The organism is Pantoea sp. NPDC088449 (assembly GCF_044753225.1).
Classification (GTDB): domain Bacteria; phylum Pseudomonadota; class Gammaproteobacteria; order Enterobacterales; family Enterobacteriaceae; genus Pantoea; species Pantoea floridensis.
The window spans coordinates 343408-401078 of sequence record NZ_JBIVMT010000004.1 but is presented as its reverse complement, the minus strand read 5'-3'; the positions used below and the strand labels follow the sequence as shown (position 1 = coordinate 401078).

Below are 57671 nucleotides of genomic sequence, written 5' to 3'. Positions count from 1 at the left end.
GTCACGTAATGGTCACCACCGAAGGTCAGCATGCGCTTGCCGTTCGCCAGCAGCTTTTCAGCGTGCGCCTGCAGTTTATCTGACAGATCCTGTGAATCGCCGAAGGCATAAACCAGATCGCCGCAATCGACGACATTCAGACGCTGACGCAAATCGAAATCCCACGGCCAGCGGCAGCCTTCCCATGCCAGGTTAGTGGAGATCTGACGGATGGCGCCGGGTCCTAAACGGCTGCCCGGACGGCCTGATGTTGCCGCATCGAAAGGTACACCGGTGATCACCCACTCGGCGTCGCTGTCGTAAGGCTGGAAGTTAACCGGGAAACGCATGAAACCAAAGGCGTTGGAAACCAGGGAGTTATCGTACTGATTGCCCAGGGTGTTATACATAAATCGTCCTCTTCCTTATAAAGGCTAGGTTTAATACCCTCAATAATTCATGTTGCAGGACGGCGGCAAACGAGCGAATCCCGATGAACTTACTTAGGTAAGTGATTGGGATGAACGAGAGCAGCCAACGCGCCTACAGCATGAAGTATGGCGGATATAGATGAAAAAAATCCCCTCCGCGTCGTTAGCCCGACGAGGAAGGGATGTGTTAAGCGCGATTATCGCGAAGATTGCCTCGCCCTGCAATCGACGCTTGCAACGCCGATTAACAAAATAGCCACGAAGAAATATTGATAATGGACAAGATATTTTCAATTAACTTAATTATCCGACATCTTAAACCGGACTATAGACGTATTTTCATTTAGCAGCTTCAATTAGCCGATAAGCGTGCATTTTCGGGCGCGCGAATGATAATTCCTGAAGGTGCTGATTAAATAATCAAGCTTCATTTCAGCACGTTACTCCTCTCTACTTAAAATCCCTTTTCCGTACGCGCTCCTCTAGTTACCGAAATGCTTACAACTCTGTCAGCTCTTACGCAAATTCAATAATTTTAAGACACGTATAATACGGCTGTTTTTTGAGCATGGAGCCCATCTCAGAAAATAGCTTTATCTAATGAACTTGAAATGTTCCAGTGCACAGGTAGCTGTAAAGCCTGGGGCGGTAGCGTACCAATTTCCACCCCACTCTATTGGGGGCGCTTAGTTAAAAAATGATTCGAGGCGCATAAGGCTAATGTGCACCCACTCTTGTTTACTCATGATGTCGATTATCATTTTCTCTTCTAAGCCTTTTTTCAAATGCGGTTAATTACTTCTTTTCATTACTCATCATGAATATTTTGTTCATGCCATGCCGCATTGGTTTTTCAATATTTACACGTCAGGTTTTAAGTACATGGAAACTATTTGCAAATGAACAAAACTATTCGCTTTATGGTGATGCTGCTCGCTCTGCCTCTTGCTGGCTGCGCCTATTCGCCCAAGCAGGTCGACGCATCACGTCCGCTGGTCAATAAGTCCGATGCCACTCATCTCCAGGCGATGCCGGAAAATCTCCAGCAATCACTGAATACGCTGCCGCAGGGAGCTGCCCTGAGCGCCAATGGCGCCACCTTTACGCTAGGCCAGCGTTATGTTTCCGCCCTCGGGCAGGATTGCGTTGAGTTGTTAGTTAACAGTAATCGCAATCAGTCCCAACGTACCGCGTGTAAGAACGCTGATCGCTGGTATCTGATCCCACAACTGGAACAGGCGTCTGTCAGAAACCTGATCGCTGAGTAATAAATCGATGATAAATGTTGTGAAAAAAACCAAGTTTCGTCAATTAACCGCCCTGCTGCTGCTAATGTGCGCCGCTTGCAGCTCCTTAATAACGCACGCTGCCGACACACCGGATCAGGTACCCACGTTTGGCTTGAATGCCCCCGCTAATGCAGCCGACAGTGGGCGTACACAGCTTGGCGGCCAGGCTACGCTGGGTGGCCAGACTAATGCTGTACCGGGAGCCGGTACGTTTGCTCAGCAAAACCGTCAGGGCATGCTATTGCCGGGTGAAACAGACGTAAGAAAACTTCTGCCACAATCTGAATCAGGCCTGCCGCCACCTTATGGTGCAAACTTGTTTGCCGGTGGTTATGAAACCGAGCGCAGCGACGGATTGAATGACAATTATCTCATCGCGCCAGGAGATAAACTGAATATATGGATTTGGGGCGCAGTGAACTTCTCCAATGTCGTCACGGTTGATAACCAGGGGAATATTTTCATTCCTGATGTCGGCCCAATTAATGTGCAGAACGTGGCGGCCAGCAAAGTTAATAATTTGGTCAGTAGCCATATTAGCGATGTTTTCACCAATAATATTAGCGTTTACGTCAATTTATTAACAGCCACCCCAGTCAGCGTATTTGTCACTGGTCCAGTGATCCGTCCTGGGCAATATGCAGGACAATCATCGGACAGCGTTCTTTATTACCTGAAACGCGCTGGTGGCATTGATCCCGATCGTGGCAGCTATCGTCAGATTAAATTCATACGTCATAACCGGGTTATTCGCCAGATAGATCTCTACGAGTTTATGCAGCAAGGTAAGATGCCTAAACTTTCGCTGAAAGATCAGGACGTCATCCTCGTGGAACCGCAAGGTCCGATGATCAATGTCGCGGGGAAAGTGCGTAATCCCTTCCGTTTTGAGTTGAAGGAAAATGACACGCTGGGCTCGGAGCTCATCGACTATGCGCTCCCTCTGGCAAAAGTCAGTCACGTGGGTGTTATTGGTACCCGCTCTTCCGGACCTTTCTCGGTATATCTTCCTTATAAAGATTTTGCTCACATCCAGCTTAACGACGGTGACAAAGTCCTGTTTAACGATGATATGCATGCCCAGGTTTACGATGTGCAGGTTTCGGGCAGTTATCAGGGGCCTTCTTTCTTCACCGTGCGCAGAGAAACCCGACTGCATGACCTTCTAAATCACATTCCGATTGATCCTAACCTGGCAGATTACGGCTCCATTTATGTCATGCGTAAAAGCGTGGCGGCGCGGCAAAAAGAGATGCTGGATGAGTCGCTGAACCGCCTGGAACGCAGCGTATTTACGGCTCCTGCCAGCTCGGATGGAGAAGCCTCTATTCGCGCCAAAGAAGCTGAACTGGTGATGAAGTTTGTGGAGAAAGCACGCAAAGTTCAGCCATTAGGTAAAGTGGTGGTCGCCGATAAAGGTGTGATTGCCAATATCCAGCTGGAGCAAGGCGATCAGATTGTTATCCCGTATAAAACTGACCTGATTCAGGTGGGTGGCGAAGTTATGGTGCCGCAGGCCGTGGTCTTTAACCCACATGCCAGCCTCGATGACTATGTAGCCTGGGCAGGTGGCTTTACTGAGCGCGCCAATGACCAACGTATTGCGGTTATTCATGCCAACGGGCTAATGGAGTTTATGGGCAAAGGCGATGTGATGCCGGGCGATCAGATTCTGGTCATGCCGAAAGTTGATAGCAAAACCCTGCAGTCAATCAAGGACATTACCCAAATCATCTATCAAGTTGCCGTGGCTTCGAACGTAATCCTGAGATAATCCCCAAGGTAGCCTCGCCTGCAGGTGAGGCTACCATAAGGTCATAATTTCCTATGTTTAAACCCGTTCTTAACCAAACGCCGCGCAGCTCGTTTCAGGTGCTACGCGATGTCACCTTTGGCCTGCTTATCCGTGAATTGAAAACCCGCTTTGGCAGCTACCGACTAGGGTATGCGTGGGCCTTATTGGATCCATTGCTGATGATTAGCGTATTTAGCTTAGTTTTTGGCATGCGCGGACAAAGTGGGTTTGGCGGGGCACCTGCCCCCTTATTTATAACCGCCAGTTATTTGCCCTTTTTGTTTTTCCGAAATGTGGTGAGCAAACTTCAATCGGCGGTCAGTGCGAATAAAGCCCTGTTTTGTTACCGGCAGGTCACACCGTTCTCCACTTTTGTTGCTCGCTTTATTCTCGAAGCCATTATTGGTCTGTTTGTGGGCTGCGTACTGGTATTGGGATTATTATGGTTTGGTTTTGATGCTATTCCGCATGATCCTTTGCAGGTCATTCTTATCTATTTCTTACTGATGATTTTTTCATTTTCACTCGGTATAAATTTCTGTGTTCTAAGTAATTTATTTAAAGAAGCAGATAAGTTCCTCAGCCTAATGATGATGCCACTGATGTTTATCTCCTGCGTTATGTATCCCCTTGCAACCGTACCACCGCAGTTTCAGCACTGGTTTATTTGGAACCCGCTGATACATGCCGTTGAGCTGATACGCTGCGGCTGGATAGCGGGCTATGTCAGCCCAGACGTCAGCTGGAGCTACCTAATCAGCTTAACGTTAGTGCTACTGACATTTGCCATGAGTTGCTATCGCCTGAGCCATCGTCGACTGCTCGCCAGCTAGAGCTTAATAAGATGATTATTCTTGATAACGTAACGAAGTATTATCCCACCAAATTTGGCCGCAACTATATATTGCGTGACGTGAGCCTGACATTACCGCGCAATCGCAATATCGGTATTTTGGGATCGAACGGAGCAGGAAAATCCACCCTGCTGCGCCTGCTGGGCGGGATGGATATGCCCAATAAAGGAAAGCTAACGCGTCACTGTCGTGTTTCCTGGCCACTCGCTCTTGGCGGTGGTTTTCAGGGCAGTATGACCGGACGAGAAAATACCCGCTTTGTCTGCCGTATCCATGGTGTACGTGACACACAGGCTATTGAAGAGTGGGTGAAAGAGTTCTCAGAAATCGGCCAGCATTTTGAATTGCCGATTAAAGCCTATTCCAGCGGTATGAAATCAAAATTCGCATTTGCCATGAGCATGGCCTTTGATTTTGACATCTATCTGACTGACGAGATTACCTCAGTAGGCGATGCCCGCTTTAAACAGAAGTGCATTGACGTCTTCACAGAAAAACGCCAAACCGCAAACCTGATTATGGTCACACACGATATAAAGAACTTACGCCAGCAATGCGACATGGGAATAGTGCTGCGTAATAACACTCTTGAGATGTTTGACGATATTGAAGACGCCATCCGTATTTATCAAAATTTATAACAAGCCAATAAAACCATGAACCAGCCAACTCGATCCAAACCCGCTTCGTGTTTAAAGCGCAAACTTAAAAAATTAAAAACCAAGCCTAAAAGTTTTATTGTTGATTCTAAAGGCTATAGCCTTGCTCATCGTTCTTGGAAAAAAAGCCTCAAGCTTGGCAGCTTTCTCTGGGTGGTGGTCTGTTTTGCCATAGCCGGAATCTACTTTGGTTTTATCGCCTCCGATCGCTATGTCAGCCGGGCTGAGATCGTTGTAAAGCAAGCAGACCAGCTTAAAATGTTGCCCGATGCCCTATCTTTGCTGGGTCTGGGTGGCAGTAATCATCAGGATGTGCAGCTTATCCAGGAGTATCTTAAATCTCCCGATCTGCTGGCAAAACTGGATAAAGAATTGGGCTTGAAAGCCCATTACCAGAACCACCAAGTAGACTTTTTTTCCCGTCTCGGTAGCAACATCAGCCAGGAAGCATTCCTCAAATATTATCGCGATCATCTGGCGCTGCGTCTGGATGAAATATCCGGCGTAATGACAATCGAACTGCAGGCCTTTGAGCCAGCGTATGGCCAGAGAGTCATCAAATTGATGTTGCTAGAATCCGATCGCTTTATTAATAAGCTGGGGCATCAGGTGGCGCTGGAACAGCTCGCCTTTGTTGAAAAAGAAGTCGGCCGTGCTTACCAACGGCTTCAGGCCGAGAAAGTCAAAGTGCTGGAGTTCCAGAATAACCACCACCTGATTAGCCCGGAATCTACCAGCAGCGCCCGCTTGGGTGTGGTAAGCCAAATTGAAGGCGAATTGGCGCGTCAGCAGGCACAACTGAAACAGTTACAAAGCTACATGAACGAAACGGCACCTGCCGTTATCTCTGCGCAGGCCACCGTCAATGCATTAACTCAACAGCTAACGCAGGAACAAAACCGCTTAACAGGCGTTGATAAAAACGCCATGAATGAAGTCACCGCCAGTTATTTAGATGTACAAACCCAGGCGACACTGGCGGCAGACATCTATAAAACAGGGCTTATTACCCTTGAGCAGTCCAGAGTCGAAGCGTACCGCAAACTTAAGCATCTATTGGTGGTTAGCCAGCCTTCGCTCGCTGAAGATGCTGAATATCCGCGACGTCTATATAACTTAGCCACCGTCGGCGTACTGCTTAGTTTGATGTATGGCTTGATTGTGATGGGACTGGCTACTTTGCGTGAGCATCAGGATTAAATTACTGATAAGTGATAAGTCAATGACGAATATAATTTAAAGATAAAAACTTAGCTATTTTTTAAAAGCTCGGGATAAGAGATAAGAATATATGATCAATTAATATATCCTAATTAACTTCCTGCATCTCCACAATATAGTTATTAAACACTTTTATAAGTGTAAAAATGCAATCAAAAAAACGGTATTAAAAAATCACCATAAAGTCTAAATGACTTGTTTCTTTCAAACAGAATATAGCGCCTCTATGCGTTAATTTAGGAGTTTCAGTGAATTGTATACTCATCGTGGGACACCCCAGTTCAGGATATCTGGAGGTGGAAGACGCCTTGCAACGACAGGGAATGGCTTCTCCAAGCCCTTCTAGACGTGAAGGTTTACTTCCACAAGATATTACAAAGAATATTAATAAACTTTATCGAGTGCCTGATCTTGGTAGTGCAACAACAGAAGAAGAGCTAAAGCCTCTGCAAGTTGCTCCTATCTGGCAGGGAATGGCGCTAGATCTAATGCTAGGGAACATGGATGAGAATCTTTGGGGATGGTCTGAACCCGAGTCAATTTACTCACTGGATTACTGGCGTCAACTGGACGATACCTTAATATTCGTGCTGGTATATGATTCTCCTCAGCATGCGCTTATGAAAATAGCAGAAGATCAAAAAATCAGTTCAGATTTAAATATCAATCATCACATCTGTAATTGGGTAGCATATAACACCTCCCTATTAAAGTTCTTCATCAAAAATCGTAAACGCTGCATCTTAATTAGTTCACAACAAGTAATATTAAATAAAAAATCACAATTAAAAAAGGTCGAAAGTATTGTAGGAAATCAGGAGGAATCGTATCTAGGGAATGAAGATAAAAAAATTAAAACCATAATATCATGTAATAAAAAAGAAGAGGAGTCATTAAAAGAAAACCCACCTTTTACGACACAAAAAATATTGGAACTTTTTGAACCTTCTTGTGCGGATGTGGAAGAAGAACAGAAAGCATTAGGGGTAGAAATTACTGAGCAATATATACTGGAGCAATTACTTAGCTATTATCCTGCTTGTACGAAACTTTATTCCGAAATTCAGTCACACGCAAACCTTCCTCTGCTGAATAAAAATTTCAACAAACCTTGCCCTGAAAAGGCCTGGAATAGTATTACTCAGCATCGCATATTAAAAGATGATTTGATTGCTGACCTATATGAAGCTTATACAGAGATGCGTGATAGTTTACTACTCTTAGTGAAGGGAAGCACCTCAGAAAAGGAAATATTATTTTCGAAGTTAGATATAATTAAAAAAGAATTTGAAAATCGAATTTCGGGTAAAAAAACAACCTGCAATGAAAATATTTATGAACGTGTAAGCCCCAAGGGTAAAGAAGAAAGTTGTATCAAAAACCATTTAGAAAATATCAACAAAACAAATACAGCTATCGTAGAAGAAGAAATGCAACTTCTTAATGAACGAAATGAAAAAATTCAGTACGAAAACAAGGTCCTCTTGACACAATTACATGAGGCACAAAATGATTTAGAAAATTATTTTCTTAAAAACCAGGAATCAAAACAGCATAATCCAGCAATTTTGGGGGCAGCAGAGCGAATTAAGCAAGAACTCGGTTACCGACTAGGCGCTACAATGATTCAGCACTCAGGTTCTCTAATTGGCTGGTTGAGAATACCTAAAGCACTTGCCGCTGAGCATCGTGCATGGCACCAAAAAAATAGTAAAGAATCTCTAAACATGCTTCCCCCAATATCAACTTACCATGACGCACATGAAGCCGAACGTATTAAACGTCATCTTTCATATAAACTTGGAGAAAACCTTATTCATTGCAAGAGTTCATTACTTGGAAGGATAATGTTGCCTTTTGCTTTAAACCGTTCAGTACGGCAATACCGCCTTCAGCGACGAGGGGTTTAAATGAAAGATGAAAGATGAACTATATTTATTCATTGCGAACAATTTTATCGTTAGCGCTTTAACCAAAGTAATTTTATAAAGGCTGAAAAGTGAGTTTAATAAAAGGAAATAAATATTCAAAAGAAGGCAACTATGACTTAGCCTTTTCTGAGTATAAGAAGATAGCTCTGGATAGTCCTCTTTACCCACAAGCTAAATTTAACATTGAAAGAATGGCAAACCTCGGTCTTATAACTGAAATCAGTCCTATCAAGCCATTTGAAAAGCATAGTAACAAGCCGTTACTTTCAATAATAATGCCGGTTTTTAATGTTGGCCCATATCTCGACGCCAGCATACAATCAGTATTATCTCAATCATTAAGAGATTTCGAGCTAATAATAGTCAATGATGCATCAACAGATAACGGTAAAAAAATCATTGAGATGTATAAGAACATTGACGATAGAGTAAAAATCATTAATTTAAGTTTCAATACATTGGGTGGAGCTGGAATACCAAGTAACATTGGGATTAAAGCTTCCCAAGGAAAATACATTGGTTTTGTTGACAGTGATGACTGGATTGTGAACGATGCTTTTGAAAGTCTTATTAATACTGCGGAAAAATTTAATGCTGAAATAGTAATAGGTGATTTCAGAACTTTTCATGAGGATAATAGAGCAGTTAGTGATTCCTATGATAAGAAAAGATGGGAAAACATACCTTTGAACAAGGTTACTCAAGGATCAATTTGTTCTGATCTGTTCACGATGTCACCAGTTCCGTGGAGAAAATTGTATCTAACTAGCTTCATGAAAGAAAAAAATATTTTATTTCCAGAAGGCGATTATTTTTATGAAGATAATCCCTTGCACTGGTTTGTTTTATCAGAAGCTGAGCGTGTAGTGGTGATAGATAAGTTAATCAGCTATCACAGAATGGCCAGAGAAGGCCAAACAATGGGTTCATCATCATATAAGCTGGCAGCAATTTCATCGCACCTTAACACGACTGTAAACTTTCTATCGCAGAACAAAATAAAAAAACAATCAGTGTTAGACGCTTTTTATGATTACTGTTATCGAACCAGTTGGATAATTGACAAGCAGCTGGACCAGATGACTAAAAATTTAATCAAGCATCGTTTATTTGATATTTATTGCAAAGCTCAAAGCATATCTCCTCCTGTTAACATTCGTCCTAATTTCAAAAGAAAATTTGAGGACTATAGTAAATCCTATCCTAAGCTGGATTTAACTATTGTGATGCCTGTTTATAATTGTGAAGATCTTATAGCAGAAAGTATCGAGTCTGTTCTGAAAATATCAAATTTAAAATATAACCTTCTTATTATAGATGATGGTTCAAGTGATCGAACTGCTGAAATTTGCCAAAATTATGCTAATAATCATAAAAATATCAATTTTTATATGCAAGTTAATAAGGGTGCTGGGCGTGCGCGCAATTCAATAATACCACTGTGTACTGGAAAATATACTTTTTTCCTTGATGCTGACGATGTTATTAATGCGAATGGCCTCGAAAATTCCGTTAAAAAAGCAATTACAGATGATGCTGATCTTTTGTTCATGAAGTATAGAATTGAATTTTTTGAAGAAAAAAAATCACGTGGTATGTTTAATGGGGATCTTCAACTTTGGGATTCACTCTCAAAAGATGATAATGCCACATCGATTAAAAAGAATGTTGCCGCGCTAATAAATTACCCTTGGAATAGGATTATCAAGACGAATTTTCTTCATGACAAAAATATCTTTTTCGGATCGACTGTAGTACATAATGACGTTCTCTATCATTGGCATAGCATCATTGCAGCGAAAAAGATATCCTATATTGATCAAGAAGTATGTACCCATAGAAAATTCTCTCAACGCGATCAGATTACAAATATTTCTGATAGCAGACGCCTCATGGTATTCGAAGCACTTCGTTATACACAAGAACAAATCACGAAACAACCAGACTTCCATAAAATAAAATCGCAGTGGGAAACGTTCTCCACCGAATTAATACAATGGGCTGAAAAAAGAATACCTAATGAACACAAGGATTCATTCTTTAACTTTAAAAATGAATTTGTAAAAAACCTTCCAAAATTTTCTTAAGAAGAGAATCTATAAATGTATGATTATTTAATTGTTGGAGCTGGTTTATTTGGCAGTACTTTCGCACGGTTAGCTACAGATGCTGGGAAAAAGTGTCTTATTATCGATAAACGTGATCATATAGCAGGTAATTGTTACACTATAAAAAAGCACGGTATTCATGAGCATGTTTATGGGCCACATATTTTTCATTGCAATGATGATTTAATATGGAACTTTGTAAATAGATTTGCCAAATTTAATACTTTTGTTAATCGTCCAATTGCTATCAATAATGGAAAAGTGTTCTCACTGCCTTTTAGCATGTATACTTTCAATGCTATGTGGGGTGTCATCACTCCAGAAGAAGCAATGAAAAAAATCGAATCACAGCGTCTAAAACTTAACAGAGAACCGTTAAATCTTGAGGAACAGGCTCTTACACTTGTAGGTGAGGATATTTACAACTGTTTGATTCGTGATTATACAAAAAAACAATGGCTAAAAGACCCTAAAGAACTTCCTGCAAGCATAATTAAACGCCTACCAATAAGAATGTCATGGGACAACAATTATTTTTACGATAAGTATCAGGGAATCCCAATAGGAGGATACACGGCTATGTTCGAAAACATCTTAGAGGGAATTGAAGTCAAAACAAAAATTGATTATTTTGCGAATCAAGAATACTGGAATAGCATTGCTAAAAAAATTGTTTTCACTGGGAAAATTGATGAGTACTATAAATTTGAGCATGGCGAACTTGAGTATCGCTCACTGAGATTTGAAACCGAAACCATGCCATATAATAATCACCAAGGAAACGCAGTTGTGAATTACAACAGTTTAGATATTCCCTGGACAAGAATGATTGAACATAAATATTTTGACCAAAGTAATGCCAACGATAATGTTACTATCGTTACCAAAGAAATTCCTGATATTTGGTCGAGAAATAAAACACCGTATTATCCAATTGGTGATGAAAAAAATACACTTATCTTCAAAAAGTATATGTCTATGGCAAAATCAGAAATTAATACTATTTTTGGAGGGCGCTTGGCGGAGTATCGTTATTATGACATGCACCAAGTAATTCAATCTGCATTTAATAAATTTAAAGAAAACATTTAATTAATAAATCACAGAATATATCATTTCATGCTAAACTTTAAGAAATAGCTTATATGAACATATCGAAAAAAGACATTAACGATGCCCATAAATCAATAAAAGAACTCGACATATGGTTTGAAAATGGAAATATAGATGGCCATAAGTTTACAATGATATTATCTAAAATGTTAAAAGATAATGAATTTGCGAAGTTTGAAATGACCTGTTCAAAAGTCAAACAATCGCCATTTGGACATAAAGTCGAACGGCGTATTACCTGCCATCTATCAATTTATGATAACCTCAAAACAATTTTAAATGTTGATGATAATTTAAATACAAAGATTATATTGCAAGAGTATTGCTCAGATAAAAAAAGAATTGAAAGTTTACACGATATTTTTGATAAAGAATCTGGACTATACTACATCCACAACCCTGGGTTGCAATATGATTATTTTGATGAAGATTTCATTAGTTATGATAAAAAAATAAAACAAATACTTATCGAGCGTGGTTTCAAACGTACGTTGTATCAAAATAGCCAAGCAAGATTCCGCATCATTATTGGTGCGAGATTTCATAATTTTAATCATAACTTCTACGCAGTATCTGATGAGAATGGCTTTTATGATTCATCAAATTCCGCAAGATTAGCTCGGTTAAATAATTGTAATTACTTTTCCTCTAATATTGAAAAAAGTATAGAAAAGGCAATCATCCTTCCTATAGACTATATATGTGACAATTTTTATCATAATTTATGCGAAACTATGGCAGGTCTTAGATATATTAATCAGCTGCCCGATGACATTCCTATAATTTACACAGAGGATCGTTTTCATATTCTTGATTTTATTGCCTCAAGATTATGCATTGAACGTAGTCGATTTATTTCCATTAAAAACCTTTCAAATACAGTTATAAAGAAAGCGCTGCATTTATATGCTGGAAGTTATACTTGGGATGCAGCAATGTACTCATTTTTCTCGAAAGTATCGTATCCACAAACAATAGATTTAAAAATATATATATCTCGAAGGAAATCTTCTAGAGGACCATCTAATGAATTAGAGATAGAAAAAAAATTAGAATCTCAAGGTTTTAGAGTTATTTATCCAGAAGATATCAGTTTTGCAGAGCAGGTAGAAATATTTTCCAATGCTAATATAGTAATCTCCCCACATGGAGCTGGACTTTCACATATAGCATTCACTCCCCCCAAGTGCTCACTTATTGAAATTTTCAGAAGCGGTTCAATACAACCTGATTATTATCTCAGGTCGAGGCATAGACGTATACATTATCATCCATTAATTCAACACGGAGAGAAATTAGATATTAATAGTATTAAAGAAGTTTTGGCATACATTAGTAAAAATAATAAAATTTAGAAAAAAACCACCACCCCACCACAATTCTTTCATCATAAAAATATATTTACAACCACGACATAATAAAAGATGGAATTAATGAAACCAAAAATATTTAAAATAACAATAGTCGGAACTGGCTATGTAGGTTTGTCTAATGCAATTCTTCTTGCTCAACATAATGTCGTCATAGCATTAGATATTGATAAACAAAAAGTGCAGTCGATTAACAATAAAGTCTCACCAATCGATGACAAGGATATTCAGGAATATCTTATCCATTCCCCACTAACGTTGCGAGCAACGTTAGATAAATTTAAAGCATATAAAGATGCTGATTTTATCATAATTGCTACTCCCACAGATTATGATTCAGTAACTAACTGTTTTAATACTCGTTCTGTTGAGGCAGTTGTAAGGGATGTTATGATTATAAATCCTGATGCAGTCATGGTGATTAAGTCCATTGTGCCAGTCGGATTTACTGAAAAAATTAAACATGAATTAGGCTGCAAAAATCTGTTATTTTCACCGGAATTCTTACGTGAAGGTAAGTCACTACAAGATAACTTATATCCTTCACGTATTGTAGTAGGCGAGCGCAGTGAAAGAGCGCAAATTTTTGCAGATCTATTACGTGAAGGCGCTATATCTAAGGATGTACCAGTTCTTCTTACCGACAGTACCGAAGCAGAAGCTATCAAACTTTTCGCCAATACTTATCTCGCGATGCGGGTTGCCTATTTCAATGAACTAGATACTTATTCGTCTATACATGGACTCAATACTAGCCAGATTATAGAAGGTGTTGGTCTGGATCCTCGCATTGGGCAGCACTATAACAATCCTTCCTTTGGTTACGGTGGCTACTGTCTGCCAAAAGATACTAAGCAACTACTCGCAAATTTCAAGGACATTCCTCAAAGTTTGATCCGTGCAATAGTGGAGTCAAATGTTACTCGCAAAGATTTTGTAGCAGATGACATATTGCACCGTAATCCTAAAGTGGTGGGTATATATCGACTTATAATGAAAAAAGGTAGTGATAATTTTCGTGCTAGTAGCGTTCAAGGGGTGATGAAGCGTCTGAAAGCAAAAGGCATCGAAGTTATAGTGTATGAACCGGTACTCAAAGAAGAGAGTTTCTTTGGGTCAAAAGTGATACGAGATTTAAACGTATTTAAACAGCAAGCTGATCTGATTGTGGCTAATAGACGTGTCGCCGAACTCGCAGATATAAATAATAAGGTCTACACCCGTGATCTTTTTGGTAATGACCTTTAAGAAAGACTTCAATTATGCTTAATCAACTAAAGTTTTTATGGTATTACCATCAAAAACATTACGCCCATGCCGCTGCAGCAATAATTAACCCTAAATCTAGACAAGAGAAAAAAAACAAACTGCTGGCTATGTACAGATTATCTATGTACAACTCAGTAGCTCAATTACCTATTATTCCTTCCTGCTGGCAATCCCATTTGGCCAAGGCAGTATCTTTTGCTGCATGTGGCGAATATGAAGCTGCTCAGCAGCTTATAACATCATTTCAATACAAATATGTTAGTATGCACCAAAAAATGGCATTGACAATTGGTCTGATGCCATTTATGCCGCAAGTTGCATTAAAAATAATAGAGGAGTTACCCAATTCCCCTCCTGCATTGCATATAGCTTTGCTTATGCGAAATGGCCGTTTTGAGCAAGTTCGTAGCATGATTGAGCGCTTGCCAGAGAGTATTATTGTGACCGATCCTGAATTATTACTTTTGCAAACTAATGCATATAAGGGTACTCCAGAGATACAATTACAACGGCTAAATATGTTTCTGGCTGCATATAATTTATCTCCTTTGAGATTAAATGACCCCATGCTTGCTCCTTCACCAATTAATCTTAGTACTAATGAGAGTCCAGATATGCAATCCGGTCCTCTGATATCAATATTAATGACTACGTTTAATACTGGGTATCGGGCAGAGCATGCTGTCTTTTCACTATTGGCACAAAATTATAAGTCTATAGAAATAATCATTGTGGATGATGCTAGCACTGATGACACGCCAGTACGACTTGAGAAATTAGTTCGTATGGACAAACGAATCAAATTAATAAGGTTACCGCGAAATGTTGGCACCTATGCAGCCAAACGACTTGGGCTGACGAAAGCACAAGGCCAATTTGTCACTTGTCATGACTCGGATGATTGGTCCCATCCTGAAAAATTAACGCAACAATTAGCTCCTATGTTGGTCGATCCAACCATAGTTTGTACAGTGTCGAACTGGGTGCGTATGCAGGATGACGGTGTTTTTTATGCTCGTCCCGTTTATCCTCTAAAACGCCTAAATCCTTCATCGCCCCTTTTTCGCCGTGAAATGGTACTGTGCAAGGCAGGAGTATGGGACTGTGTAAAAACAGGCGCTGATAGTGAATTCCTGGCACGTCTGAAACTGGTATTCGGCGCAAAAGCGATAAAGAAAGTCAATCAGCCCCTAACATTTGGCAGTCACAGAGCCGACTCCTTGATGACATCTGCTGATACTGGTTACTTACAAAATGGAATATCTTCGGAACGACAGAAATATTGGGAAGCGTGGTCACTGTGGCACATATCCCATCTGGCAACTGGAGAAAAGCCTTTTATTGATCCCTTTATATCAGTAACTGAATCGAGACCCTTTGAAGTACCAGTAAATTTACAAGTTAACCTTGAAGCATTAGCTGAATGCAAAAATTCCGCAATTAAATCAACGGTTCAATAAAATATCATCTTACATTCCATTCTAATAGGAAAATATTCATGAGTAGTTTTATTTATAAACTTTTATGTACTAATGGCGATGAGATACTCAACCCTAAAATTGATGGCTTGACAGTAGAATATAAAGGTACTCAGGGAGGGGTAGTTGAAATTGAGGAAGGAGCTATTTTTCATAATACAATAATACTTATAGGCAGCGCAGGTCACATTCGAATAAATAAAACTCATCCAAGAGGAATTAGAAATACTAGAATAGAAATGGTCTGCGCATACAAGTTCAAGCAAGTATTTATTGATGAGGGATGCTCAATAGAAAGCGCTCGTTTTTCGGTAGTGGGTGATAATAATCTTAGCGTGAGCATTGGAAAAGACTGCATGTTTAGCTCAAACATTTTATTCAGAGCATGTGATGGGCATACTATTTTCGATATAAAAAATGGAAATGTTTTAAATAAATCAAAGCCAATTATTCTTGGAGATCATATTTGGATTGGTGCTGAAACAACTTTCTTGAAAGGTTCAGAGATTCCTAATAACACAATTATCGGCACTAGTTCAATCATAACAAAAAAACACACTCTTGAATTTACAGCAATAGCAGGCAGACCAGCAACCATTGTTAAAACAGGTGTTAATTGGGATCGTAAGCAAATTCCCATATATGAAAAAGATAGGGATTTATAAACCTCTAAAGCAGTACAACAATGGAATATATTTGAAGCTGCATTAGCTTATATCTAATCTGACATTTATCGGTTATTTACATAAGTATTTGTCAGATTGTATTTATCTTTATTTTTCCCAGCACAGATGTGCTTTCCATCAAGTAACATTTCCGTGACGTCCGCCTACAACACATTCCCTCAGATGCTTTTTCATTATTTTAGTGAGCCACCATTAATCAATATCTAATTGCATTGTGTTGAAACGGCCGTAAAGATTCTTACGGAACGTCACCTGATAAAACTCATTTAGTTTCGTTTGATTGAAGCATTCTAAACACCATTCGTTCGCTGTGACATTAATTTTATTTTCGTATTACTATAGCCAGAGAAAGCTAGTAATCAAACTGATCCACTTTATGAAAGAACTCAATACCCCCTATCGGCCAAGATTCTCAGCATCCGCATGCCCTGAGACTCATAAAAGGCCAGTATTCCGTCATTTATTAAATCAGCCGCTGTAATCGGTGTTTTGGTGATGTATAGTTTGCAATGAGTAAGAATAAAAGAACGCCTGTTGATAAATTCGCTCGGTACCTTTCAAATTGCCTATATAGAACTAGTCCTGTGGCCACAGATGCACCGGATGAGCGGTTTGAATTTCTATGTAGGCCTCGTCATCTCTGGCTGTACATTTTAGCACTGCGATCCGTCTATCGGTCAGTTCGATGCTATCATGAACGACTTTATCTTAGATATGCTTGTATGTTTTTTGAAGTTTTCAATATTTTAACGAAGCCGGACTGGACGGATACCACTGCCTGAGATTAAAACGCTCTATTTATCTAGTTTGATGCTGGTTCGAAACTGCCCATATTCTGGGGGCACGACTGCATAATTAATAACAGCCTTTAAAGTTGCATCGGTGCAATTTTTAATATTGTAATCCCATAGTCTAAGATTAAATAAGCGCATCCGTTCAACCTTCATTGGCCAGCTAGCGGTAACGATAGAATGCATTATGTAAGACGCATATAATTTTGAAAGCCCTAACATACTGCTAAGTCCATCAGCCAGATTAACTAAACTGATTAACTTTTGATAACGCAATTGGTAGCATGACGCATGAGAGTTACCTTCTCTTTAGTACAAGCACTCGTCAGCTGTATAGAAAACAATAAACCTCAACTTCTCCAAACCATGTATCAGATTAAGCCGCAACTAATAAATATAAATTAGAGTTGGAATTTTGGCTAATGTCAATCAGACCAAAATAGTCGGTTGAAAAAACTTGATCCATTTGAAAAATATTCACTGTAATTTCTAACGGATCGAAGATGCTCGATCAGAGTTGACGGGCTAGTTAATAAAAACCACTCATCGCCAAATTTCTTTCCCTGACCGCCATTTTCATCTCTTTCATTTCTAATTATATTTCCAAACAAATAAACTTATGTGCCGATTCACCCTTCATAAATTTTTTGCGTTTTCTTGCAATCTATTAGTCTAAGAAGTACAGCGATTCAATATTATTCTTCGTCTACATATCCTAAATGATATCAGGATGTCAAGCTAAGGACTTAATAATATTGTACCTATCACACCACATCTATTCTTTCATTCATCTCCCTGAAGACCACGCTTCTTTCCCCTTCACGACGTTGTTTATCACCACCGTAATAAACCGCATTGATCTGCGTATTAGCAATGATATGAGTTCTGAACTTCTTAAATAATCCCATGTCCGGTTTAAAGCTGGCATTCCAGAATTGATTCAGCTGTCCCTGATAGGTTAATCCCTGAATATCATAAAACGCGTTGCCCATAACCTTTAGCGGCTTTCCATGGATTAATGCCGAGATGCCAACGGTACTGTTGATGGTGATAACGGCTTTTGCATGATTCAGCAGTTCAGGCAAAGGTAAATCGTGAACATAGATGACTCTGCCCGCGACGCCATAATCTTTGCACAGCTTATTAATCAGAGGCGCATATAAGCGGTGCCCGCGATCCATGGGATGATGCTTAATCACTAAAAACGCATCACGCGATGCGCCCTTTGAAAATGAAAAGATCACTTCATTAATATAATCGCGCACATCTTCATACGGACTATGATTGCGAATCTGACTGTCATTGTAGACTTGCAAAACCGCGAGGAAAAAACGCTGATCCAGGCTGGACTGCAGTTGGGATAACACATTGCGCTGACGCCAGCCGTACCACTGCTTACGCCAGTAAGCCCTTACCCAGCACTGGGCTTCATACCAGGGAGAGAAGGACTTATGGTGGCGATAGTTTTTAAATTCATGGCGATAAAACCAGCCGACGGCGTAATACCACATGGCGTGGCCAATGCGCTTCTGGGTGGAAGGCTGGAAGGGTTCAATCTGCACCGCATGCATTTCAGGTAATTGGCGATAGAACTCGGGATCGCGCGGTAATGATGAAAAGGCATTCACGCCGCCCTCTTCTACCGTAATGAAGTGCGGACGCAAATAGCCCTCTTCAAACGCAATAAAACGAATTCCTCTCGCCTGTGCCCAGCGCTTAGCCGCCAAATGCATAGGCCGACAATCACCGAAACAAAGAATCGTATCGAAATTATATTCCTGATGCGTATCGCGCAGCCATGTCGGAAATTGTTTTTCTGATTTTAAATAAGGCAGATATTTACGCTGGCGACAGTAAAAACGATCGGCACCGTTAAATACCACATTCACGGCTTCACGATCGTGAGATTCCAGCCATTCAGCAATATCGTTAAAAAAAGGTCCCATTGGGCCCTGCAGTAAAAGATATTTTTTACCGGCCATCAGTTTTTTAAAGGCATTCCCTTTCATCACTTACCTTCATTTAAAATTGATATTTACGCAGCGCGACTTTTAGCACCATCGCCAGTTTGCGTGATTGCCGTATGGCATAGCCTTTTTTGCCGCTGCAAAGCTGCATCTGCGCTCGCGGCGCTTCATGCAACCACGTCACCGCCTCTTCCACGCTTATCGCGTTCTGTCGTACCGGATGGATATAGGTGGGATAGGCAATCAGCGCCTGATAAACCAGGTCCGCTAGCGTTAACTGACGCTGGCGACGGCTGGAGCGGTATTCGTCAACGGTCACGCCCCAGTTGGCGTAAAACGGCATGCCGTAACAGTGCACTTGCTTGCCGTGCAGTAACGCTTCAAATCCAGACAGCGAGGTCATGGTATGCAACTCATCAACACGCTGAATGCACTGGATAATATCGGCATCGAGTGCCTGATAATCCGCTAAGCGCGCCACCTCTTCGGCGGCAATATCACCTTTACGGTTGCCGACAAGCACATCGGGATGGGGTTTATAAATAATGAACGCGTCAGGATTGCGTTCGCGTACGATACGCAATAACGCCAGATTGGTATTGATGGCGAAGGTGCCGGTTGCAATCGAAGCATCATCTTCCACCTGGCCCGGCACCAGCAGCACGCGTTTGCCCTTAGCTGCTGCCGGTAGGATGAACTCCGCACCAAGGTTATATTTGCTGATTTTGGTTGCCACTAAGCGCTGGTGCAGCTGCTCGGCACGCAGCCGCTGCGCCGGGGTAAGATCGCTGTTATTCAGCAACTCTTCCAGATCGCTCGGCCGCGATGCATCGTAATAGATGCCGCGTTTATCCAGCACCAGCGACAGCGGCGCCAGCAGATCCGAGCCCAAACCGGAGGAACGCAAAAAGCCATCTTCCATACGCCAGATCGGCAGATGCCGCCCGCGCAGTTTGTCCTGCCAGCGCTGTTCATGTCGCACGCCCCACACCACGCAGGCTGTGGCCTGACGACTGCGCGGCGCAAAACTCAAGCGATTAGCCGACGTACGCAGAAACGGTTTGAGGATGGTCGATTTCCACAGCGTTAAGCCCGGCGCCCATAAATGTCCATGGCGCTGCTGCTGATGACGGCGCTGCAACTGTAGCCAGTTCAGCACATCAAACAGAGTCCCGGCTGTACCGCTCACCGGATGAATGTAGCGGCAGTAACGCAGATAAGCGGCAGCAAACAGTTCATGCAGCGTGGCGTTGCCACGACGCTGCGCCAGCTGTTGCGCCTTGGGATGGCGATCGTCGGTTAAGCCCCAGCCCGCATACCACGGCTGACCAAAGCAGGTCACCGGTTTACCCGCCAGCAGCGCTTCAAAGCCATATTGCGACGTCACCGCATACACCCGCGAGACGTGACGCAGCAGCGACTGCGGGCTAACGTTATCCGCCATCAGATGCACCCGCGCAGAGGCTTGCAGATGGGCGAAATAGCCGGCTTTTTTGCCCTGCAACACATCCGGATGGACTTTCACCCACACCATAGCGCGCGGGTTTTCATCCAGTGCAGCCTGTAACATCGCAGCAAAATGCTCTGCACACGCGTTGCCATATTGCACCGACACATCGTTGAAGGTTTGATCCACCACCAGCACGATTTCGCGCTTTAGCATTTCGCCCGCGCTAAACGCCGGGGCGTGATTGTATTTCGACAAACCCCCCGCCACGATAATATCCATCGCCTGCTGTGCGTCAGCATGCAGCGCCTGATTGCCAGTACGATCCTGGATCAATCGCTCCAGCGTGCTGGGCTGGCGCGCATCGTAATAGATGCCCTCACTATCCAGCACCATCGAGAGCGGCGGCGCGCCATTTACGCCTAAATCCAGCGAGCGGATAAACCCATCTTCCAGCCGCAAGATGGGTTTACCTGCCGCCAGCGCCATCTCCACCGGCTTATGCGCGCTGGGCCGATGGCCCCACACCGCAACGGTGGTGATGTCGTCAGGTATCGCGCGGCGTGCAGAGAGCTTGTGGCACGGCTGTGACAGAAAAGTGCGCAGATGCGGAATGCGCCAAATGCCGGAGGAAAATATGCCGATGGAGCCTGTCTCTCTAGCGGTGACAGAGGCGATCGGCTCGACGCTCTGCGCCGAACCAGCGGAGACGCGAGTTGCAGACATACCAGTTCCTGTGTGTGAAGGTGTTGCAGATTCTGTAGCAACCCCTTCATCCCAGTGACGGCATTGATACATAAGACGTAATGTGTAATCAGTCGAAAATTCGAACAGGCGCTATTTTTATGCTTTTTGCGCGTAGCTAAAAGTGCGGTTACCTGACAGTTATGTCGCCTTTAGCAAGCTTTGAGGCCGTTCTTATTGAAAGGATTGATTTATTCTGAAGAGGGAAGAAGAAACAGGCTTTAATAGGCAGAAAATGGTTAGGTCGCCGTCCCTGGCGACCCGCGTAAATCAGCGTTCGCGCATCGCCTCCTTACCTTTGTTAAACGGTTTGATCAGGTAATCCATTATCGTCTTCTCACCGGTTTTGATATCCACCGTAGAAACCATTCCCGGACTGATGGAGAAGCGTTTTCCGGCTTTATTCTGCACAAAGTCGTTATCGGTGCGAATAAACACGCGGTAATAGTAAATCTCTGGTTTGACCTCATCCTGAATGGTATCCGGCGAGATACTCTCTACCACGCCGTTAAGGCCGCCATAAATCGCGTAATCATAAGCCGAGATCTTCACCACCGCGCGCTGGCCGGGATGGATAAAAGCGATATCACGCGGTGAAAGGCGCGCTTCAATCAGCAGGCGATCGTTCATTGGCACAATATTCATCAGCTCGCCATTCGGTGGCACTACGCCGCCAACGGTGGAGACTTTGATGTTTTTCACGATGCCGCGCATCGGCGAACGAATGGTCATACGCGTTACCGTGTCTTCCCGCCCTTTCACCACTTGTCCCATGCTGTCGGCTTCGGCGTTGGCCTTTGCCAGCTCTTCACGCGCCTGCACGTAATATTGCGACCGCATATCCGTGAGCTTTAGCTCCAGATCTGACTTATCGCGCTGCAGGCGCAGCACCTCTACGCTACTGGCGGCGCCAGTTTTCGCCAGCCGCTGAGTGATAGCCAGCTCGCGGTTGGCCAGCGCCAGTGACTGATTAAACTGCGCGGTGGCATCAGCGAGCTGTGCGCGGCGGGTTTTGTACAGCCGCGCTTCTGAGGCCTTCAGATCGGGAAATTTATCCAGCTCCGCCGGAAACGTCAGCGGCTGATCGTTTACCTCGGCAGTCAGACGCGCAGCCGCAGCCAGCGCAGCGCGATAGCGTGCCGCACTCTCTCCGACGTTGGATTGCGAGCGAGTGGCATCAAGGCGCGCGACGATTTGCCCGGCCTGCACCTGATCGCCTTCATGCACATAGAGTTCAGTCAGGATGCCGCCCTCCAGCGATTGCAACACCTGATCGCGCGAACTGGGAATCACTTTGCCGGTGCCGGTAGAAACTTCATCCAGCACGCCAAACCACGCCCAGATCACCGTAATCAGAATCAACGCGGTACTGATGACAATCAGGCGCACCGCGCCGGTGTAGTGAGTTTCGGATCGCAGCTCGCCCAACAGATCGTCGGAGGAATCCACTTCTGCTGCGGTCACCAGCCGCAGTCGTGCCGGGAGTTGTTTTATCATGCTTGCGCCTCCGGCTGGCCGCCACTGGCGCGCGGCGGCGGCAGAGCATTCTCTTTCGGGCTATCCATCACCAGCTGTCCCTCCTTCAGCACCAGCACACGATCCACCAGCGCGAGGATCGCCGCGCGGTGCGTCGCCACGATCAGCGTGCGGCCGTTCAACCACTGACCGAGACGCTCAATAAACTCTTTCTCAGTGTGATCGTCGAGCGCTGCCGTCGGCTCATCCAACAGGATAATATTGGGATCGCGCAACAGCATGCGCGCCAGCAGTAGCGACTGGCGCTGGCCACCTGACAATCCCGTGCCGCCTTCCATGATCGGATGATCGAGGCCGAGCGGCAGACGACGAATAAAATCTGCCCCACCGCTCACGGTCAGCGCGCCGAAGATCGCATCATCGGTGGCGTGCGCCGCGCCGAGGGTGAGATTTTCACGCAGCGTGCCGTGGAACAGGCGCGCATTTTGCGTCAGCAGGCCGACGTTGCGCCGCACATCCGCCACATCAATATGTGGCAGGCTGAGGTTATCCAGCCGCAGCTCGCCGCCGACGAGATCGATGCCGCCGATCATCGCCTGCAGCAACGTTGATTTACCCGATCCGTTGCGCCCCAGCACCGCAACACGCTCGCCGGGCTTGATGGTCAGACTTTTGATGCGCAGCGCGATAGTCAGCGAATCGGTGTAGTAACGAAACATCGCGTCGGTAAATTGGTAGTGACCAAACAGCACCGGCGAGTGGATCCGCGTCTCGTCCTTACTGTTTTCCACGGGCAAGTTCATCAGCGCATCGAGGCTGCCTTTTGCCGCTTTTACCTGCTGCCAACGCGCCAGCACGCCGCACAGCGTGGCCATCGGCGCAATCATGCGCGACGAGAGCAGCGAGGCGGCAACAATAGCACCGGTGGTGATATCGCCGTCGATCACCATCGGCGCACCAATCACGATCACGCTGGCATACACCAAACCTTGCACCGTCACGCCCCAGGTGATCAGCGAGTGCATTACCTTGCGCATCTCGACGCCGGATTGCGCAGTGATGCGAATGTAGCTGTTCCACTGTTGCAGGAAGCGATCTTCCGCCTGCATCAGCTTGATGTCTTCCAGCCCCTGCACGCTTTCCACCAGCACCGCGTTGCGCAGCGTCGACTCCTTGAGATTCTGCTGCGCCAGTTTTGACAGATTTTTCTGGCTCATCACGCCCGGCAGCACCATCAACAGCACCGCCACTGGCGCAATCCACGCCAGCTGCGGTGCGATAATCGCCATCACCAGCAGGAACAGCAGGAAGAACGGCATATCAACAATCGCCGTCACCGTGGTGGAGGTGACCATTTCGCGGATCGACTCCAGCTCGCGCAGCTGTGAGATAAAGGTGCCGGTCGAACGCGGTACGGCGCTGTTGCGCAGCCGCAGCGCGTGACCAAAGACACGATCGGAGACGCGCATGTCGGCGCGTTTACCCAGCAGATCGGTGACGTGATCGCGCCCGACGCGCAGGATGTAGGTAAACACCACCGAGATAATTACGCCGATATACAGCACATACAGCGTTGGATAGGATTGCGCCGGAATCACGCGATCGTACACCTGCATCGAGAAGATGATGCCAACCAGCGCCAGCAGGTTGATCAGGAACGATCCCAGCATCACGTAGCCGTAAGGTCGCAGATCGTGCAGCACCAGGCGGCGCAGCCAGTCCGGCTTTACCCCGGCGAGATAGCGATCAACGCGGCTGTCCTTGGCCGCGGTAACCGGACGCAGCGCGGCGGCAAAGCGAATTTCCGGTAGCAGCGTTGCCAGCGCAATCGGCGCGGGCTGCTCATCACCGGCGAAGTGCACGCGCACTTCATCGTCACCGTCAAACTGGGTAATGACGCCCACCTGGCCATCGGCCAGCTCTATCGCCAGCGGCAGCCGCCAGCTGGTGATCTCCCACTTATTCTCTTCATACAGCTGCAGCGATAAACCCGCCTGACGCGCCAGATGGCGCAGCGCTTTGTCGCGCGTCTGTTTGCCCTGCCATTCGGCGGCGGCCATGATCATGCCCGGCGAACAGGGCAAGCGATAGTGGGTGGCAATCAGGATGATGGCGGTGGCCCATCCGTGTAAGGGCACGTTGCCCCCGGAGGCGCTGTCGGGCGCATCGGGAATCTGTAATTGCGTCATGGCTGGATCTCCACGGACTGGATCCGCTGATTATTCAGTGCAAACGCTGACCGCATATGTCCGGTGCTGTAAAGGCAATCGAGCTGCAGTGAGCGTAACTGGCTGATGGTTTGCTGCAGGGTGAAACGCGTCTGGAACACTTCCTGCTCGGCGTTCAAAACATCCAGTAAAGGACGCGTGCCGAGTTGCAGATACTGATCCTGATACAGCGACTGGGTTTTCTCGCCCAGCGACTGCTGCCGTCCCATAATCGCGAGGCTCAGCGACAGGCTTTGCGACTCGTTCTGCGATTCACTCAGCTGCTGGCGCGCTTTCAGTCGCGCCGAGTTGACGGCCGCATTGGCGGCCTGCAAGGCATTGGCTGCCGCATCCCGGCTGGCGGTGATACCGCCGCCCTGATACAGCGGCATTTCCACTTTCACAAACGCCGAATATTGCGTGCGATCCAGCGTCTCGCTGCCGGAATAGTGATTGTTGAGATAGTGCGTTACCTGCGGCTCCAGCGAAATGGTTGGCATGTTCTGCGCATTGGCGTTATCGAGCTTGGCCTGCGCCTGATTAGCCTGCGCCCAGGCCGCTAATACCGAGGGATTGAGCTTGTCATCGGCTTTCGCCACCTGACAGGATTGGGTCAGTTTGGCAGGGAAATCATCGCTAACCTTCTTCACCAGCGGCCAGCCGAGATAGGTCGCCAGCGTGGCGCGCCAGCGGTCAAGATTGGCCTGATACTGGATTAACGTGGTGCGCGCACCTTCGATACGCGCATCAGTTTGCGTGGCATCGGAGAGTGAAGCCGCGCCCTCTTCATTACGCTGCCGCGCCAGATCGCCAATTTTACTCAGCGCCGCCAGCTGCTGCTGGGCAATTGTCACCAGCTGTTGATAACCCTGCACTTCCACCAATGCCGCAGCGGTATCGTGCGCGACGGTATCGATGCTGACCAATACGTTGGCCTGCTCCTGCGCCACGCCGGCTTCGGCGGAGCGTACCGAGCTACTCACCTTGCCAAAGTCATACAGCATCTGCGACACCGACAGCACAAACGACGGGCTGAAGCCCTTCTCGCTGTAGGCGTTGCTGTAGCCGTTGTTCATACCGGCGCTGATCTGCGGATAGTATTTGGCTTTCGCCACATCAACCTGATTGGCCTGTTCCAGCATCTTGCCCACGGCCTCGGCGATATCCGGATGCCACTGGACAGCGCGCTGTACCGCCTGATTAATGGTGAGAAAGTCGGGTACGTTTGCCAGTGCGGGTTCGGCCACCTCACCGGTTAATGAAGGGAGTTCTTGCTGTTGCGCTAAACCTGCCGAGGTGATCTGCCCCGCGCGGGTTAACGCGTCACTGGCCGCTAAAAGTTGAGAACTGTAAAGTAAAGCCATGCCCGCACAGAGAACGCTGAGCTTAAACGAACGGCGAAAAGTTGCGCCTGAGTGCATCAGTTCCATCGATAGTCCACCAGTCATTAAAGAGAAAGGGGCACATCCTTGTGCCCTTACTGCATCCCTGCTTCACCGAGTTACTAGACCGTGTGGGTTTGGTGCGGTTGTTGCAGCAACTCCTCCAGCGAAACGTTCACGCCTTCCAGCGTAATCAGCTGCGTTGCGCTGTAACCCGTACCGCTACCATCACGGTCAATTGAGAGCACCGTATTACCGTCTGAAGTATGGTCCACTTTCACGAAATCATTAATATTACTTGTGGAATCATTCCAGCCGATTAGCAAGTTGCTGACGTCAATTTTGTCGCCCTGCGCAACATTGAAGTCGGTCCAGGTATCGTGACCGTTACCGCCGGTCGCATCGGCGCTCGCCAGCAAGTGATACACCAACGTATCGGCGCCGGCACCACTGGTGATGGTGTCGTCGTAAGCGCCACCAGAAAGCGTGTCAGCCCCGGCAGTGCCTGTGATGGTTGGGTGTAGCTCGATGGTGAACGACTGCGTGGTGATGGTGCCATCGCTGGCCGCCAGGGTATAACTGAACACCTCTTTGTGCGTGATAGATTGTCCATCCACGCCCGCATTAAGCGAGTAGGTATAGCTGCCGTTGGCCGCAATCGTCAGCACCCCGTAGTCCCCCGCAACCGTCGTTGTGCCCACGCTGTGCACGGTGGTGATATCGCCGTGTTCATTAGTGATGCTCAAGGTTCCGCTATGGCTGGCGGTTGACGAACCGTAGATGCTGCCGCTGGCATCGTGGTCATTTGCCGCTTCGGTAAACAGACTGTTGGTGGTTACCAGCGTGCTGGTTGACGCACCGTTATGCAGGTTTACCGTCAAGGTTGCCGAGGTCACCGCACCGCTGGCATCCCTTACCGAGTAGCTAAAGGTGTCCGCGGTAGGCAGCGTGTCGATATCCAGACCGGCCTTCAGTACATAGGTGTAGTTACCGTGCGAGTCGATGGTCAGCGTACCGTACGTGGTGTTGATCACCGTATTCCCGCTCGATCCCACCACGCTGCCAGACACCGTGGTAATCGCCGTCCCCGTCGGAATCGTACCGGCGACGGAGCTGGTGTCGTTGGTCAGCAGGTTACCTGTCACCGTTGCCGCCACCGTTACCGCCAGCGTGGTGAAATCGGATACCGTGCTGATGGTGGTGGTCGGCAGCAGGTTGACGCTCACGTTGGATCCAATCACCACGGCATAGGTGCCGGTGCCCAGATTGCTATAGGTCACGTTGGCGCCGGTTTGCGTACCCAGAGAAATCAAGCCGGTTGACAGGTAATTAGATCGGGTATTGATCAACAGCCAGGTGCCATTGGTCTGCTGCTCATAGAGGTACATGGAGTAGGTTGAGATCAGACTGATCCCGCCCACCGAACCGTTGAGGGTCACGCTGCGCGTATCGTCATTGCCGACGCTAAACACATAGGCATTACCGTTGGAGAGCACGGTAGCATTAAGGACGCTGCCCAATCCCACGTTGGCAAGTGCCACATGCGAAACGCTGGTGGTACCGTTGTTGACCGTCGCCTGCGTGGTGCTGTAGTCCACCTCGTTGGTGTCATTGGTGGCCACAATACGAATCGCCCCGGTGAGCGGTGTGCTCGTTGAGACGTTACCCGCACGGTCCGTCTGGATAACCGACAGGGAAGCACCGGTGGTCTGGGCTGTGGTCAGGTTAACCGACCATGCACCGCCCGCACCTACCGTCGCAGTACCCAGCGATGCCCCGCTGGCATCACGCACGGTGACCGTCGCGCCGACTTCGCCGCTACCGGTTACGGTGGTACCTGTCGCGTCAATCGCCAGACCGCTCACTGCAGCAGGTGGCACGGTATCAACGTTCACCGTTACCGCTGTATTACCGGTGCTGACGTTGCCCGCCGAGTCCGTCACGGTGGTGGTCAACGGATGCGCACCGTTTGCCAACGCGGCGGTGGTGAAGGTCCAGCTTCCTCCTGCGCCTACCGTGACGGAACCGAGCGCGGTGCTGCCATCGAAAATGGTCACCACTGCGCCGACTTCCGCGGTACCGCTCAGCACCGGAGTGGTGTCGCGGGTGTACGCGCCATTGGTCAGCGTCACAGGCGTACTGCCCGCATCGTCAACAATGGTGAGCGTACTGGCCGCTGGCGCGACGGTATCGACGGTCAGCGTGGTCGACACGTTCGGGCTCACGTTGCCCGCCGCATCGGTTGCCGTAACGTTCAGCGTGTGCGCACCGTTGCTCAGCGTGGTAGCAATGAAGCTCCAGCTGCCGTTGCTGCCCACCGTGGTGGTGCCCAGCAGCGTGCTGCCGTCGTAGACGCTGATCTTCGCACCGATTTCACCAGAACCGGTCAACAGCGGTGTGCTGTCGTTGGTGATGCCGTTGTTGGGAATGGTCACCGCCGTGCTGCCGTTGTTGTTCGAGGCCACCAGGTTGGTGACCGCTGCCGGCGGCGTGGTATCGATAATCACCGACGCCGAGGTAGTGCCGCTGACATTGCCGGCGGCATCCGTTACCGTCACGCTCAGCGGATGCGTGCCCTGCGTCAGTGCCGCGGTGGTGAAGGTCCACGCGCCGTTGCTGCCCGCCGTCACCGAACCAATCTGGGTGCTGCCGTCGAAAATTTTAACGATGCTGCCGGCTTCCGCCACGCCGCTCAGGGTTGGCGTGGTGTCATTGGTGGCACCGCCGCTCGGCACCGTGGTGTTGGTGACGTCGTTGGTGATCACCAGCGTTGAAGCTATTGGTGCCACGGTATCCACGGTGATGGAAACCGGCGTGGTAGCTGCACTGGTGTTACCTGCTGCATCGCTCACCGTTACGCTCAGCGAATGGGCCCCGTTGCTGAGCGTCGCCGTGGTGAAGGTCCATGCGCCGTTGGTGCCCGCAGTAACCGATCCCAGCACCGTGCTGCCGTCGTAGATGGTGACAATCGCGTTCGCTTCCGCCGTGCCGCTCAGGGTTGGCGTGGCGTCATCGGTGATTGCACCATTAGCCAACGGGCCCTGACTGGTGCCGACATCATCGGTGATCACCAGGTTCGTCACCGGCGCAGGGGCGACGGTATCGATGGTCAACGTCGTTGACGCATTCGGGCTCACGTTGCCCGCCGCATCGGTTGCCGTGACGTTCAGCGTGTGCGTTCCGTTGCTCAGCGTGGTAGCAATGAAGCTCCAGGTACCGTTGCTGCCCACCGTGGTGGTGCCCAGCAGCGTGCTGCCGTCGTAGACGCTGATCTTCGCACCGATTTCACCAGAACCCGTCAACAGCGGCGTGCTGTCGTTGGTGGCACCATTATTCGGGATGGTCACCGCCGTGCTGCCGTTGTTGTTCGAGGCCACCAGGTTGGTAACCGCTGCCGGCGGCGTGGTATCGATAATCACCGACGCCGAGGTAGTGCCGCTGACATTGCCGGCGGCATCCATTACCGTCACGCTCAGCGGATGCGTGCCCTGCGTCAGTGACGCGGTGGTGAAGGTCCACGCGCCATTGCTGCCCGCCGTTACTGAACCAATCTGGGTGCTGCCATCGAAAATTTTAACGATGCTGCCCGCTTCCGCCACGCCGCTCAGGGTTGGCGTGGTGTCGTTGGTGGCACCGCCGCTCGGCACCGTGGTATTGGTGACGTCGTTGGTGATCACCAGCGTTGAGGCGGTCGGCGCCACGGTATCCACGGTGATAGAAACCGGCGTGGTGGCCGCACTGGTGTTACCCGCGGCATCTTTCACCGTCACGCTCAGCGGGTGGGTCCCGTTGCTGAGCGTCGCCGTGGTAAAGGTCCAGGCGCCGTTGGTGCCCGCAGTAACGGAACCCAGCACCGTGCTGCCGTCGTAGATGGTGACAATCGCGTTCGCTTCTGCCGTGCCGCTCAGGGTTGGCGTGGCGTCATCGGTGACCGCGCCGTTGGCCAGCGGGCCCTGACTGGTACCGACATCATCGGTGATCACCAGGTTCGTCACTGGCGCAGGTACCACGGTATCTACCGTCAAGGCGAAGGAAGCATTGGGACTGACGTTGCCCGCCGCATCGGTCGCCGTAACGTTAAGCGTGTGTGGGCCGTCTGCCAGGGTTGGCGTGGTGAAACTCCAGTTGCCGTTGCTGCCTACGGTGACCGAACCGATCAGCGTGCCGCCATCGTAAACTCTCACGATACTGCCCGCTTCCGCCGAGCCGCTCAGCGCTGGCGTGTTGTCATTGGTGCTACCGCCCGCGGCAATCGCGATTGGCGTGCTGCCGTTGTTGTTGGCGGCGCCCAGCCCCGTCACCTCAGGCGGTGCCACGGTATCGATGGTGACGGTCGCCGAAGTGCTGCCGCTGACGTTACCGGCGGCATCCGTCACCGTGACGCTCAATGGGTGCGCGCCCTGGCCCAGTACAGCCGTGGTGAAGCTCCAGGTGCCCGTATCGCTGGCGGTCGCCGTGCCCAGCAGCGTAGCGCCATCATAAATAGACACTTTACTGCCCGCTTCCGCCGTACCGCTTAGCGTTGGCGTGCTGTCGTTGGTGGATCCGCCGTTCGGCACCGTATTGCCCGTCGCGTCATTGGTGATCTGCAGCGTAGCGTTAGCGGGTGCCACTGTATCCACGTTGACGGTGAAGGTGGTGGCGCTGCTGGTGTTACCCGCCGCATCACGCACCGTGACGCTCAACGGATGCGCACCTTCGCTCAGGGCTGCCGGGGTAAAGCTCCATGCGCCGTTGCTACCCGCCACTACCGAGCCAAGCACCGTGTTGCCGTCTGAGATGATCACCACGTTGCCTGCTGTCGCAGTGCCACTCAGCGTTGGCGTGTTGTCATCGGTAGCGGCGCCGTTGACAAGCGTTCCTTGCGTTGCGCCCACGTTGTCAGAAACCACCAGATCGCTGACGGGCGTCGGTGCCGCAGTGATCACGGTGAGGCTGACCGATGCGTTCGGGCTAACGTTGCCTGCCGCATCGGTCGCCGTGACGTTCAGCGTGTGCAGACCATCAGAGAGCGTTGGCGACGTGAAGCTCCACGCGCCATTGCTGCCCGCCGTCACCGAACCAATCTGGGTGCTGCCATCGAAAATTTTAACGATGCTGCCCGCTTCCGCCGTACCGCTCAAGTTTGGCGTGCTGTCGTTGGTGGTGCCGCCTGCGGCAATCTGCACCGGCGAGCTGCCGTTGTTGTTCACCGCGATAAGGTCGTCGATGCCCGCTGGTGCCACCGTATCGACCACCACCGTAGCAGTGCTTGATGCCACGCTGGTATTACCCGCGGCATCGGTGACACGCACGCTGAATGAATGGCTACCCTCACCCAGCTCGGCGGTGGTGAAGGTCCACGCGCCGCCCGTTCCGGCAGCCACCGAACCCAGCACCGTCGTACCGTCATACACGGTGATCACACTGCCGACTTCCGCCGTACCGCTCAGGGTTGGCGTGTTGTCGTTGGTAGCACCGCCGTTCGGCACCGTCGTGCTGGTCACATCATTGGTGACCACCAGCGTTGAGGCGTTAGGTGCCACGGTATCCACGGTGAGATCCACCACATCAGAGCGAGGTCCGACGTTACCTGCGGCATCGGTCACCGTTACGCTCAGCGCATGGTTACCCTGATTAAGGGTTGGAGAAGTAAAGCTCCACTCCCCGCTGCCATTCGCCGTGGTCGATCCGATAACGGTGTTGCCATCGTAAACGGTGACAATGCCGTTCGCTTCCGTCGTACCGGTGAGCTGCGGTGTGCTGTCGTTGGTGATGCCGTTGTTGGCAATCGGCACCGGCGTGCTGCCGTTGTTATTGGCGGCCTCAAGGTCGGTCACCGCCACGGGCGCCGTGATGTCAACGTTGATGGTAATCGGATCTGACTGGACACCATTGTTGCCGGTGGCATCCGTCACCAGCACGGAGATAGCATGAGCCCCTTCCGTCAATGCTGCAGGCGTGTAACTCCACTGCCCATTGGCATCGGCGGTGACGCTACCCAGCTCGGTTTCACCATCGAAAATCCTGACAATATTGCCTGTTTCAGTCAGTCCACTCAGTGCTGGCGTGCTGTCTTTGGTGTAAGCGCCATTTGTCAGCTCGACCAGCGTGCTGCCGCTGTTATCCGTAATCTCCAGCGTGGTGGTGGCCGGCGGTAAACCGGCTTCGATGATGATGGTGAAGTCCGGCGAGGCCGGGCCCACGTTGCCAGCTTCATCTTTCACCGTTACGGTGAAGCTATGGCTGCCATTGCTCAGCGCGGCGGTGGTGAAGCTCCACGCGCCGTCAACGGCCGTCACACTGCCTAACAGCGTGGTGCCATCGTAGATGGAGACCACACTTCCGCTCTCGGCTGAGCCGCTTAGCGTTGGTGTGTTGTCATCGGTAGTCTGGCCTTGCGTAAGTTCACCGGTGCTGGTGCCGGCATTATCGGTGATCACCACATCGGTGACCGCCACCGGTGGCACGGTATCGATATTAATCGTAATCGGTATCGCTTCCGCACCGGTGGTACCCGCTGCGTTGGTCACCGAGACGGTGAAACTATGCTGCCCCTCGCCCAGCTCTGCGGTTACGAAGCGCCAGACTCCGTTATCGCCCACCGTGGTGGTGCCGAGCAGGTTATCGCCGTCGTAGATATTGATGGTCGTACCCGCCACACCGGTCCCGCTAATGACTGGCGTGTTGTCGTTGGTATTCCCATTATCCGCTACCTGTACCGGCGTGGTGCTGACGTCGTTATAGACAGCAAAGCTCAGTACCGCTGCTGGTATTGAGGTATCCACCGTTAGCGATACCGCAGCATTGGAACTGACGTTACCGGCTGCATCCGTCACGGTGACGTTCAGCGTATGAGTCGCATCGGCCAGCGCCGTGGTGGTGATGCTCCATGCGCCGTCGCTGCCTGCCACCGCTGACCCCACCAGCGTGGTGCCGTCGTAGACTCTGACGATGGCATTGGCTTCCGCCGTACCGCTGATCGCAGGCGTGCTGTCGTTGGTAATGCCGCCGTCAGCAATGGTGACTGGCGTGCCGCCGTTATTGTTCTGCAGCAGCAGACCTTCCGCCGGCTGCGGAGCCGTGGCATCCACCAGCACGGTAAAGCTGGCCGACGGAGCACTGACGTTACCCACCTCATCGGTAACCGTTGCGGTCAACGTATGCGAACCATCGGTCAGGGTCGGGGAGTTGAAGCTCCATGTGCCATCGGCAATCGCGGTGGTTGAACCTATCACCACATTGCCATCGTAAATGGTCACCACGCTACCCGCTTCGGCGTTGCCACTCAGCAGCGGCGTGTTGTCATTGGTGCTGGTGCCATTCGGTACCAGCACTGGCGTCGTACCATCATCGTTTCTGACTTCCAGCGTTGCGGCGGCAGGCACCGAGGTATCGACGTTGAAGTCGATTGCCGTTGAGGCCGGGCTCACATTACCAGCGGCATCAACCACCGTGGTGGTCAGGCTATGCGGACCGTCACCCAGCACCGGTGAGGCGAAGCTCCACTGGCCGTTACTGCCCACCGAAGCGCTGCCAAGAATTGCGTCACCATCACGAATAATTACCGTGCTGCCCGCTTCTGCCGTGCCGGTAAGGAATGGCGTGTTGTCATTGGTGATACTGCCATTAGCAATAGCAACCGGTGAGGCGCCATCATCATTGCTGACGATAATCTCTGCGGCGGCGGCCGGCGGCGTGGCGTCCACTACCACGTTAATGGTGGTCGGTGCGCTGACGTTGCCAGCGGCATCGCTTGCCGTCACGCTCAGCGTGTGAGAGCCATCAGCCAGCGCCACTGGCGGGGTGAAGCTCCATGTACCGCCAGCGCCGACGGCGACCGATCCCAGCACGCCATTCTGATCGGAGACGGTAATGATGCTGCCTTCTTGCCCCGCACCGCTTAGCACTGGCGTGTTGTCGTTAGTCAGACCGCCGTTTGGAATGGCGATGGCCGCACCGCCTACATCATTGGTCAGCGTCAGCTCAGTTGCGGCCGGCGGCGCAACGGTATCCACCGTCACCGTCACGGTGGCGCTCGGTGCGCTGGTGTTACCTGCGGCATCGCGCACGGTGACACTCAGATTATGTGTGCCATCGGTCAGCGTCGGTGAGAAGCTCCAGTCGCCCTGTGCATTGGCGATGGCGCTTCCTAACACGGTGGTGCCGTCAGAGACGATGACAATGCTGTTCGCTTCTGCCACACCGCTCAACACTGGCGTGCTGTCGTTGGTCGTGCCGTCGCTGGCAATCGGTACCGGCGTGCTGCCATTATCATTGTTCAGCACGAGGTCAGTCGCCACAGCCGGTGCAACGGTATCAACGCTAAACGTAACCGGTGCAGAGGCTGGGCCCACGTTGCCTGCAGGATCGGTCACCGTCGCCGTCAGGCTGTGGCCGCCTTCGCCCAGCAGCGGCGAAGTGAAGCTCCAGTTACCATCGCTGCCGACAATCGCGGTGCCCAGCACGGTGCCGCCATCCAGCACGGTTACCGTGCTACCGGCTTCAGCCGTTCCCGTGATAAGCGGTGTGGCGTCGTTGGTGCTGCTGCCTCCATCAATGGCGACGGGCGAGCTGCCATTGTTATTACTCAGCGTAATATCGTTCGGTGCCGCCGGTGGCGTAAGATCGATGTTAAATTCCAGTGCGGCGGATGGTGCGCTAACGTTACCCGCCGCATCGGTCACGGTGGTGGTCAGGCTATGTGGACCCTCACCGAGGGTGGGCGAGGTGAAGCTCCAGTTGCCGTCGTCGCCAACCACTACGGAGCCCAGTACGTTGCTACCATCAGAAATAATGACCGTACTGCCCGCTTCGGCGCTGCCGCTCAACAGTGGCGTGGTGTCATTGGTCGCGCCGCCTGCGGCAATCGGTATCGCCGTTTCACCTGAATCATTGCTCAGCTGCAGATCAATGGCCGCAGACGGCGCTTCGGTATCCACGGTAAAGGTGATGGCTGGGGAAGGCGTGCTGATGTTGCCTGCGTCATCGGTCACCGTCGCCGTCAGGCTGTGCTGGCCCTGGCTCAGGGCCGGGGTGGTGAAGCTCCATGTGCCATCGCTACCAACAATGACTGAGCCCAATACCGTGTTGCCATCGCGCACGGTGACGATGCTGTTGGTTTCCGCAGAACCACTCAACACCGGAGTGGTGTCATTGGTTGCACCACCGGAGGCGATGGGTGTTGGCGTCGTGCCCTGATCGTTATTGAGCACAACGTCAGCCGCAGCAGGCGGTGGCGTGGTATCGATGGTCACCGCGATGGCCGCCGATGCCGGACCGACGTTACCGGCCGCATCGGTTACCGTGGTGGTGAAACTGTGCAAACCTGTGTCCAGCGGCGTTGCAGGCGTAAAGCTCCATTGACCATCGGTCCCTACGGTTGTACTGCCCAGCACCGTGGTGCCATCAAGCACCGTGACGATGCTGCCCGCTTCGGCATTACCACTCAGCACTGGCGTGGTGTCGTTGGTACGGCCGCCGGTATCAATTGGCACCGCCGTGCCGCTGTTGTCATTGCTGAGTTGCAGATCGGTGGCCGCGACGGGTGGCGTGGTATCCACGGTGAAGACAATTGGCGTGGAAGCCCCGCTGCTGTTACCTGCCGCATCGGTTACCGTGGTGGTGAGACTGTGGCTGCCCTCGCCCAGCGGCGTCGCGGGCGTGAAGGTCCAGTTGCCCTCGCTATCAACGTTAGCCGTGCCCAATACGGCGTTGCCATCACGTACCGTGACGATACTGCCGGCTTCTGCGCTGCCCGTTAGCACTGGCGTGCTGTCGTTGGTGACCCCGCCTGCTGCAATCGCCGTACCGCCATCGTTGCTGAGTTGCAGTTCACTTGACGTTGCCGGTGCCTGCGTGTCGACGGTAAAGGCAATCGGCGTTGATGGTTCGCTAACGTTACCGGACGAGCTGGTCACCGTGGTGGTCAGGCTGTGTGCGCCCTCGCTCAGCGTTGGTGTGGTGAAGCTCCAGCTTCCATCGCTGCCGACGGTGACGCTGCCCAGTACCGTGTTGCCATCACGTATGGTGACAATGCTGCCTTCGGTTGCCGTACCGCTGATCGCCGGTGTGGTGTCGTTGGTCGCACCGCCGGAGGCAATCGGCACCGGCGTGCTGCCATCGTCATTATTGAGCACCACGTTTTCTGCCGCAGGCGGCTGAGTGGTGTCAATGTTTACGGTGATAGGCGAGGACGCTGCGCCCACGTTGCCTGCCGCATCGGTTACCGTCGTGGTAAGCGTATGTTCGCCAGCGGTGAGCGGCGTCGTCGGAGTAAAGCTCCAGCTTCCGTCACTGCCGACGGTGGCGGTACCCAGCACGGTGGATCCATCCAGCACCGTCACGGTGCTGCCCGCTTCCGCCGTACCGCTCAACGCTGGTGTGGTGTCGTTAGTGGTGCCACCTGCCGCAATCGGCACGGATGTGCCACCTTCGTTGTTGCTCAATTGCAAATCGGTCGCCGCTGCTGGCGGCGTGATATCCACGGTAACCAAAATCGGTGCCGATGGGGCGCTGGTGTTGCCTGCCGGGCTGGTCACCGTCGCGGTCAGGCTATGGTTGCCCTCGTTCAGCGCTGGGGTGGTAAAGCTCCATTCCCCGCCGCTGCCCACGGTAACGCTGCCCAGCACGGTGCCGCCATCAGAGACCGTAATCGTACTGCCTGCTGCGGCGGTTCCGCTCAGCACCGGCGTAGGATCATTGGTCGCCGCGCCGGAGCTAATCGGTACTGGCGTGCCGCTGGTATCGTTACTGAGCTGCACACCACCGGGTGCGGCAGGTGCGGTGGTATCGATGGTAAAGGTCAATGGCGCACTTGGCGCGCCAACGTTACCGGCAGAATCGGTCACGGTGGTGGTCAGGCTATGCGGGCCATCGCCAAGTGTCGGGGAGGTAAAGCTCCAGCTGCCATCATTGCCGACGGTGGCGGTGCCGAGCACGGTCGTGCCATCAGAAACGGTGACGGTACTGCCCGGCTCCGCGCGACCGCTCAACACGGGGGTCACATCGTTGGTGGCACCGTTCTCGGCCACGGGCACCGGCGTACCACTGCTATCGTTCGCGAGCTGCAGATCGGTAGCCGCAGCCGGTGGTGTGGTATCAACAATCACAATCACCACGGAAGAAGCCGGGCCAACGTTACCCGCCGTATCGGTAACCGTGGTGGTGAGATTGTGCTGTCCTTCGCTTAACGCATTGTCTGGCGTAAAGCTCCAGTTGCCATCGCTGCCGGTGGTGGCGGTACCCAACACGGTGGTGCCATCAGAGACCGTTACGATGCTGCCCGGCTCCGCGCTGCCGCTTAAGGTTGGCGTTGTGTCATTGGTGGAACCGCCCGCCGCAATCGGCGTGCCGTCCTCGTTACTGAAGTGGACATTGCCTGCTGCGGCTGGCGGTTGAGTATCAACCGTCACCGTCACAGGTGAAGAGGCCGGGCTGGTGTTGCCAGCCGGATCGGTAACGGTAGATGTCAGGCTATGATTACCATCGCTCAGCGCAGGCGTGGTGTAGCTCCAGTTGCCGTCGCTATCCACCGTAGTGGTGCCAAGCACGGTGGTACCATCTGAGATGGTCACCGTACTGCCCGCTTCGCCGGTTCCCGTCAGGGTCGGCGTGTTGTTATTGGTGCTGCCGCCTTGTGGGATCGGATCGCCTGAGCCGTCGGTCAGCCCCACGTCAGCGGGTGCCGTCGGCACCACGGTATCAATGGTGATGGTAATGGTTGGCGTATCCGTTACCACGCCGGTGGTGGCATTGGTGGCGGTGGCGTGGAAGGCGTACGTGCCGTCATCCAGAGCCGCTGGAGTAAAGTTCCACTGACCATCGGTTCCTGCTACCACACTGCCAATAACCGTCGTACCGTTGTACAGCGTGATTACATCACCCGCGCCCGCCTGCCCGCTCAAAATCGGCGTCGTGTCGTGGGTGCTGGCGTTGTTTGGCAGTTCAACCAACGTGCTGCCGCTGTCATCCGTCACGATCAGCAAGCTGTTGGTGGCCGGAACACCGGCGTCAACATTAAGGCTAAAGGCCGGTGAAGTCGGGCTGACATTGCCTGCCGCGTCGGTCACCGTGGTGGTCAGGCTGTGCTGGCCGTTGGTCAGCGCCGCCTCTGGCGTAAAGCTCCAGCTTCCGTTGCCGCCGACAGTCGTCGAGCCCAGTAGCGTAGTGCCGTCATAAACCCGCACCACCGATCCCGCTTCGGCGGTACCCGTAAGAGTTGGCGTACTGTCATCGGTGGTTGCGCCCGAGGTCAGCGGACCCGTGCTGCTGCCGACATTATCGGTCACGACAAGGCCGCTTACTGCGGCTGGCGCGCTGGTATCCACACTGAAGGCAATCGGCGCGCTCGCGGGGCTGACGTTACCGGCCGCATCGGTCACGGTGGTGGTGATGCTGTGATTACCGTCGCCCAACGCTGGAGTCGTGAAGCTCCAGTTACCATCGCCGCCTACGGTAACCGTACCGAGCACGGTGGTGCCATCAAGGATGGTCACTTTGCTGCCTGCTTCCGCCGTACCGCTTAGCACTGGCGTGGCGTCATTGGTGGCGCTGCCGGAGATAATCGGCTGCGTGATGCTGCCGGTGTCATTGGTCAGTTCAACACCGCTCGCCGCATCCGGTGCGAGGGTATCAACGGTAATGTTGATGGTCGCCGTATCGGTGACGTTGCCGTTCGCATCTGTAATCGTGCCGTGCAGCGCGTGCGCACCATTGGACAGGTTTTGGGTGTAGAAAATCCACTGGCCATTACTGTCGGCCGTGGTGCTACCAAGCAGCGTATTACCGTCATACAAGGTGATAATGTTGCCCGCGCCCGCCAAACCGCTGAGAACCGGGCTGTCGTTATTGGTGCTGGCACCGTCAGTAAGCTGTGCAACGGTGTTGCCATTCTCATCAGTAACTTCCAGTGACGCGCTCGCGGGTGGAATATCCGCGTTCACGGTCACGATTACCGGTGGCGTGGCCGGACCAACGTTGCCTGCGGTATCGGTGGCCGTGACGGTGAACGTGTGGCTGCCATTACTCAGCGTTGGCGTGGTAAAACTCCAGCTGCCATCTGCGCCCACGCTGGTAATGCCCAGTAGCGTCGTGCCATCGTAAATGCTGATAGTGGCATTCGGCTCACCGGTGCCACTGAGGATCGGGGTACGGTCATCGGTGATATCACCGGAGGTTAAGGGCCCCTGGATTGCGCCGACGTTATCCGCAATCACCAGGTCGCCCACCTGCGCCGGCGGGGTGGTATCAACAGTGAGTGTAATCGGCGTTGAAGCTGGGCCCGTGTTACCGGCGGCATCGGTGACCGTGGTGGTCAGGCTATGATTGCCCTCACTCAGCGTTGGCGAGGTAAAGCTCCAGCTGCCGTTGCTGCCTACCGTCGCGCTTCCCAGCACCGTCGTGCCGTCGAGGACAGTGACGATGCTGCCCGGCTCCGCGGTACCACGCAATATTGGCGTGTTGTCGTTGGTGGTGCTGCCTGACTCAATCGGTGTCACCACGCTGCCGCTGTTAGCGGTCAGTTGCAGATCGCCTGTCGCGGACGGTGCCACGGTATCGATGATGATGGTGAGAGTAGCAGAATCGGTTACGTTACCGGCGGTATCGGTCGCCGTTGCGTGGAAGGCATACGTGCCGTCGATCAGCGCGGCTGGCGTGAAGCTCCACTGCCCATCGGCTCCAGCCGTGGTGCTGCCCAGCACTTCCGTGCCGTTGTACAGTGTGACAACCGCCCCTGCCGAGGCCAATCCGCTGAGGATTGGCGTGGTATCGTGCGTACTGGCGCCCTCGGACAGGACTTTCAAGGTATTACCGCTGTCGTCGGTGATCTCAAGCGTACTGTTGGTGGGCGGCACGCCAGCATCCACGGTGAAACCAAATCCGGTTGTCGCCTGGCTGACATTGCCTGCCGCATCGGTCACCGTCACGCTTAACGTATGCGGGCCATTATTCAGCGCGGGTGTGGTAAAGCTCCAGCTACCGTCGCTGCCCACCGCAACGCTGCCCAAAAGCGTGCTGCCATCATAAATTTTAACGATCGCGTTCGCCTCGCCATTACCGGTTAAGGTTGGCGTGCTGTCATCGGTGGTCGCGCCAGCGGTCAGCGGGCCGGTGGAAACACCGACATCATCGCTTACCACCACATTGCTGGCTGCCGCTGGTGGCTGGGTATCCACGCTGAAGTTGATCGGATCGGATGCCGGCCCCACGTTACCCGCAGGATCGGTGACGGTGGTAGTGAGACTGTGGTCACCTTCAGAGAGCACGGGTGAAGTGAAACTCCACGTGCCATTGCTGCCCACGGTAGCACTGCCCAGCACGGTGTCGCCATCGCGCACGGTGACAGTGCTGCCGGGTTCAGCCGTCCCGCTCAGCACCGGCGTAGTCGTATTGGTCGCACCGCCAGAAGCGATAGGCTCTGCCGTGCTGCCTGCGTTGTCACTCAGTTGTAAATCACCGGCCGCGGCCGGGGCGACGGTATCAATGGTGATGGTGATGATTGGCGTTTGGGTGACATTGCCAGAGGTGTCTTCCACTGAGGCGTGGAACGCATAAGAGCCATCCGCGAGCGCGGCGGGTGTGAATGTCCACTGTCCATCGCTACCCGCAACGACGCTTCCCAGCACCGTGCTGCCGTTGTACAGGGTAATCAGTGCCCCCGCCGTGGCCAGACCGCTGAGCGTTGGCGTGCTGTCGTGCGTGCTGGCACCATTGCCGAGCTGGACCAGCGTATTGCCGGAGTCATCGGTGATTTCCAGTGAGGTGGTGGCTGGAGGGGCATCTGCCTGAATGGTCACGCCATAGGCCGTAGAAGCCGGGCCAACGTTACCGGCCGCATCGGTTTGGGTGACGGTAAAGCTATGAGCGCCGTTACTTAATGTTGGCGTCGTGAAGCTCCAGGCGCCATTCGCGTCGACTACCGCCGTGCCGAGCAGCGTTTGCCCGTCATACACGCTGATTGTGGCACCCGCTTCACCTATCCCACTGAGCGTTGGCGTGCTGTCATCCGTTGTGCCGCCGTTATTTATCGTGCCCGAACCATCGCCAAGAGAGAGGCCCGTCGCAGCGGCGGGCGCGTAGGTATCAACGGTAAAGGTAATGGTGGTGGCGGGGCTGGAATTACCTGCCGCATCGGTGGCGGTGATGCTCAGCGTGTGGCTGCCTTGATCGAGGGCTGGACTGGTAAAGCTCCATGTGCCATTGCTTGCTACGGTAACGCTGCCAAGCACGGTATCACCATCACGAATGGTAATAATACTGCCCGCTTCGGCCGTGCCCCTGAGCACTGGCGTGGTGTCGTTGGTTGCGCCGCCGTTGGTCACGGGCAGCACGGTAGAGCCGCTATTGTTCTCCACGCTCACGCCAGTAATCGCGGGTGGTACGGTATCAACGGTGAAATCCACCGGATTTGTAGCGGCACTGGTATTACCGGCAGCGTCAGTCACCGTTGCCGTTAGGCTGTGCTGGCCGTCTGCCAGCGCAGGTGTGGTAAAGCTCCAGCGGCCATCGGCCCCTACGGTAACGGTACCGAGCAGCGTGGTGCCATCGTAAACGCTAACAATCGCACCCGCTTCGGCGGTGCCACTCAGGGTTGGGGTGTTGTCATCGGTAATGGCACCAGCGCCAATCGTGCCCTGATACGGGCCAACGTTGTCACCGATCACCAGGTCACTAATGGCGCCTGGCGCTGTAGTATCGCCCCCGCCATTGTTACCGCCGTTATTGCCCCCATTATTTCCGCCGTTATTACCGCCATTGTTGCCACCCTCATTGTCGCCCGGCGTGGAATTTCCCCCACCACCGCCGCCGCCGCCGCCGCCTGCAATCAGTGCACCTAAACCGGCCAGGGCTGCGCCACCAATACCAAAGGCGGCGATGGTGCCGTCGTTAGTGGTGTTTTCGGCTAACAGGCCTTCAGTGCTATCGATGGAGACGTAATGGAAACCTTCTGTACCGGGATCTTCAACCCACCACATCGCGCCGCGATCGTCTAACAGAACCAGATCGCTATCGCCATTCGGGCTGTAAAAATTATGAATAACAACCACTTCACCAGACTTTGTTGTAACAACTAAATCATTACCATTGCGTGTGAAAGACTTAATATCAGACTGATTAAGATGCAACTGAACCACACTCGGAGCGGTCAAATTAACTTGATTACCACTCAGCTCAGAAGCAATCGTCCCACCTTTTGGGGTTACTGAGATATTATTCATGTTATCGAGATCCCGCGCAGATATTCATTCCATAAAAATACCCGGCATCCGCAGATACCGGCTTTTACAGCGAATAATCATCAAGATTATTCACTTCTTCTCTTGATCGATCTCATACAAACTCATGATGAAATCGCGTTGAGTTTTGCTTAGCCGCCATCCTGATAACTGATTGGATTTATTTCTTAAAATCACCACGGGATAAATAGTTTTATTTTCATCCGGCCGGGCACAGATGACATGAAATGCCTGAAGGCCAGACTTAGACATATTTCACATTCCCAATGGATAAAACCCATCCAACAACAATCAGAATTACGCTATAAAATCATCGAGATAGACGCTCTGCCAGAAATAGCCCTGCATGCCTAAAATCGCTTTGTGCGACAGCAGGTCGACCTGGTGTTGGGTTTCAACACCCTCAACGATCACGCCGTTGCATAAGTCGTTGAGATGGCCAAGCAGAATGTCAAAGGTGCGACCGTCGCCAAATTGCCAAAAGAAACTTTTGTCAATCTTGACGATTTCAAATATTCCGCTATCGAGCATGTTCAGGTTGGAATAACCCGGACCAAAGTCATCGAGCCATAAAGGGGCGGGCGTCACTTTCGCAACACCTTTTAAAATGAGCAGATCGGCACTATTAAAACGCGCGGTGAAAAATGTTGATATTTCCAGACGCAGTTGCGTCAGTTGAGCCAGTTTTGCTTGTATTTCATCGTCTTTAAAAATGCTGGCTACGATATCGCGATCAACATTGACACTGACAATCTGATCAAACCCTTTCTGGTATAGCTGAATAAGTTTTTCGATCTGGTGGAGGAATAACTGCCATTTAACGTCAGCAGAAAGCTGACTGAAGAAACCTGCACCCCTTTTGGGGTTACGCTTATTATTGATCTCTGCGTCATCGCTAAAACGCGTTAACAACTCTCGGGCAATCACCTGACCGGATAAATCGTACACCGGCTCCAATATGAAGAGATTCTTCGGTGGATTGCTCATTTCATGCTCCTTACTGCAACAGCCTGATAGCACTAAACTGTCAGGATTACTCATGTAATAAGTAAGGGAAACATTGATAAAACTTAATACCTTAACTGAAGGTTAACGTACAACTAACACTTTGAGAAATAGATTTCAGTAAATGCTGCTGGCACCTTTAATCGTTTAAACCAATCAATAACGCAGGTAAATTTCTTTAAATTTCACATAATGATCAGATAATTCCTGGAAAAATTTAAGTTATCGCTCACCTTGACAGGCCAGAAAAGAAGTACCTAATTGAATTTTAATAATAAAAATTAAAGCAATATCTATTGATTTTTATTTTTGACTTAAAATGCGTTAAATGACATTCAGAATCCATGATTCCAAAAGATACCAGAAAACAAAATTACCTAAAGTGACTATTCAATCCTTAATGTTTAAATTTTTATTATGCATGCAGCTTGTTTCATAACAGATTACCTGTTCAATGGCTGACAAATCAGCGGCTAATGAAAAGATATTGCTGCAAGGAATGAACAAGACGATTCGCTTTATTAGCAAAAAGAATGAGATAGCGAGAACGCTATTAATGCAGATAAGTGGGCAGGACGTTACAAAGTATTGAAGGGTGATAGCCTTCACAAATTAATAAAAAAGAAGCTGTGAAGTGAGGATATTGCCAGAAAAGAACCGAGCTTCTTACGAAGCTCGGCTGAGTCACGATGACTTACTCGTCTTCAAGATAGGTATAGCCGTACAATCCACTTTCAAATTCGGAAAGGAACTGTGCGCGTAACTCTTCATCAATATCGGTCTGCTGGGTTACCTGATCGCGGAACAGCGTCATCAGATCGTTAGGATTCAGCTGCACATACTCCAGCATATCCGCCACGGTATCGCCCTCATCGGAAAGCTGTACTTCTACGCTGCCATCCGGGAAGGCAAACACATCAACCGCTTCAGTATCACCGAACAAGTTGTGCATGTTACCGAGGATTTCCTGATACGCGCCCACCATAAAGAAGCCAAGCATCGGCGGATTATCGATGTCGTACTCCGGCATCGGCATGGTGGTAGCAATACCATCGCCATCGACGTAGTGATCGATGGTGCCATCGGAGTCACAGGTGATATCCAGTAACACCGCGCGACGCTTAGGCATTTTGTTCAGCCCTTCCAGCGGCAGCACCGGGAACAGCTGATCGATGCCCCATGCATCCGGCATCGACTGGAACAGCGAGAAGTTGACGTAAATCTTATCCGCCATCCGCTCCTGCAGCTCATCGATAATCGGGCGGTGCGCGCGGTTGCTCGGATCCAGATGCTGCTGAATATAGTGGCAGATGCTCAAATAAAGCTGCTCAGCCCAGGCGCGCTGGCCAAGATCGTAGGTGCCTGACGAGTAGCCGGTGTGAATATCGAACAGATCCATCTGGCTATCATGCAGCCATTCGCGTAGCGAGCGGCGGACATCAGGTTCGTGCATCTCCTGCCACGTATCCCACAGGCTCTGAATCGGACGCGGAGAATCCACATCCGGCGCCACCGGCGTGCTGAATTCGTTGCGTTCCACACCAATAATGTTGGATACCAGCACCGTATGGTGCGCCGTTACCGCACGGCCAGATTCGGTGATCACCGTTGGATGTTCCAGTCCGTTCTCTTCGCAGGCATCACCAATCGCCCAAATAACGTTGTTGGCGTATTCATTCAGACCGTAGTTGACCGAACAATCGGACTGCGAACGCGTACCTTCATAGTCCACGCCCAAACCGCCGCCCACATCAAAACATTTGATGTTAACGCCCAGCTTCGCCAGCTCAACATAGAAACGCGCCGACTCACGCACGCCGGTGGCGATGTCGCGAATATTCGACATCTGAGAGCCGAGATGGAAGTGCAGCAGCTGCAGGCTGTCAAGACGGCCGGCCTTGCGCATGATGTCCACCAGCTGCAGCACCTGCGATGCCGCCAGACCAAATTTGGATTTCTCGCCGCCGCTCGACTGCCATTTTCCCGAGCCCTGCGAAGCCAAACGCGCACGGATACCGAGACGCGGTATCACGCTCAAGCGCTCGGCTTCTTCCAGCACCAGGCGCACTTCGGTCATCTTCTCGATCACCAGATAGACTTTATGCCCAAGCTTTTCACCAATCAGTGCCAGACGAATGTATTCGCGGTCTTTGTAGCCGTTACAGACGATCACCGAGCGGGTTTTACCCGCATGTGCCAGCACCGCCATCAGTTCGGCTTTCGAACCGGCTTCTAAGCCCAAAGGTTCACCAGAGTTGACCAGCGATTCAATCACGCGCTTATGCTGGTTAACCTTGATGGGGTAAACCAGGAAGTAGTCACCTTTATAGCCGTAGGATTCACGCGCACGTTTAAAAGCGGCGTTAATCGAACGCAGGCGATGCTGGAGGATCTGCGGAAAGCAGAACAGCGCAGGCAGACGTTGTCCGTCGGCCTCGCGCTCTTTAACCAGTTTCGCCAGGTCAACGCGCACTTCCGGCCGATCCGGATCGGGGCACACGCTGATGTGCCCGAGCTCGTTGACGTCGTAATAGTTATTTCCCCACCAGGCAATGTTGTAGGTACGCAGCATTCTGCTTGCTTCCTGATCGTTCATTGCCACCTCCTGCATGGAGCGGAGTGAACCTTGTTCGCCAGCTGACGAACCCTTGATATTCTTCATGTCGTCAGACATCGCGGACCTCAATTTTCCGTTGAAATATGAATTTGTTACCGAGTTTTGTCATGGTGACGCCGGGTAAAAATTGCCTCATCCTGCTTGCTGCCTCTATAAGGTTGCAACGTGCAATGCTGACTGTAAGTGTAAAACACCGCGCCGGAGTCGGGACAAAATAGCCTGAGACGTCCACGGTCAGTAGACAGCGAAATGCAGTAATAGATGCAGAGAAATGTTAACCGGCGCTCGTGTCGGGCTGATTACCGCAACGGGCAAAACATCGACAGGAGAAAAGAACAGATTGGGAATGTGAAAGGAGTGCCTGCGCGCTGAAGCCGCGCTGTGAACCAAAGAGAGTGAAAGAGTGGTTCATTGAGTTTAATCACCTCCATCGCCTGCTGACAGCATGCGAAAAACGGCTTGGGTGAAAGTCAGAGTAAACGGCATCTGACGGCGCGACGCACAGCGGCGTCATCCTTTTTGCGCTGCAACAGCAGCGGCGTTTTATACCGCCAGATGCGCGAAAATGCAAAATCTTTGTCAGCTAACTGCGTGGGGTGTCAGGAAATTATTCCACTTGTAATGTTGCGGAAAATGCGGGATCAGAAAAAGCACTGGAAAAGTGCTCACTGAGTAACCTAGAATAGCCGTCCAGATGGTTTTCCATCTAAACTGATTAACATCCAGGCGGTGTGAGCCAATGCTCCCGCTTCCTACTGCTTGCGGCTTTGCCTGAAGGGGCGTCGAGTCGGCCTGGCCCAGCTTGCGCTACGCAGTCGTATTCAAACCATTTGTAAGGTAAAGAACAGAATGGCTAAACACCTTTTTACATCTGAGTCCGTATCAGAAGGACATCCTGATAAAATCGCTGACCAAATTTCCGATGCCGTGCTCGACGCGATCCTGGAACAGGATCCGAAAGCACGCGTGGCCTGCGAAACTTACGTTAAGACCGGTATGGTGCTGGTTGGCGGTGAAATCACCACCAGCGCTTGGGTTGATATCGAAGAGATCACCCGTAATACCGTACGTGAAATCGGTTATGTCCATTCCGATATGGGCTTTGATGCCAACTCTTGCGCGGTACTGAGCGCAATTGGTAAGCAATCTCCAGACATTAACCAGGGCGTTGACCGCACCGATCCGCTGGAGCAAGGCGCGGGCGACCAGGGCCTGATGTTCGGTTACGCCAGCAACGAAACGGATGTGCTGATGCCAGCGCCGGTCACTTATGCGCACCGTTTGGTGCAGCGTCAGGCGGAAGTGCGTAAAAGCGGTTCACTGCCGTGGCTGCGTCCAGATGCGAAAAGCCAGATTACCTTCCAGTACGATGATGGCAAAATTGTTGGTATCGATGCGGTTGTGCTGTCTACTCAGCACGCTGAAGAGGTGACCACCGCCGATCTGCGTGAAGCGGTGATGGAAGAGATCATCAAGCCGGTTCTGCCGACGGAGTGGATCAACGCCAGCACCAAATATCACATCAACCCAACCGGCCGTTTTGTGATCGGTGGCCCAATGGGCGACTGCGGCCTGACCGGGCGTAAAATCATCGTGGATACCTACGGCGGCATGGCACGTCACGGTGGCGGCGCATTCTCAGGTAAGGATCCGTCAAAAGTTGACCGCTCTGCCGCTTATGCAGCGCGCTATGTGGCGAAGAACATTGTCGCGGCTGGCCTGGCTGACCGTTGCGAAATCCAGGTTTCCTATGCCATCGGCGTGGCTGAGCCAACCTCCATCATGGTTGAAACCTTCGGTACCGAAAAAGTGCCAACTGAACAGCTGACTTTACTGGTGCGCGAGTTCTTCGACCTGCGTCCATACGGTCTGATTCAGATGATGGATCTGTTGAAGCCGATCTACAAAGAGACGGCAGCATACGGCCACTTTGGTCGTGAGCACTTCCCATGGGAGCAGACGGATAAAGCTGCGCAGCTGCGTGAAGCGGCGGGTTTGAAGTAAGCTCAGGAATCAGATCGTTTATCGAGCCCGCCTCTGGCGGGCTTTTTTTATGTCATGAGCGCATGAAGGTGTAACCGGTCGCCATTAATGGCGACCCTACGCGCATCAAATGAGGGATTCCCCTATTACCGTAGGGTCGCCATTTATGGCGACCACCCTATCACTTCCCACCTCACCCTCCGATTTAAGGCACATTGTTCCTTTTCAACTAGCGTCTACACTTCTTTCACCCCGCTTACAACTTAGTGTTAACGATTACATTTTGAAATCCTTTAACAATCGGCAATTTAGAGATTTTTCAGCGTAGTTATTGCTGTGAAAATGCGTTATTTTCAGCGTCGTCTGATAGCCGATAATTAGTGCGATGTCAGAAACTTAAAGGGTGCTATACCTTACTGGTTACGTAACTATTTCGGGCGGAAAATGCTGGATTGCAGGGTTCCGGCGTGTGTAACCGATTACACTGGTGTGATCGCTCTCACTTTTTTCCGCTGACAGGTTTCATAACATTGATAACAACAACGATGGATAAACTTTGGAGGCATCATGCCTAATAATAATCACAAGGGCAGAACGTCGAATAAGGTCATGACCTTGTTCGTCTGCTTTTTAGCGGCGCTGGCCGGCTTGCTGTTTGGTCTGGATATCGGCGTTATCGCCGGTGCTCTGCCTTTCATCGCGAAAGACTTTAACGTTACTGCGCACCAGCAAGAGTGGATTGTCAGCTCAATGATGTTTGGTGCTGCAGTGGGTGCGGTTGGTAGCGGCTGGATGTCATCGCGTCTGGGTCGTAAAAAGAGCCTGATGGCGGGTGCCATTCTGTTCGTTATTGGTTCGCTGTGGTCGGCGGGTGCAACCAGCCCAGAAATGCTGATCGCCGCACGTGTGGTGCTCGGTCTGGCGGTGGGTGTCGCGTCTTATACCGCTCCGCTGTATCTCTCTGAGATCGCTCCGGAGAAAATTCGCGGCAGTATGATTTCGCTCTACCAGCTGATGATCACCATCGGTATTTTGGCCGCATATCTCTCCGATACCGCGTTCAGTGACGCTGGCGCATGGCGCTGGATGCTCGGCATTATCACCATTCCTGCCGTGTTGCTGCTGATTGGCGTGTTCTTCCTGCCGAATAGCCCACGCTGGCTGGCCGCCAAAGGGGATTTCCGCAGTGCGGAACGTGTGTTATCGCGTCTGCGTGATACCAGCGAACAAGCAAAACGCGAACTGGATGAAATCCGTGAAAGCCTGAAGATTAAACAGTCAGGCTGGCAGCTGTTCCAGAGCAACAGCAATTTCCGCCGCGCGGTGTTCCTCGGCGTGCTGTTGCAGGTCATGCAGCAGTTCACCGGTATGAACGTCATCATGTATTACGCGCCGAAAATTTTCGAAATCGCCGGCTTTGCCAACACCACGCAACAAATGTGGGGCACGGTGATTGTCGGTCTGGTGAACGTGCTGGCCACCTTTATCGCGATTGGTCTGGTGGATCGCTGGGGCCGTAAGCCTACGCTGCTGCTCGGCTTCCTGGTCATGGCCGTCGGTATGGGCGTGCTGGGTACCATGCTGCACATTGGCATTCACTCGCCGGAAGCGCAGTACTTCGCTATTGCGATGCTGCTGATGTTCATCGTTGGTTTTGCGATGTCTGCCGGTCCGCTGATTTGGGTACTGTGTTCAGAAATCCAGCCGCTGAAAGGCCGCGATTTTGGTATTACGGTGTCTACCGCGACCAACTGGATTGCTAACATGATTGTCGGTGCCACCTTCCTGACCATGCTGAATACGCTGGGCAATGCACCAACCTTCTGGGTGTACGCCGGTCTGAACGTATTCTTCATTCTGCTGACGCTGACGCTGATTCCAGAGACCAAAAACGTCTCGCTGGAACACATCGAACGCAATCTGATGTCAGGCAAGAAACTGCGCGATATCGGGCAGAAATAATCCCGCTAAGCGAATGCAAGGGCTGCCAACGGGCAGCCCTTTTTTTGTTTGGACTGCGCATCGCGCCACATAACCGTGCGGTCGCCATATAAATGGCGCCCCTACGTTTATGGTGCGGAATTTTCGTAGGGTCGTCGTTTATGACGACCGCTTCACATTTAACCAAACACCAGGTCGCCATTAATGGCGACCCTACAAGTTGATTCAACCGCTGCAACCTTTTATGCTGCCCCACATGAAAACACCGCGCCTTCCCATCGCCATACAACAAGCCGTCATGCGCTCGCTGCGCCATTTTTTACAGCTGGCGAATGAAAAACTTGAGCGTCGCTTTGATGAGCCCAACCTGGTTTATCAGCAGCGCGGCACGGCGGCGGGCACCGCATGGCTGGAAAAGTGGGAAATCCGCATTAATCCTGTGCTGCTGCTTGAGAACCAACAGGCGTTTGTTGATGAAGTGGTGCCGCACGAACTGGCGCATCTGTTGGTGTGGAAAACCTTTGGCCGCGTGCCCCCGCACGGCAAAGAGTGGAAATGGATGATGGAGAGCGTGCTCGGTGTCCCGGCACGTCGCACCCACCAGTTTGAAATCGACTCGGTGCGCAGCAATACGTTCCCCTATCGCTGCCGCTGTCAGCAGCACCAGCTGACTGTGCGTCGTCACAACCGTGTGCTGCGCGGCGAAAGCGAATATCGTTGCGTACACTGCAAATCCCTGCTGCAACCCGGTGAGTTTTTAGCAACATAGCTCAGCAACCTAGTCCAGAAATCTCATATCCCGTTCGTCATCATTCTGTTACCCTGCCGCCCTTTTTCAGGACCAGGTTAATTTTTGGAATATGTCTCGCAAAACATTGCTGTTTCTTACCCTATTAGTTGCTCCGCTTAGTGCTTATAGCCTCAGTTTCACTAATTATCATCAAAACAACTTTCAGCAGGCCAAAGCCTATGCCGCACAAATCAATGCTGATGCACCTGCGGACTTCTACTGCGGCTGCAAAATCAGCTGGCACGGCAAAAAAGGCGTACCGGATCTGAGCAGTTGCGGCTACAGCGTGCGTAAGAACGCCAATCGCGCCGAGCGCATTGAGTGGGAGCATGTTATGCCGGCGTGGGAATTCGGCCATCAGCGCCAGTGCTGGCAGAACGGCGGGCGTAAAAGCTGCAGTAAAGATGCCGATTACCGCCGTATCGAGAGCGATTTGCATAATCTGCAACCGGCAATTGGCGAAGTGAATGGCGATCGCAATAACTTCCAGTACAGCCAGTGGAACGGAGGCGAGCAACAGTATGGCCAGTGCAGCATGAAAGTCGATTTCAAGCAGAAGCTGGCGCAACCGCCAGAGCGGGCACGCGGAGCGATTGCCCGCACTTACTTCTATATGCGCGATCAATATCATTTGCGCCTGTCACGTCAGCAAACCCAGCTTTTCACCGCCTGGGACAAGCAATATCCGGTGACGCAGTGGGAGTGTGAGCGCGATAATCGCATCGCTAAAATACAGGGAAATCATAATTCCTACGTTCAGCAGGCTTGCCAGCGCTGAAAGCGCTACCCTACACTAGCTTTTTTCGATTGCGCCGTGTCCGCTGACACGGCATAACGCTGGCAGGAACCGCATGCGTATACCTCGCATTTATCATCCCGAACCTCTCGAAGTTAACAGCGAAGTCTTCCTTGATGAAGACGCCGCTAACCATGTCGGACGCGTGCTACGCATGACGGCCGGTCAGCAGATCGAACTGTTTGATGGCAGTAATCTGACTTTTCACGCTGAAATCACCCAGGCTGATAAAAAGCGTGTAAAAGTAAGGGTCCTTGCCAGTCAGGCGGATGACCGCGAATCCCCGCTGCATCTGCACCTCGGCCAGGTGATGTCGCGCGGTGAAAAAATGGAATTCACCATCCAGAAATCGATCGAACTTGGCGTGAATGTGATTACGCCGTTGTTTTCTGAACGCTGCGGCGTAAAGCTGGATGCCGAGCGACTGGCAAAAAAGATTCAGCAATGGCAGAAAATTGCGATTGCCGCCTGTGAACAGTGCGGCCGCAATCGCGTGCCAGAAATTCGCGAACCGATGACGCTGCTTGCCTGGTGTGCGGAAGCCGATGAAGGCCTGAAGTTGAATTTGCATCCGCGCGCGAACCACAGCATTAATACGCTGCCGCAGCCGGTTGAGCGCCTTCGTCTGCTGATTGGCCCGGAAGGCGGCTTATCTGCCGATGAAATTGCCATGACTGCGCAGCAGGGTTTCACCGATATTTTGCTCGGACCACGCGTGTTACGTACCGAAACCACCGCGCTCACCGCCATCACGGCACTTCAGGTGAGGTTTGGCGACCTCGGTTAAGCGATACTTTTGGTTGAATACCCCTTTGAGGAGAGAATAATGATCAAGCTTGGCATCGTTATGGACCCTATTTCGTCCATCAACATTAAAAAAGACACCAGCTTCGCCATGTTGCTGGAAGCACAGCGCCGTGGTTACGAAATTCATTACATGGAGATGAGCGATCTCTCCCTGCGCGGTGGTGTGACTTACGCGCGCACCCGTTTGCTCAGCGTTGAGCAGAACTACGAGAGTTGGTACACCTTTGGTAACGAGCAGCTTATTCCGCTGGCCGATCTCAACGTCGTGCTGATGCGTAAAGATCCGCCGTTTGACACCGAATTTATCTACGCAACCTACCTGCTGGAACGCGCGGAAGAGCAAGGCACGCTGATCGTCAACAAACCGCAAAGCCTGCGCGACTGCAACGAAAAGCTGTATACCGCCTGGTTCGCCGACCTGACGCCAGATACCTTAGTGACGCGCAACAAAGAGCAGCTGCGCGCCTTCTGGCAGGAGCACGGTGATGTGATCCTGAAACCACTGGACGGCATGGGCGGCGCGTCCATCTTCCGCGTGAAGCAGGATGACCCGAACTTTGGCGTGATCACCGAAACCCTGACCAATCACGGCCAGAACTTCTGCATGGCGCAGAACTATCTGCCGGCGATTAAAGAGGGTGACAAACGCGTGCTGGTCGTGGATGGCGAACCGGTGCCTTACTGCCTGGCGCGTATTCCACAAGGTGGCGAAACACGCGGTAATCTGGCCGCCGGTGGACGAGGTGAAGCGCGTCCGCTCAGCGATAGCGATTGGGAAATCGCGCGTCGCGTCGGTCCAACGCTCAAAGCCAAGGGGCTGATTTTTGTCGGCCTGGATATCATCGGTGATAAACTGACTGAAGTTAACGTAACCAGCCCAACCTGCGTACGTGAAATCGAGGCCGCGTTCCCGATATCAATCACTGGCATGCTGATGGATGCCATTGAGAAACGCCTGGGCTGATGCCGTCGGAGTGTAAGCTCCGTGAACACCCAAAACCGGCGCTGTCGCGGCTGCGTCGGTTATTTTTGGTATACGAGTGATAATGAATTTACAGCATCATTTTTTAATTGCGATGCCGTCGCTGCAGGACCCGCTATTCAAACGCTCCGTGGTGTATATCTGCGAGCACAATGAAGATGGCGCCATGGGTTTGATCGTAAACAAACCAATGGAAAACCTGACGGTCGAAGGCATTCTTAAAAAGCTTAAAATTAGCGCATCCGAACGTGACCCTGCCATCAAACTGGATAAGCCGGTCTTTGCCGGTGGTCCGCTGGCGGAGGATCGTGGTTTTATCCTGCACACCGCGCAGCGCATCTACTCCTCAAGCATTCGTATTTCCGATACCACCGTCATTACCACCTCGCGTGATGTGCTGGAAGCGATCGGGACCACTTCGCAGCCAGATAACGTACTGGTCGCGCTGGGATATTGTGCCTGGGAGAAAGGTCAGCTTGAAGATGAGCTACTGGAGAACGCCTGGCTCACCTCACCGGCTAACACCAACATTCTGTTCCAGACGCCCATTGCGGAGCGCTGGCGCGAAGCCGCGCGCGGTTTAGGCGTGGATATACACAATATCGCCACCGATGCAGGGCACGCCTGATGGCCAGTGAAACCTTACTGGGCTTCGATTTCGGCACCAAAAGTATCGGCGTTGCCATTGGTCAGCAGCTTACGGGCACTGCGCGGGCGCTGACGGCCCTGAAAGCGCAAGACGGCACGCCAGACTGGAACCTGATCGAAAAGCTGCTGAAAGAGTGGCAACCCAATTATGTAGTGGTTGGATTGCCGCTGAATATGGATGGCACCGAACAAGAACTCACCGCGCGCGCGCGTAAGTTTGCCAATCGCCTGCACGGTCGCTTTGGCGTACGCGTCGAGCTGCAGGACGAACGCCTGAGCACCGTTGAGGCGCGTGCCGACCTGTTTGAACGCGGTGGTTTTCGTGCGCTGCAAAAAGGCCAGGTCGATTCCCAATCGGCGGTGATTATTCTCGAAGATTGGTTCGATACGCATTAAAACGCATTCAAAAACCAGGTGCGCATAAATGCGCCCCCTACGGCTGACTTTCGTAGGGTCGCCATTCATGGCGACCGCTACAACCCCTGTTCAAATCAATCCCGCCATCTGACGCGCCTGCTCGCTCTGGGCAAAGGTTTGCATCCCAGCCTGCGCACCGGTTTGCAATACGCCAGGCAGCTGGTGCATTTTCCCTTCGCGGATCAGGTTCGCCACCGCCGGCGTCGCCACCAGCACTTCAAATAAACCAATGCGTCCGCCCGCCTTTGCTGGCACTAAACGTTGCGCCAGCACCGCTTTAAGGCTGCCCGCTAATTGGGTACGCACCAGGTTTTTCTCCTCGGCGGGAAACACGTCTACTAGCCGATCCACCGCCTGGGTTGCACCACGCGTATGCAGCGTCGCCAGCACTAAATGGCCGGTTTCTGCCGCGGTAAGCGCCAGGCGGATGGTTTCGCTATCACGCAGTTCACCAAGCAGAATCACATCGGGATCTTCGCGCAGCGCGGCTTTTAGCCCATGTTGAAACGAGGCGCAGTGCGCGCCTACTTCGCGCTGCTGAATTAACGATCGCTGACTGTGATGAACAAACTCGACGGGGTCTTCCAACGTCAGGATGTGCCGCGCCTGTTGGCGATTAAGGCTATCCACCATCGCCGCCAGCGTGGTGGATTTGCCGCTGCCGGTGGCGCCGGTAATCAAAATCAGCCCCTCCTCCAGCTGTAATAGCTGGCTCACCACTTCGGGCAAATGCAGGCTGTTGAGATCCGGCGCACTGCTGGCAATTAGCCGCAGCGCCAGCGATAAACCGTGAAGCTGCATAAACAGGTTGGCGCGCAGTCGCACGCCGCTGGTCAGCGTCATGGCAAAGTCTACGTGGCCGTTTTCCTCCAGCTCGGCCTGCTGCGGTGCCGTGAGCCACTGCTGCATAACGCTTTCCAGCCAGCCGCCTGCTAGCTCGCTTTGCTGCGGGATCGGCTCCAGCAAGCCTTGTCGGCGCCAGTGCGGCAAATGTCCGCTGCAAAGGTGCAGATCGGCGGCGTTATGCTTTACACTAAGCGCCACCATTTCATCCAACTCCATTTAACTTCTCCTGACTATGACTTCCATTGAGCACAACTTACAGCAAGTGCGTGAGCGTATCGCCGCTGCCGCCGCACGTTGCGGGCGCGCGCCAGAAGAAATTACGCTGCTTGCAGTGAGCAAAACCAAGCCTGCGAGCGCGGTCGCAGAAGCCATCAATGCGGGGCAACGCGCGTTTGGTGAAAATTACGTGCAGGAAGGGGTTGAAAAAGTGGCCGAACTGGCCGCACATCCTGATTTGCAATGGCACTTTATCGGTCCGTTACAATCCAATAAAAGCCGTCTGGTGGCGGAAAACTTTGCCTGGTGCCATACCGTTGATCGACAGCGTATCGCGCAGCGCCTGAACGATCAGCGCCCGGCGTCGTTGCCGCCGCTCAACGTGTTAATTCAGGTAAATATCAGTGACGAAAACAGCAAATCTGGCATCATGCTGGAGGCGCTGCCGGAGCTGGCACAGCACATCGCCGCATTGCCGCATCTGCGCCTGCGAGGACTGATGGCCATACCAGCGCCAGAAACAGAATACGCACGTCAGCTGGCGGTTTGCGAAAAGATGGCCGCCGCGTTTCATGCCTTACAACAGGATTATCCTGACGTCGATACGCTTTCTCTGGGAATGAGCGACGATATGGACGCGGCAATCGCCGCGGGCAGCACCATGGTGCGGATTGGCACCGCCGTTTTTGGCGCGCGGGATTATGCGCGACCTTCACAACAATAATTGAGGAACCTCATGTTAACACTGACGTTTTTAGTCAAAACGCTGATCGATTTGTACGTGATGGTGCTGCTACTGCGCATCTGGATGCAGTGGTCGCGCTGTGACTTCTACAACCCGCTGGCGCAGTTTGTCGTGAAGATCACCCAACCGATTATCAAGCCACTGCGCCGTATCATTCCGGCGATTGGCCCGATTGATACTGCATCGCTGCTGCTGGCGTTTGTGCTGACTACGCTAAAATATCCGCTGCTGCTGCTGATTCAGGTCGGCGTGTTCTCAGTGGACCCCACCAATTTATTGGTTGGCCTGCTGTCGCTAATAAAGTCCGCCGGTTATCTGGTGTTCTGGGTGATCATCATTCGTTCGCTGATGAGCTGGATCAGCCAGGGGCGCGGCCCGATGGATCAGGTGTTGCTGCAGCTGACTGAACCGCTGATGTCACCAATTCGCCGTATTCTGCCCGCGATGGGCGGCATCGATTTCTCTGCCATGATTGTGATTCTGGTGCTGTACGCGCTGAATTTCCTCGGCATGGACCTGTTCCCAGGTCTCTGGTATTTGCTGTAATTCGTTAATCTGGAACTGTTATGCAAAAAGTTGTTCTCGCGACCGGTAATCCGGGCAAAGTTCGTGAGCTGGCCGATCTGTTAGCGGCCTTCGGACTCGATATTGTGGCGCAAACTGAACTCGGCGTGGAGTCAGCGGAAGAAACCGGCCTGACTTTCATCGAAAATGCCATTCTCAAAGCGCGTCATGCGGCTGCTATCACTGGATTGCCAGCCATTGCCGACGATTCCGGATTGGCGGTCGATGCGCTGGGCGGCGCGCCGGGTATCTACTCCGCGCGCTATGCGGGCGTTGACGCCAGCGACCAGCAAAATCTGGATAAGCTGCTGGTGGCGCTGGAAAAGGTGCCAGACGCTGAACGTCAGGCGCAGTTCCACTGCGTGCTGGTGTATGTGCGTCATGCGGCCGATCCCACGCCGCTGGTGTTTCACGGCAGCTGGGCCGGTGAAATCACCCGCTCAGCCGCTGGCGAAGGCGGTTTTGGTTACGATCCCATCTTCTATGTCCCTGAATTAGGTAAAACGGCGGCTGAGCTGAGTAAAGACGAAAAGCGCGCCGTCTCTCACCGTGGTAAAGCATTGACGCTGCTGCTGGAAGCGATGCGCAATGCCTGAGTTACCTCCGTTAAGCCTGTACATCCACATTCCGTGGTGTGTGCAGAAGTGCCCGTACTGTGATTTCAACTCTCACGCGTTAAAAGGCGAGGTGCCGCACATTGAGTATGTGCAGCACCTGCTGAACGATCTCGAACAGGATTTGCCGCTCACCGCGGGGCGCGAGGTGCGCACTATCTTCATTGGTGGCGGTACGCCAAGCCTGCTGAGCAGCAATGCGATGCAGATGCTAATGGACGGCGTACGCGCGCGTTTGCCGTTGACTGCCGACGCAGAAATCACCATGGAAGCCAATCCGGGAACC

35 protein-coding genes and 1 pseudogene (2 of these 36 only partly in view) are annotated in these 57671 nt (G+C 51.6%); 24 read left to right on the top strand and 12 right to left on the bottom strand.

Features of this window, described 5'->3' with window-relative positions:
* Nucleotides 1–389, bottom strand: the start of a protein-coding gene (gene speB / locus ACIP6T_RS19145) for an agmatinase (RefSeq protein WP_097096129.1). 532 nt of this gene lie to the left of the window's left edge; 389 of the gene's 921 nt are visible here — the first part of the coding sequence; its start codon is at nucleotides 387–389; its stop codon lies beyond the left edge, outside the window.
* 920 nt (nucleotides 390–1309) lie between these two features.
* Between speB and ACIP6T_RS19140 the strand changes: the two genes are divergently transcribed.
* The 12 genes from ACIP6T_RS19140 to ACIP6T_RS19085 all read left to right on the top strand — a co-directional run bounded on the left by ACIP6T_RS19140 (nucleotide 1310) and on the right by ACIP6T_RS19085 (nucleotide 16162).
* Entirely contained in the window at nucleotides 1310–1678 is a 369-nt protein-coding gene (locus ACIP6T_RS19140; protein ID WP_400458411.1) for a hypothetical protein, read from the top strand.
* Nucleotides 1679–1697: 19 nt separating this feature from the next.
* Nucleotides 1698–3473: a polysaccharide biosynthesis/export family protein gene (locus ACIP6T_RS19135; RefSeq protein ID WP_400458409.1), complete on the top strand. Its 1776-nt coding sequence runs from the start codon at nucleotides 1698–1700 to the stop codon at nucleotides 3471–3473.
* Between the two features lie 53 nt (nucleotides 3474–3526).
* Nucleotides 3527–4327, top strand: a complete 801-nt coding sequence (locus ACIP6T_RS19130) for an ABC transporter permease (RefSeq protein WP_400458407.1) — start codon at nucleotides 3527–3529, stop codon at nucleotides 4325–4327.
* 11 nt (nucleotides 4328–4338) lie between these two features.
* Nucleotides 4339–4989 (top strand): ABC transporter ATP-binding protein, encoded by a 651-nt coding sequence (locus ACIP6T_RS19125; RefSeq protein ID WP_097096126.1) that lies wholly within the window; start codon nucleotides 4339–4341, stop codon nucleotides 4987–4989.
* A 15-nt stretch (nucleotides 4990–5004) separates the two neighbouring features.
* Nucleotides 5005–6207, top strand: coding sequence for a Wzz/FepE/Etk N-terminal domain-containing protein (locus tag ACIP6T_RS19120; protein WP_400458405.1), 1203 nt, complete (start codon nucleotides 5005–5007; stop codon nucleotides 6205–6207).
* Nucleotides 6208–6524: 317 nt separating this feature from the next.
* Nucleotides 6525–8138 (top strand): hypothetical protein, encoded by a 1614-nt coding sequence (locus tag ACIP6T_RS19115; RefSeq protein WP_400458403.1) that lies wholly within the window; start codon nucleotides 6525–6527, stop codon nucleotides 8136–8138.
* 89 nt (nucleotides 8139–8227) lie between these two features.
* Nucleotides 8228–10246 carry a glycosyltransferase family 2 protein gene (locus ACIP6T_RS19110; RefSeq protein WP_400458401.1) on the top strand — a complete coding sequence of 673 codons (2019 nt, stop codon included), beginning with the start codon at nucleotides 8228–8230 and terminating at the stop codon, nucleotides 10244–10246.
* A 15-nt stretch (nucleotides 10247–10261) separates the two neighbouring features.
* Nucleotides 10262–11359 (top strand): UDP-galactopyranose mutase, encoded by a 1098-nt coding sequence (glf, locus tag ACIP6T_RS19105; RefSeq protein ID WP_400458399.1) that lies wholly within the window; start codon nucleotides 10262–10264, stop codon nucleotides 11357–11359.
* Between the two features lie 53 nt (nucleotides 11360–11412).
* Nucleotides 11413–12735 carry a glycosyltransferase family 61 protein gene (locus ACIP6T_RS19100; protein ID WP_400458397.1) on the top strand — a complete coding sequence of 441 codons (1323 nt, stop codon included), beginning with the start codon at nucleotides 11413–11415 and terminating at the stop codon, nucleotides 12733–12735.
* A 78-nt stretch (nucleotides 12736–12813) separates the two neighbouring features.
* Nucleotides 12814–13998 (top strand): nucleotide sugar dehydrogenase, encoded by a 1185-nt coding sequence (locus tag ACIP6T_RS19095; RefSeq protein ID WP_400458395.1) that lies wholly within the window; start codon nucleotides 12814–12816, stop codon nucleotides 13996–13998.
* Between the two features lie 14 nt (nucleotides 13999–14012).
* On the top strand, nucleotides 14013–15479 hold the full coding sequence (locus tag ACIP6T_RS19090; RefSeq protein WP_400458393.1) for a glycosyltransferase family 2 protein: 1467 nt from the start codon (nucleotides 14013–14015) through the stop codon (nucleotides 15477–15479).
* Between the two features lie 38 nt (nucleotides 15480–15517).
* Nucleotides 15518–16162, top strand: a complete 645-nt coding sequence (locus tag ACIP6T_RS19085; RefSeq protein WP_400458391.1) for an acyltransferase — start codon at nucleotides 15518–15520, stop codon at nucleotides 16160–16162.
* Between the two features lie 65 nt (nucleotides 16163–16227).
* Here ACIP6T_RS19085 and ACIP6T_RS19080 read toward each other — a convergent pair.
* The 10 genes and pseudogenes from ACIP6T_RS19080 to speA all read right to left on the bottom strand — a co-directional run bounded on the left by ACIP6T_RS19080 (nucleotide 16228) and on the right by speA (nucleotide 46093).
* A pseudogene (locus tag ACIP6T_RS19080) lies at nucleotides 16228–17267 on the bottom strand (IS481 family transposase).
* 471 nt (nucleotides 17268–17738) lie between these two features.
* Nucleotides 17739–18983 (bottom strand): capsule biosynthesis protein, encoded by a 1245-nt coding sequence (locus ACIP6T_RS19075; protein ID WP_400458569.1) that lies wholly within the window; start codon nucleotides 18981–18983, stop codon nucleotides 17739–17741.
* Between the two features lie 13 nt (nucleotides 18984–18996).
* Nucleotides 18997–21114 (bottom strand): capsular polysaccharide biosynthesis protein, encoded by a 2118-nt coding sequence (locus ACIP6T_RS19070; protein ID WP_400458390.1) that lies wholly within the window; start codon nucleotides 21112–21114, stop codon nucleotides 18997–18999.
* Nucleotides 21115–21402: 288 nt separating this feature from the next.
* Nucleotides 21403–22629 carry an HlyD family type I secretion periplasmic adaptor subunit gene (locus ACIP6T_RS19065; RefSeq protein ID WP_400458388.1) on the bottom strand — a complete coding sequence of 409 codons (1227 nt, stop codon included), beginning with the start codon at nucleotides 22627–22629 and terminating at the stop codon, nucleotides 21403–21405.
* Nucleotides 22626–24797, bottom strand: a complete 2172-nt coding sequence (locus tag ACIP6T_RS19060; RefSeq protein WP_400458387.1) for a type I secretion system permease/ATPase — start codon at nucleotides 24795–24797, stop codon at nucleotides 22626–22628. The genes ACIP6T_RS19065 and ACIP6T_RS19060 overlap by 4 nt, the downstream gene beginning before the upstream one ends.
* On the bottom strand, nucleotides 24794–26245 hold the full coding sequence (locus ACIP6T_RS19055) for a TolC family outer membrane protein (protein WP_400458386.1): 1452 nt from the start codon (nucleotides 26243–26245) through the stop codon (nucleotides 24794–24796). The genes ACIP6T_RS19060 and ACIP6T_RS19055 overlap by 4 nt, the downstream gene beginning before the upstream one ends.
* Nucleotides 26246–26319: 74 nt before the next feature.
* Nucleotides 26320–42396, bottom strand: a complete 16077-nt coding sequence (locus ACIP6T_RS19050) for an Ig-like domain-containing protein (RefSeq protein WP_400458384.1) — start codon at nucleotides 42394–42396, stop codon at nucleotides 26320–26322.
* Between the two features lie 90 nt (nucleotides 42397–42486).
* Complete coding sequence (locus ACIP6T_RS19045; protein WP_097096107.1) at nucleotides 42487–42666, bottom strand: hypothetical protein; 180 nt, start codon at nucleotides 42664–42666, stop codon at nucleotides 42487–42489.
* Between the two features lie 45 nt (nucleotides 42667–42711).
* Nucleotides 42712–43401 (bottom strand): EAL domain-containing protein, encoded by a 690-nt coding sequence (locus tag ACIP6T_RS19040; protein WP_400458382.1) that lies wholly within the window; start codon nucleotides 43399–43401, stop codon nucleotides 42712–42714.
* Nucleotides 43402–44113: 712 nt separating this feature from the next.
* Nucleotides 44114–46093, bottom strand: coding sequence for a biosynthetic arginine decarboxylase (gene speA, locus ACIP6T_RS19035; RefSeq protein ID WP_097096105.1), 1980 nt, complete (start codon nucleotides 46091–46093; stop codon nucleotides 44114–44116).
* Between the two features lie 792 nt (nucleotides 46094–46885).
* Here speA and metK point away from each other — a divergent pair.
* The 8 genes from metK (at nucleotide 46886) to ruvX (ending at nucleotide 54379) form a co-directional block, all read left to right on the top strand.
* A complete protein-coding gene (gene metK / locus ACIP6T_RS19030; protein WP_097096104.1) occupies nucleotides 46886–48040 on the top strand; it encodes a methionine adenosyltransferase in 1155 nt (384 codons plus the stop codon).
* A gap of 546 nt (nucleotides 48041–48586) precedes the next feature.
* Nucleotides 48587–49981 (top strand): sugar porter family MFS transporter, encoded by a 1395-nt coding sequence (locus ACIP6T_RS19025; RefSeq protein ID WP_097096103.1) that lies wholly within the window; start codon nucleotides 48587–48589, stop codon nucleotides 49979–49981.
* Nucleotides 49982–50216: 235 nt separating this feature from the next.
* Nucleotides 50217–50729, top strand: a complete 513-nt coding sequence (locus tag ACIP6T_RS19020) for a SprT family zinc-dependent metalloprotease (protein WP_141400239.1) — start codon at nucleotides 50217–50219, stop codon at nucleotides 50727–50729.
* A gap of 91 nt (nucleotides 50730–50820) precedes the next feature.
* Entirely contained in the window at nucleotides 50821–51528 is a 708-nt protein-coding gene (gene endA, locus ACIP6T_RS19015) for a deoxyribonuclease I (RefSeq protein ID WP_345828365.1), read from the top strand.
* A gap of 73 nt (nucleotides 51529–51601) precedes the next feature.
* Nucleotides 51602–52333: a 16S rRNA (uracil(1498)-N(3))-methyltransferase gene (gene rsmE / locus ACIP6T_RS19010; protein ID WP_345828364.1), complete on the top strand. Its 732-nt coding sequence runs from the start codon at nucleotides 51602–51604 to the stop codon at nucleotides 52331–52333.
* Nucleotides 52334–52372: 39 nt separating this feature from the next.
* Nucleotides 52373–53317: a glutathione synthase gene (gene gshB, locus ACIP6T_RS19005; protein WP_097096100.1), complete on the top strand. Its 945-nt coding sequence runs from the start codon at nucleotides 52373–52375 to the stop codon at nucleotides 53315–53317.
* Nucleotides 53318–53399: 82 nt separating this feature from the next.
* Nucleotides 53400–53963 (top strand): YqgE/AlgH family protein, encoded by a 564-nt coding sequence (locus tag ACIP6T_RS19000; RefSeq protein ID WP_400458378.1) that lies wholly within the window; start codon nucleotides 53400–53402, stop codon nucleotides 53961–53963.
* The gene (gene ruvX, locus ACIP6T_RS18995; RefSeq protein WP_097096098.1) at nucleotides 53963–54379 is read left to right on the top strand and encodes a Holliday junction resolvase RuvX; all 417 of its coding nucleotides are present in this window, start codon (nucleotides 53963–53965) and stop codon (nucleotides 54377–54379) included. Before ACIP6T_RS19000 ends, ruvX begins: the two co-directional genes overlap by 1 nt.
* A gap of 90 nt (nucleotides 54380–54469) precedes the next feature.
* On the opposite strand, the gene ACIP6T_RS18990 is transcribed toward ruvX, so the two are convergent.
* Nucleotides 54470–55462, bottom strand: a complete 993-nt coding sequence (locus ACIP6T_RS18990) for a type IV pilus twitching motility protein PilT (protein ID WP_400458375.1) — start codon at nucleotides 55460–55462, stop codon at nucleotides 54470–54472.
* A gap of 16 nt (nucleotides 55463–55478) precedes the next feature.
* Here ACIP6T_RS18990 and ACIP6T_RS18985 point away from each other — a divergent pair, with 16 nt between their 5' ends.
* The 4 genes in view from ACIP6T_RS18985 to hemW are tightly spaced (at most 20 nt apart) and all read left to right on the top strand, a layout consistent with a single transcriptional unit that may run on beyond the window.
* The gene (locus ACIP6T_RS18985; protein WP_097096096.1) at nucleotides 55479–56186 is read left to right on the top strand and encodes a YggS family pyridoxal phosphate-dependent enzyme; all 708 of its coding nucleotides are present in this window, start codon (nucleotides 55479–55481) and stop codon (nucleotides 56184–56186) included.
* A gap of 12 nt (nucleotides 56187–56198) precedes the next feature.
* Nucleotides 56199–56753 (top strand): YggT family protein, encoded by a 555-nt coding sequence (locus tag ACIP6T_RS18980; protein WP_097096095.1) that lies wholly within the window; start codon nucleotides 56199–56201, stop codon nucleotides 56751–56753.
* A 20-nt stretch (nucleotides 56754–56773) separates the two neighbouring features.
* Nucleotides 56774–57367, top strand: a complete 594-nt coding sequence (locus ACIP6T_RS18975) for an XTP/dITP diphosphatase (protein WP_097096094.1) — start codon at nucleotides 56774–56776, stop codon at nucleotides 57365–57367.
* Nucleotides 57360–57671, top strand: the beginning of a protein-coding gene (gene hemW / locus ACIP6T_RS18970) for a radical SAM family heme chaperone HemW (protein WP_400458372.1). It continues 831 nt past the right edge of the window; 312 of the gene's 1143 nt are visible here — the first part of the coding sequence; the start codon lies at nucleotides 57360–57362; its stop codon lies off the right edge, out of view. Before ACIP6T_RS18975 ends, hemW begins: the two co-directional genes overlap by 8 nt.

Coding starts and splice junctions, on each gene's coding strand:
- ACIP6T_RS19140 (WP_400458411.1), top strand. CDS start 1,310: ATGAACAAAACTATTCGCTTTATGGTGATGCTGCTCGCTCTGCCTCTT.
- metK (WP_097096104.1), top strand. CDS start 46,886: ATGGCTAAACACCTTTTTACATCTGAGTCCGTATCAGAAGGACATCCT.
- ACIP6T_RS19075 (WP_400458569.1), bottom strand. CDS start 18,983: ATGAAAGGGAATGCCTTTAAAAAACTGATGGCCGGTAAAAAATATCTT.
- endA (WP_345828365.1), top strand. CDS start 50,821: ATGTCTCGCAAAACATTGCTGTTTCTTACCCTATTAGTTGCTCCGCTT.
- ACIP6T_RS19100 (WP_400458397.1), top strand. CDS start 11,413: ATGAACATATCGAAAAAAGACATTAACGATGCCCATAAATCAATAAAA.
- ACIP6T_RS19090 (WP_400458393.1), top strand. CDS start 14,013: ATGCTTAATCAACTAAAGTTTTTATGGTATTACCATCAAAAACATTAC.
- ACIP6T_RS19050 (WP_400458384.1), bottom strand. CDS start 42,396: ATGAATAATATCTCAGTAACCCCAAAAGGTGGGACGATTGCTTCTGAG.
- ACIP6T_RS19070 (WP_400458390.1), bottom strand. CDS start 21,114: ATGTCTGCAACTCGCGTCTCCGCTGGTTCGGCGCAGAGCGTCGAGCCG.
- gshB (WP_097096100.1), top strand. CDS start 52,373: ATGATCAAGCTTGGCATCGTTATGGACCCTATTTCGTCCATCAACATT.
- ACIP6T_RS19025 (WP_097096103.1), top strand. CDS start 48,587: ATGCCTAATAATAATCACAAGGGCAGAACGTCGAATAAGGTCATGACC.
- ACIP6T_RS19020 (WP_141400239.1), top strand. CDS start 50,217: ATGAAAACACCGCGCCTTCCCATCGCCATACAACAAGCCGTCATGCGC.
- ACIP6T_RS19000 (WP_400458378.1), top strand. CDS start 53,400: ATGAATTTACAGCATCATTTTTTAATTGCGATGCCGTCGCTGCAGGAC.
- ACIP6T_RS19045 (WP_097096107.1), bottom strand. CDS start 42,666: ATGTCTAAGTCTGGCCTTCAGGCATTTCATGTCATCTGTGCCCGGCCG.
- ACIP6T_RS18975 (WP_097096094.1), top strand. CDS start 56,774: ATGCAAAAAGTTGTTCTCGCGACCGGTAATCCGGGCAAAGTTCGTGAG.
- ACIP6T_RS19040 (WP_400458382.1), bottom strand. CDS start 43,401: ATGAGCAATCCACCGAAGAATCTCTTCATATTGGAGCCGGTGTACGAT.
- ACIP6T_RS19060 (WP_400458387.1), bottom strand. CDS start 24,797: ATGACGCAATTACAGATTCCCGATGCGCCCGACAGCGCCTCCGGGGGC.
- ACIP6T_RS19055 (WP_400458386.1), bottom strand. CDS start 26,245: ATGGAACTGATGCACTCAGGCGCAACTTTTCGCCGTTCGTTTAAGCTC.
- ACIP6T_RS18985 (WP_097096096.1), top strand. CDS start 55,479: ATGACTTCCATTGAGCACAACTTACAGCAAGTGCGTGAGCGTATCGCC.
- ACIP6T_RS19085 (WP_400458391.1), top strand. CDS start 15,518: ATGAGTAGTTTTATTTATAAACTTTTATGTACTAATGGCGATGAGATA.
- speA (WP_097096105.1), bottom strand. CDS start 46,093: ATGTCTGACGACATGAAGAATATCAAGGGTTCGTCAGCTGGCGAACAA.
- ACIP6T_RS18990 (WP_400458375.1), bottom strand. CDS start 55,462: ATGGAGTTGGATGAAATGGTGGCGCTTAGTGTAAAGCATAACGCCGCC.
- ACIP6T_RS18980 (WP_097096095.1), top strand. CDS start 56,199: ATGTTAACACTGACGTTTTTAGTCAAAACGCTGATCGATTTGTACGTG.
- ACIP6T_RS19125 (WP_097096126.1), top strand. CDS start 4,339: ATGATTATTCTTGATAACGTAACGAAGTATTATCCCACCAAATTTGGC.
- glf (WP_400458399.1), top strand. CDS start 10,262: ATGTATGATTATTTAATTGTTGGAGCTGGTTTATTTGGCAGTACTTTC.
- ACIP6T_RS19130 (WP_400458407.1), top strand. CDS start 3,527: ATGTTTAAACCCGTTCTTAACCAAACGCCGCGCAGCTCGTTTCAGGTG.
- ACIP6T_RS19065 (WP_400458388.1), bottom strand. CDS start 22,629: ATGATAAAACAACTCCCGGCACGACTGCGGCTGGTGACCGCAGCAGAA.
- ACIP6T_RS19120 (WP_400458405.1), top strand. CDS start 5,005: ATGAACCAGCCAACTCGATCCAAACCCGCTTCGTGTTTAAAGCGCAAA.
- rsmE (WP_345828364.1), top strand. CDS start 51,602: ATGCGTATACCTCGCATTTATCATCCCGAACCTCTCGAAGTTAACAGC.
- ACIP6T_RS19095 (WP_400458395.1), top strand. CDS start 12,814: ATGAAACCAAAAATATTTAAAATAACAATAGTCGGAACTGGCTATGTA.
- ruvX (WP_097096098.1), top strand. CDS start 53,963: ATGGCCAGTGAAACCTTACTGGGCTTCGATTTCGGCACCAAAAGTATC.